47 protein-coding genes and 8 pseudogenes (2 of these 55 cut by a window edge) are annotated in these 57,671 nt (G+C 37.3%); 50 read left to right on the top strand and 5 right to left on the bottom strand.

The genetic code is table 11. From position 1 onward, the window contains the following. The 36 genes and pseudogenes from E3C75_RS07060 to E3C75_RS07235 form a co-directional block, all read left to right on the top strand. On the top strand, window positions 1–337 hold the end of the coding sequence (locus E3C75_RS07060; protein WP_111679560.1) for a hypothetical protein. Its footprint begins 506 nt before the window's first position; only the last 337 of its 843 coding nucleotides appear in the window; its start codon lies off the left edge, out of view; its stop codon occupies window positions 335–337. Between the two features lie 121 nt (window positions 338–458). Then, complete coding sequence (locus tag E3C75_RS07065) at window positions 459–725, top strand: hypothetical protein (protein ID WP_050204143.1); 267 nt, start codon at window positions 459–461, stop codon at window positions 723–725. Between the two features lie 429 nt (window positions 726–1,154). Beyond that, window positions 1,155–1,487 carry a hypothetical protein gene (locus E3C75_RS07070; RefSeq protein WP_111679561.1) on the top strand — a complete coding sequence of 111 codons (333 nt, stop codon included), beginning with the start codon at window positions 1,155–1,157 and terminating at the stop codon, window positions 1,485–1,487. Continuing rightward, window positions 1,480–1,830: a hypothetical protein gene (locus tag E3C75_RS07075; protein ID WP_111679562.1), complete on the top strand. Its 351-nt coding sequence runs from the start codon at window positions 1,480–1,482 to the stop codon at window positions 1,828–1,830. Before E3C75_RS07070 ends, E3C75_RS07075 begins: the two co-directional genes overlap by 8 nt. Next, a complete protein-coding gene (locus E3C75_RS07080; protein WP_111679563.1) occupies window positions 1,827–2,618 on the top strand; it encodes a DNA/RNA non-specific endonuclease in 792 nt (263 codons plus the stop codon). The genes E3C75_RS07075 and E3C75_RS07080 overlap by 4 nt, the downstream gene beginning before the upstream one ends. A gap of 9 nt (window positions 2,619–2,627) precedes the next feature. Next, window positions 2,628–3,083: a hypothetical protein gene (locus E3C75_RS07085; RefSeq protein ID WP_050204137.1), complete on the top strand. Its 456-nt coding sequence runs from the start codon at window positions 2,628–2,630 to the stop codon at window positions 3,081–3,083. A gap of 56 nt (window positions 3,084–3,139) precedes the next feature. Continuing rightward, a complete protein-coding gene (mobP2, locus tag E3C75_RS07090; protein WP_373368723.1) occupies window positions 3,140–5,473 on the top strand; it encodes a MobP2 family relaxase in 2,334 nt (777 codons plus the stop codon). Between the two features lie 124 nt (window positions 5,474–5,597). Beyond that, window positions 5,598–5,855 (top strand): hypothetical protein, encoded by a 258-nt coding sequence (locus tag E3C75_RS07095; RefSeq protein ID WP_111679565.1) that lies wholly within the window; start codon window positions 5,598–5,600, stop codon window positions 5,853–5,855. An 18-nt stretch (window positions 5,856–5,873) separates the two neighbouring features. Further along, entirely contained in the window at window positions 5,874–11,003 is a 5,130-nt protein-coding gene (locus E3C75_RS07100) for a PBECR4 domain-containing protein (RefSeq protein WP_133264049.1), read from the top strand. Window positions 11,004–11,145: 142 nt separating this feature from the next. Then, the gene (locus tag E3C75_RS07105; protein WP_003045927.1) at window positions 11,146–11,334 is read left to right on the top strand and encodes a competence regulator inhibitor paratox; all 189 of its coding nucleotides are present in this window, start codon (window positions 11,146–11,148) and stop codon (window positions 11,332–11,334) included. 181 nt (window positions 11,335–11,515) lie between these two features. Further along, entirely contained in the window at window positions 11,516–13,264 is a 1,749-nt protein-coding gene (locus E3C75_RS07110; protein ID WP_111679566.1) for a type IA DNA topoisomerase, read from the top strand. 1 nt (window position 13,265) lies between these two features. Then, window positions 13,266–15,110: an AAA family ATPase gene (locus E3C75_RS07115; protein WP_172451564.1), complete on the top strand. Its 1,845-nt coding sequence runs from the start codon at window positions 13,266–13,268 to the stop codon at window positions 15,108–15,110. Window positions 15,111–15,202: 92 nt separating this feature from the next. Continuing rightward, window positions 15,203–15,550, top strand: coding sequence for a TrbC/VirB2 family protein (locus E3C75_RS07120; protein WP_000791789.1), 348 nt, complete (start codon window positions 15,203–15,205; stop codon window positions 15,548–15,550). A gap of 10 nt (window positions 15,551–15,560) precedes the next feature. After that, window positions 15,561–16,634, top strand: a complete 1,074-nt coding sequence (locus E3C75_RS07125; protein WP_111679568.1) for a hypothetical protein — start codon at window positions 15,561–15,563, stop codon at window positions 16,632–16,634. Window positions 16,635–16,653: 19 nt separating this feature from the next. After that, window positions 16,654–17,436: an LPXTG cell wall anchor domain-containing protein gene (locus E3C75_RS07130; protein ID WP_111679569.1), complete on the top strand. Its 783-nt coding sequence runs from the start codon at window positions 16,654–16,656 to the stop codon at window positions 17,434–17,436. Window positions 17,437–17,466: 30 nt separating this feature from the next. Next, window positions 17,467–21,738, top strand: coding sequence for an SspB-related isopeptide-forming adhesin (locus tag E3C75_RS07135; RefSeq protein WP_111679570.1), 4,272 nt, complete (start codon window positions 17,467–17,469; stop codon window positions 21,736–21,738). Window positions 21,739–21,833: 95 nt separating this feature from the next. Continuing rightward, window positions 21,834–22,268: a single-stranded DNA-binding protein gene (locus E3C75_RS07140; protein WP_111679571.1), complete on the top strand. Its 435-nt coding sequence runs from the start codon at window positions 21,834–21,836 to the stop codon at window positions 22,266–22,268. A 103-nt stretch (window positions 22,269–22,371) separates the two neighbouring features. Then, a complete protein-coding gene (locus tag E3C75_RS07145; protein ID WP_111679572.1) occupies window positions 22,372–23,517 on the top strand; it encodes a glycoside hydrolase family 3 protein in 1,146 nt (381 codons plus the stop codon). Window positions 23,518–23,640: 123 nt separating this feature from the next. Continuing rightward, window positions 23,641–24,051, top strand: a complete 411-nt coding sequence (locus E3C75_RS07150) for a hypothetical protein (RefSeq protein ID WP_003045947.1) — start codon at window positions 23,641–23,643, stop codon at window positions 24,049–24,051. A gap of 284 nt (window positions 24,052–24,335) precedes the next feature. Further along, a complete protein-coding gene (locus tag E3C75_RS07155; protein ID WP_111679573.1) occupies window positions 24,336–24,593 on the top strand; it encodes a hypothetical protein in 258 nt (85 codons plus the stop codon). Further along, window positions 24,586–27,735, top strand: a complete 3,150-nt coding sequence (locus E3C75_RS07160) for a VirD4-like conjugal transfer protein, CD1115 family (protein WP_111679574.1) — start codon at window positions 24,586–24,588, stop codon at window positions 27,733–27,735. The genes E3C75_RS07155 and E3C75_RS07160 overlap by 8 nt, the downstream gene beginning before the upstream one ends. 99 nt (window positions 27,736–27,834) lie before the next feature. After that, window positions 27,835–28,317, top strand: coding sequence for an LptM family lipoprotein (locus E3C75_RS07165; RefSeq protein WP_111679575.1), 483 nt, complete (start codon window positions 27,835–27,837; stop codon window positions 28,315–28,317). Between the two features lie 117 nt (window positions 28,318–28,434). Beyond that, window positions 28,435–30,612 (top strand): pLS20_p028 family conjugation system transmembrane protein, encoded by a 2,178-nt coding sequence (locus E3C75_RS07170; protein ID WP_111679576.1) that lies wholly within the window; start codon window positions 28,435–28,437, stop codon window positions 30,610–30,612. Between the two features lie 5 nt (window positions 30,613–30,617). Next, window positions 30,618–30,902, top strand: coding sequence for a BRCT domain-containing protein (locus E3C75_RS07175; protein ID WP_111679577.1), 285 nt, complete (start codon window positions 30,618–30,620; stop codon window positions 30,900–30,902). A gap of 140 nt (window positions 30,903–31,042) precedes the next feature. Continuing rightward, entirely contained in the window at window positions 31,043–31,348 is a 306-nt protein-coding gene (locus E3C75_RS07180; RefSeq protein WP_018375478.1) for a hypothetical protein, read from the top strand. Further along, window positions 31,348–31,992 (top strand): hypothetical protein, encoded by a 645-nt coding sequence (locus tag E3C75_RS07185; protein ID WP_111679578.1) that lies wholly within the window; start codon window positions 31,348–31,350, stop codon window positions 31,990–31,992. Before E3C75_RS07180 ends, E3C75_RS07185 begins: the two co-directional genes overlap by 1 nt. A 9-nt stretch (window positions 31,993–32,001) precedes the next feature. Then, window positions 32,002–33,951, top strand: a complete 1,950-nt coding sequence (locus tag E3C75_RS07190) for a hypothetical protein (RefSeq protein WP_003045965.1) — start codon at window positions 32,002–32,004, stop codon at window positions 33,949–33,951. 19 nt (window positions 33,952–33,970) lie between these two features. Then, window positions 33,971–34,231 (top strand): hypothetical protein, encoded by a 261-nt coding sequence (locus tag E3C75_RS07195; protein ID WP_017650060.1) that lies wholly within the window; start codon window positions 33,971–33,973, stop codon window positions 34,229–34,231. Window positions 34,232–34,243: 12 nt separating this feature from the next. Continuing rightward, a complete protein-coding gene (locus tag E3C75_RS07200) occupies window positions 34,244–35,581 on the top strand; it encodes a CHAP domain-containing protein (RefSeq protein ID WP_111679579.1) in 1,338 nt (445 codons plus the stop codon). 12 nt (window positions 35,582–35,593) lie between these two features. Continuing rightward, a complete protein-coding gene (locus E3C75_RS07205) occupies window positions 35,594–36,178 on the top strand; it encodes a hypothetical protein (RefSeq protein ID WP_111679580.1) in 585 nt (194 codons plus the stop codon). A 144-nt stretch (window positions 36,179–36,322) separates the two neighbouring features. Further along, window positions 36,323–37,141 (top strand): ParA family protein, encoded by an 819-nt coding sequence (locus E3C75_RS07210; RefSeq protein WP_017650063.1) that lies wholly within the window; start codon window positions 36,323–36,325, stop codon window positions 37,139–37,141. Further along, on the top strand, window positions 37,141–37,413 hold the full coding sequence (locus E3C75_RS07215) for a hypothetical protein (RefSeq protein ID WP_017650064.1): 273 nt from the start codon (window positions 37,141–37,143) through the stop codon (window positions 37,411–37,413). The genes E3C75_RS07210 and E3C75_RS07215 overlap by 1 nt, the downstream gene beginning before the upstream one ends. Window positions 37,414–37,423: 10 nt before the next feature. Next, the gene (locus E3C75_RS07220; protein WP_003045977.1) at window positions 37,424–37,801 is read left to right on the top strand and encodes a replication initiator protein A; all 378 of its coding nucleotides are present in this window, start codon (window positions 37,424–37,426) and stop codon (window positions 37,799–37,801) included. Window positions 37,802–37,821: 20 nt separating this feature from the next. Next, on the top strand, window positions 37,822–38,169 hold the full coding sequence (locus E3C75_RS07225; protein WP_111679581.1) for a hypothetical protein: 348 nt from the start codon (window positions 37,822–37,824) through the stop codon (window positions 38,167–38,169). A gap of 112 nt (window positions 38,170–38,281) precedes the next feature. Next, window positions 38,282–39,616 (top strand): ISLre2 family transposase, encoded by a 1,335-nt coding sequence (locus tag E3C75_RS07230; RefSeq protein WP_003045982.1) that lies wholly within the window; start codon window positions 38,282–38,284, stop codon window positions 39,614–39,616. A gap of 489 nt (window positions 39,617–40,105) precedes the next feature. Next, window positions 40,106–40,492, top strand: a pseudogene (locus E3C75_RS07235) (C69 family dipeptidase); the annotation flags it as partial. Window positions 40,493–40,547: 55 nt separating this feature from the next. Here E3C75_RS07235 and E3C75_RS07240 read toward each other — a convergent pair. Beyond that, window positions 40,548–41,369, bottom strand: a pseudogene (locus E3C75_RS07240) (PrsW family glutamic-type intramembrane protease). Window positions 41,370–41,526: 157 nt separating this feature from the next. Between E3C75_RS07240 and E3C75_RS07245 the strand changes: the two are divergent. From E3C75_RS07245 to E3C75_RS11665, 3 genes and pseudogenes are all read left to right on the top strand, one after another. Further along, window positions 41,527–43,071, top strand: a complete 1,545-nt coding sequence (locus tag E3C75_RS07245) for a metal ABC transporter solute-binding protein, Zn/Mn family (RefSeq protein ID WP_111679582.1) — start codon at window positions 41,527–41,529, stop codon at window positions 43,069–43,071. Window positions 43,072–43,287: 216 nt separating this feature from the next. Then, window positions 43,288–43,686: a hypothetical protein gene (locus tag E3C75_RS07250; RefSeq protein WP_011225860.1), complete on the top strand. Its 399-nt coding sequence runs from the start codon at window positions 43,288–43,290 to the stop codon at window positions 43,684–43,686. Between the two features lie 145 nt (window positions 43,687–43,831). Beyond that, window positions 43,832–44,147, top strand: a pseudogene (locus E3C75_RS11665) (hypothetical protein). A gap of 54 nt (window positions 44,148–44,201) precedes the next feature. Here E3C75_RS11665 and E3C75_RS07260 read toward each other — a convergent pair. After that, the gene (locus E3C75_RS07260) at window positions 44,202–45,209 is read right to left on the bottom strand and encodes a YeiH family protein (protein WP_084828765.1); all 1,008 of its coding nucleotides are present in this window, start codon (window positions 45,207–45,209) and stop codon (window positions 44,202–44,204) included. 172 nt (window positions 45,210–45,381) lie between these two features. Between E3C75_RS07260 and E3C75_RS07265 the strand changes: the two genes are divergently transcribed. Together E3C75_RS07265 and E3C75_RS07270 are read left to right on the top strand one after the other, a co-directional pair. Continuing rightward, window positions 45,382–46,095: a glycoside hydrolase family 73 protein gene (locus E3C75_RS07265; RefSeq protein WP_084825940.1), complete on the top strand. Its 714-nt coding sequence runs from the start codon at window positions 45,382–45,384 to the stop codon at window positions 46,093–46,095. A 68-nt stretch (window positions 46,096–46,163) separates the two neighbouring features. Continuing rightward, a pseudogene (locus E3C75_RS07270) lies at window positions 46,164–46,978 on the top strand (IS3 family transposase). Window positions 46,979–47,072: 94 nt separating this feature from the next. On the opposite strand, the gene E3C75_RS07275 reads toward E3C75_RS07270, so the two are convergent. Next, on the bottom strand, window positions 47,073–47,981 hold the full coding sequence (locus E3C75_RS07275; RefSeq protein WP_024704084.1) for a LysR family transcriptional regulator: 909 nt from the start codon (window positions 47,979–47,981) through the stop codon (window positions 47,073–47,075). 206 nt (window positions 47,982–48,187) lie between these two features. On the opposite strand from E3C75_RS07275, the gene glmS reads away from it, so the two are divergent. From glmS to adhP, 9 genes and pseudogenes are all read left to right on the top strand, one after another. Further along, window positions 48,188–49,996 carry a glutamine--fructose-6-phosphate transaminase (isomerizing) gene (gene glmS, locus E3C75_RS07280; protein ID WP_024009870.1) on the top strand — a complete coding sequence of 603 codons (1,809 nt, stop codon included), beginning with the start codon at window positions 48,188–48,190 and terminating at the stop codon, window positions 49,994–49,996. A 116-nt stretch (window positions 49,997–50,112) separates the two neighbouring features. Beyond that, the gene (locus E3C75_RS07285; protein ID WP_084825942.1) at window positions 50,113–50,442 is read left to right on the top strand and encodes a zinc ribbon domain-containing protein YjdM; all 330 of its coding nucleotides are present in this window, start codon (window positions 50,113–50,115) and stop codon (window positions 50,440–50,442) included. A gap of 195 nt (window positions 50,443–50,637) precedes the next feature. Then, window positions 50,638–51,279 (top strand): amino acid ABC transporter permease, encoded by a 642-nt coding sequence (locus tag E3C75_RS07290; protein ID WP_014621493.1) that lies wholly within the window; start codon window positions 50,638–50,640, stop codon window positions 51,277–51,279. 8 nt (window positions 51,280–51,287) lie between these two features. Next, entirely contained in the window at window positions 51,288–51,917 is a 630-nt protein-coding gene (locus E3C75_RS07295; RefSeq protein ID WP_111679583.1) for an amino acid ABC transporter ATP-binding protein, read from the top strand. Window positions 51,918–51,929: 12 nt separating this feature from the next. Next, on the top strand, window positions 51,930–52,781 hold the full coding sequence (locus E3C75_RS07300) for an amino acid ABC transporter substrate-binding protein (RefSeq protein ID WP_014621495.1): 852 nt from the start codon (window positions 51,930–51,932) through the stop codon (window positions 52,779–52,781). 165 nt (window positions 52,782–52,946) lie between these two features. Next, window positions 52,947–54,066: pseudogene (locus tag E3C75_RS07305) on the top strand (DinB/UmuC family translesion DNA polymerase). After that, window positions 54,063–54,440: pseudogene (locus tag E3C75_RS11670) on the top strand (hypothetical protein). The pseudogenes E3C75_RS07305 and E3C75_RS11670 overlap by 4 nt, the downstream one beginning before the upstream one ends. Then, a pseudogene (locus tag E3C75_RS11675) lies at window positions 54,418–54,699 on the top strand (DUF5960 family protein). The pseudogenes E3C75_RS11670 and E3C75_RS11675 overlap by 23 nt, the downstream one beginning before the upstream one ends. 146 nt (window positions 54,700–54,845) lie before the next feature. Further along, window positions 54,846–55,869, top strand: a pseudogene (gene adhP, locus E3C75_RS07325) (alcohol dehydrogenase AdhP). Window positions 55,870–56,319: 450 nt separating this feature from the next. On the opposite strand, the gene E3C75_RS07330 reads toward adhP, so the two are convergent. Together E3C75_RS07330 and E3C75_RS07335 are read right to left on the bottom strand one after the other, a co-directional pair. Next, window positions 56,320–56,502, bottom strand: a complete 183-nt coding sequence (locus E3C75_RS07330) for a hypothetical protein (RefSeq protein WP_041829036.1) — start codon at window positions 56,500–56,502, stop codon at window positions 56,320–56,322. Between the two features lies 1 nt (window position 56,503). Further along, window positions 56,504–57,671: the end of a DEAD/DEAH box helicase family protein gene (locus tag E3C75_RS07335; RefSeq protein WP_111679584.1), read on the bottom strand. It continues 1,619 nt past the right edge of the window; 1,168 of the gene's 2,787 nt are visible here — the last part of the coding sequence; its start codon lies off the right edge, out of view; the stop codon is at window positions 56,504–56,506.

Here is a 57,671-nt window from a genome sequence, read left to right on the forward strand (position 1 = left end):
AAACATTTATGTTGATGCAGATGAAAAAGATGCTAATAAACGGATGAAAAGAATTAACAAAAATGCTATTAAACCAGCTTATCAAGAAGTAGTAGAATTGAGCTTTTTGAATAGAGAAGTGTTAACAGGTATTGGCTATAAAGCAGTTCCATTTGAAAAAGAAACTGAACGTACTTTTATAGATGATGATACCATCTATTATCCAATTTTTACAGTTCATCCTTTTGGAAGTTTGGAAGGAAAATCAGACTTTTATCATAAGCTTATTAAACTCAAACTCAGCCGAAAAGCAGCTTTTACTGTAACAGGTGAATTAAGCGTACCGAAGAAAGTTTAACATATGTAGCTCCCTAATTTTGAAATTAGGGAGTTTTTGTATTTCCTGTGATTTGTCCGCTTAACGCAAGAAATTTTGTTATCCCTTATACTAAAATTATCAAAATGAAGGAGGCTATTAAATGGCAAAAAAAGATCTTACTAAAATTGATTTGGAACTAGAGGAAGCAAAGAAAAAAGTTGCTTCTTTAGAAAATGAACGGAAGCTTTTGGAAGAAAATTTTCAAAAACAAATTGGTAAAATTTACGTTCAGATTCAATTGAAAAAGGACAAGAATCAGTCCTATGAATCAATTCTTGATGATTTAAAAACAGAGCTTGCAATTATTAAAGAAGATGAAAAAGCAAGACGTGAGGCTGCTAAAAAAGAGCGAGAAGAAGGAGAATAAAATAGTTTAACTTACTACCTTTCCAGCTGAATAGTCACCACATTTTGACAGTTGAATACTGTGTGTGTTTGTGGCTGTTACGGTGTGTCTAGGTGTGTATATTGGAAGATACAGTGTGTTTAGGTGTGTAACCTATGTGTGTGTAAGTAGGCGTAGCCGAGAAAATTGGGGACACAGGAAACGTTGATACTATCAACATATCACGGCACGTGATATCAGTTTCCCTTATGCTCTTTTCTAACACAACACACCCTAGAAGGCATTAGCCGCAGTAGTGTGCGTTTGTGTGTGGAAAAACCGCAAAAGTAGAACCAGTTTGGTTCGTGACGTTGCGAGGTCGAGGTTTTCTTTTTTGCTTCTTTTAGCTTTTGCCTCGTCAAAAGAAAAAAGAAGGGCGCTTTATTTTTGAAAGGAGAGTAGCATAACTGTATGGTATCGAAAAAAACAGAATTAAAAATTCGAGGGCTATCTATTCAAGAGATAGATTACTTAAAAGCTCTTGCAAGAGAAACTAAAGCAAAATCATTTAATGAATTTTTACTAGCCATGTGTCGTGAAAAAATTGAAAAAGGTCAATTCAATTTAGTTGAATCGAACTATCTTGCGTATTTAGAAAATATGAAATTGACATCAGATCATGTTTTAGTATTGACTCAAAAACAGACAAATCTATTATCTGACTTTGAAACGAAAATGGCACGCTATGCAGATCATATTTCGAGATGGCTTGAGTATGAAGGAGAGGTAGAAAGTAGTGACTAAAAATTTTATTATCCGTAACGTTCCTGAAAAAGTATTTACGCAGTTACATATGATTTCGGAAGAATATGAGTATCCGTCTTTTAATGAATTCATGCTTGCTCAACTGCAACGGATTGTCGAAAATAGAGGACTGGATTTATATGATAATAAGTTTGCGGAAACTCTGGCAGATATTAAAAAACAACAGTCACAGATATTGGAACTGTTACTAAAAAATGAAATCAAGTTATTAGCTTACAGTGCCAAGCAAGAAATTGTTGAAGAGTTGACAACAGACTGGTTGCGATTTATGGATGATGTTGATGCGCTTGCTGCTGAAAGAGAGGCAGGAAGGCGCTCATGAAAAAGAACAAATTTTTATTAGTCAGTATTTTATTTATTGTCATATTGTTAGTGCAGCCACAAAATTTTCAATCTCTAAAAAGTGCATTTACTCAAAATGATCTGGCTAGTCAGTTGAATATTTCGGATTCACCTGAAGAAAAAAATGGTGATTTAGGCAATGCTCACCAGACACAAAATGAAGAATTGAAAGGTAAGGTGTTTGATGGGAAACATCAGGTTATTGTGGTGAGTGATAAAGCACAATTTACTGATGAAGAGTTGAGTCTAGAAAATGGTTCATGGGAAAAATACAGTAACCTAGATTTCTTGAATCGTGTTGGGGTTGCTGAAGCAATGTTGGGCCAAGAGTTGATGCCAACAAATGAACGTGAAGATATTTCATCCGTAAAACCGACTGGATGGAAGAATAAAAAAATCCTGTTTAATGGAAAACAAGATTATTTGTATAATCGGTCACACTTGATTGGATTTCAACTAAGTGGTGAGAATGCTAATGTAAAAAATCTATTTACAGGAACACGTGCCCTTAATGCAAACTTTGATGATGAAAAATCGTCAATGGTTTACTATGAAAATTTAGTCGCAAATTATATAAGAGAGACAGACCATCACGTTCGTTATCGAGTAACGCCTATTTTTAAAAATGTAGAATTAGTTGCTCGTGGTATTCGTATGGAAGCACAGAGTGTAGAAGATGAAACAGTGTCGTTTGATGTTTATATCTTTAATGTTCAATCAGGATATGACATTAACTATCTGACAGGAACTACAAAAAAATCAGGGTAAGGAGAAGCAATGACTAGAAGAATCAACGTCTATTTTAACGAAGAGACATTACAGAAGTTTACTGAAATCAAAAGTTATTTAGAAGAAGAAATGGGAGGAAGTCTGAATCGTCAAAGTCCTAACAACTCAGCGACAGTAGTTAAAGTGATTCATGCCTTTCATAAACTCTTTTTGGAAACAGGAGAAAGACAACCATTTTCCGAAAGACTGTCTCGGCTGGAAAAAAATTTGGGCACTTCGGATGAACAAAAACTCTTAAAATCAATTAGGCACCAGATGGATCAATTGCTCTATTTGGAATTAACTAATTTCCATGCTATCACAAAAGGAAATGATTTTGATATTCAAGATTTAGAGTCTATTCATTCCCACTTTGATCCACAACAAAATGAACTAATTGCACGTATTGAAGATCTTATCAAAGAAGATGTTAGTCGAGGACAAACGATTAAACATTCTCACTAATCAATAAATGAAAGGAGACAGTGGTGAGTGAACAAAAAAGTCCTGGCATCACATTTATGATCCAATATACAGAAGCAAATGCTCAATATGTGGATTATACTAATCGTGATGAAGCTGTCAAAATTGATGATGAGTTATCTTTAGAAACGAGCCGACAAATGATAGAAGGATTGACTGAAGATGAGATGATTCGTATTCAAGAAGCTGTCCCTGAAACACAGTTGAATTTTAGAGAATATATTGATTATATGAATCGCTCCTATGCTACAGAAGAACAGTCTGAAGAATTGACTGCGGTCTTTACTCAAGAAGCAGACTACCTTCAAAAGCAGCGGTTAACAGAGTTAAAAAATCAACTGGAAACAGCCTATAAGAATGGATCTCTACTTTGGCAGGGTGTTATTTCATTTGATAATGCTTTTCTAGCGGAACAAGGTCTGTATGATGTGGCTACTGGTCAAGTGGATCAAAAGGCAATTAAGGCAGTTATGCGTGACATGATGCCAACACTTATCCAAAAAGAGGGGCTTTCTGATTCTGCTTTTTGGTGGGGGAATATCCATCTGAATACAGATAATATTCATATTCATTTTGGACTGTCTGAGGTTGAATCTAATCGTGACAAAATTTTCTATCGGCCTCGTGGACGTATGGAGTACAAAGGAAATTTTTCCCAGAAAACAATCAACCGTTTTAAGAGTGGTATCTATCATGGACTTCTGAAAGAAGAAACACGATCAAACCTTATCAGAAAAGAGCAGGTTCTTGCTAACTTAAAAACTGACTTAATGACTTCAGTTTACCAGGAAGACAAAATCACCTCTTCAGCTGAAAAAAATTTTTTGGAACAGGCCTATAATCACTTGCCGCTAAACAAGAGGTGGCGTTATGGATCTAATGCCAGAGATTTTGCGGTTAGTAAGTTTTTTCTTGATCGTTATTTAGATTCCTACTTGCAAAATGAGGGGAGTGTTGCCTATCAAGAATTTCTTCAAGAGACTAGGGAATTGCTAAAGACCTACGCTGGGGTCTATTCGGCTGAAAAAAATCAAGTCTATGAAAAAATCCGAAAGGTTGATGGACAAACAATTCGGACATTGGCTGAATCCAAAGGATATGATTTAGAACATCATTTAGCACGTCGTGTGATGGATTTAAGGGAGCGTTTAGCTAATAATATCTTACGATCGTTCAGAGAGGCAGCGCCACAAATTCAGGTCGTTCAGCTGGAAAAAAATTTGAAGAACTTTTCTGTTTTGAATCAGAAAAAAATTTTGGAACAACTACCTAAAGCAAGTGTAGTAAAAAGTCAGAAAGCTTGGCAGAAGTTAGGTTATTTTGTGAAACCTAGAGAACAACCACTTGAAATTATAAAGCCAGTCTATGAAGCTTACGATACGGATGGTAAGGGAATTGGTCAGCCAGAGTTTGTCCTAGATTATGTTTATGACATTAGCCAGCTAACAGAAAATATTCAGATGAAAACCTTGACACTAAAAGACTTATCCTTATTGTCATCAAATGAATTAAAAGAGTTGGTGGATGCTGCTAAGTTAAAGCCTAACCCTACAGAGAAAGAACGTCGTGAATTAGGTACTTATCGTTATGCGCTGAAACTCAGTATGTTAGAAGCTAGTCAGAAGGAGCTGCAAGTTCGCCAAAAACTACTTGAACAGATCCAGCCACTAGCTTCTGATCAACCATTTGTGGATTTCAAGAAACAATCAATAACTCAGGAGTTGCAAGCTATACAGTTACAACTCACTCCTAACTATAAGTTATCTGAAGATGAGCAGTTGCTTAAGCAGCGGTTAAAAGGTCAATTTGAGGATAGTGTTGCATTACCTATCAATAAAGCTACTGCGGGCACGATACAGCTCCCTATTAGGCAGCTGAGATCTGAGATAGGGTTTGTCAATCAACTTCAAGATGATGGGATTTTAACGCTTCTGAAAGGGGTGACAACCTCAAAAGAGGCTTATGTTGAGGAACTTCAAACTCACATCTCTATTTTTCAGTTGAAATATCAAATCAACACGAGAAATCAACAGATGGATCAATTATCTGATGAATCAGCTATCAAAGAGATGAAAATCGCTAATGCACAAGGTTTTACAGAGTTAAAGCGTTTGTATGCTAAATTACAGCCAAATGAAGAGAATCAAAGTCAGATTACTCAAGCTGTTTCTGAGCAATTACAAGAGCGCAAAGTCATCAAAAAAGCCCAAATGCAACAGTCACAGGGAAGTGGTAGAATCAATACCGACTTTATGAGACAACTAACAGCTTCTCTTAAACGGTCACAACAAGCAAGTAAAAAAGCACTGATGGAACGTGCACGAAGCGATGAACGTGAGGAGCAAGAGGAACGCAGACAAGCTCAACGCTAATAAGTCATTGATAAGCTATCAATGGCTTTTTTTTGATGAAAACTCCTACGAGTTGTCCGCTTAACGTAAAAAAATCCATTATCTCTTACACTAAAAGTAACTGTAGAAAAGGAGGTGAAAAAGAATGTTACATTTCCCAGGTGTCTCAGAAGAGGAATTTGATTTTGAAGCTGAATGGTTGGTTAGGGCCATTGATGATACTCAAAAGAAAATTCTTTTTTCCGGACAAGGAAAAAATGGTGATTTGGAATTAGAACTTGATTTTCAAGACAATGCAGAGCAGTTTGAAAATTTTTCGGTTGGAGAGCTAGTTCAATTACCGAGAGAGATTTTTATTGTTCCTGAAATAGCAGCTTATCAGCCGACATATGAGTGTTTCTAGTGAATGAAAGGAGTTTTTATGGCAGAAGAACACACACAACAACCATCTCCACGTGGAAAAAGCCGTCGTGAGAGAGTAGAACATGCCAGGTCTCGTGATATTTTAGATGTTGCTAATGAACTTAGTATGGAATTGGTTCAATCAGGCCGAGATTATCGCTGGAAAGAGCATGATTCGATGGTGATTTCACCTGAAAAAAACATGTGGAATTGGTTTTCACGTCATCAAGGCGGTGATGTTATTGCTTTGGTTCAAACTATGAGAGAAGTCAACTTTAATCAAGCAATTGACTTTCTCAATGATGGTACCTTTAAAGAATTTACTCATGTAGAACGAGTACAAGATCCATTCAGCTACTATTTGCAGCCTTATGAGCAGCCATTTGAAGCTGCCAGAAACTATCTAAAAGAACAACGTGGCCTTTCTGATGAAACGATTGATTTTTTCTTAGAAAAGGGAGTCCTTGCCCAAGCTAATGCTAAGGTTAATGGCAGTATTGAGCCAGTAGTTGTTTTTAAGTCATTTGATTTCTCAGGTGAAATTGTAGGGGCTACGCTGCAAGGTATTGAAGAAAATTGGGAGAAATGGCCAGAACGTGGATATGCTAAGAATATTGTCAGAAATTCAGATGGTATTACTGGTATGCACGTTGACATTGGGCAACCTAATCGCCTTATCTTTGCAGAAAGTGCTATTGATTTGATGTCTTACTATGAATTGAATAGAGAAAAACTACAAGATGTCAGATTAATATCGATGGACGGCTTGAAAGAATCTGTGGTAGGAAGGCATTTAGCGCAGCTTCAGGCAGATATTTCAGGTCGTCCGCTGCGTTGGACTCATGATCAATTAGCAGAAGGATTACAGACAGCTATTGACAATAATTTCTTTACAGATGGAAAACATGCAAACTGGATCACTCTTGCAGTAGATAACGATGAAGGAGGACGAAACTTTATCAGTTCACTGCATGAAAAAGGGGCTGTTGTCATAGAAGACTTGCCTCCTGAACGTATTCCAGGCGAAAAGGCAGACTGGAATGATACTCTCAAGAGATTAAAAGCGTGGGTTGAGGAAGTTAAAAATAGCGAAACTATCTCTGAACGGCCTATGGTTGATTACCGAGAACAGGTTAATGACCTCATTTTAGATATCACCAAAGACGATACAGGATTTTATTTATGGCATGATGAAGAACTGAAGAGTCTTGAAGTTGACGATGCTGTTTTAGAAGAATTCCATCATAATCTTGGAGAGGAACAGTATCAAATTGCTGGTGCCAAACTCTACGTTGAAGAGTCAATCAACGATGGTGCAACAGGCTATCTCTCTCTTGAAGGGCATGCGTTAGACGAGAACGGCATTCGTGACTATCTATCTAATCAGGAGTTTTCAGAAGTAGAACAAGTTGAGTTTCTGAAAAAATTACAGGCAGAACTTCCTGGAATTTGGGATAAAGTGCTTGCTAACTATGATAAGGAACTGGAGACAATTATTGGGAAGCATGGTCTATCAGTTAATCAAAAAGATGCTAGAATGAACCAAAGTCCTGGATTAGATATTGTATTTGAGACCTCAAATAATCCAACAATTTCAGAAAAATATTCATCAGGTGACATTGTACCGTATGTTTCTTTCGTTAAAGATTTGTATGCTGCTAACAATGAGGACTATAAAAGAAAGCCAGAGGATGGTCTTTATCCAAGGATGCACTTTGATCATTCCAAGGGGACTTGGTTTGCGATTAGAGACGAACAAGGGAATACCTTGGTCAAAGAATGTATTTACGATGTAGGATATGAATTTGCACCACTATCTGAACGTTTGAATAGAGTCATTCCAGAAGAATATTTAGAGTATGCTAAACAAATTGATTCTGATATTTCGTTCAGTACAGTTTCTGTAGAAAGTAATCAAGATTCTGGAATAGAAGTAAAGCTCTACAATAATCAAGAACAGATTGATACGTTAGATTTTAATGACCTCTTTAATCATACAGATTTAGAAATGATGGCAAACGAGCTAGGTCATACAGATTTTAACGAGATACCTGGTACCTATTCCGTCTCTATTGCAGGCATACAGCTTAGCCAGGAACAGGTAGATGGTCTTATTGATCGTATGATCAATGAAGAAGTAGATAGTTCTCAATTAAAACAATTATTGAGTAGTGATAAGTTTGATTTAATCAGCTATATTGATCATCAGGATGCTGATTCCTTATCTTCAGTTGATTTAGAACAAAAAGAAAAGTCCCTTGATAATGTTCAAGAGACGGATAGTATTTTTGGACAACAAAAAAATGCTGAGGGTACAATCGGGGATTTTCCTGAAAATCAGGAGGCAGCACCTCTACCTGAAGCGAACGTATCGCAACCTTTGAATGACTTGTCACCAAGCCAAACTCAGCCTCAGCCTTTATTACATTTTAGCATAAATGAGGATGGTCAGTCAATTAATAAGCGCCATTATCATGCTATTAGTAGCAAGGATTTAGTGAAATTGAATCGTTATGCTCCTACGCTACAACAAGCTGCGAATTGGTATCTGAATGAATTAGCAGATAGTAAAATATACTACTTTTATCAACAAAATGATTCTATACAGACACTTCAAGTGTTATTTGATAAAGATAAATTTCAGCACTTAACAGGAGTTTTTCCATATAAGGAAGGTCAGTCAGCAGAGCAAACATTGGAAGATTTTGCTAATGGTAATGGTGCTTTTGACACAATTCTCTTAGCAAATAAAGGTGCAGCGTTTGATAAGTTAAAAGTCTTGCCTGAATTGCCAGCAATTGTAGAATCAGATTCATTTTATTTTGGTGATCTGTCTGAAGTTCCAAAACTTCATTCTTTAGATTTGGATAAAGCCATTAAATCTGGGGATGAAGATATTATTTTGGCACTTAGGACTGTTGATAATACTACTTTTCCTGCTAGTTTGATGAAGCTACGTACAGGATTAAAAAATCAGTTAGCACAATCAGCTGACGAAAACATTATTTTGGGTGTTTATAGAGAAAGAGATGGGCAAATTGATCAACTGTCAATCAATGAAGAGTTTATCAAAGATGGTGGTCAAGAAATGTTATCAATTTTAGAAAATAAGCAATATGAAGAGGCTCTTGAACAGAGTCAAGAAATTGTTCAAAGCGATACTATCTCAGCTGAACTTTTCACACAGGTGTTAGATGCTGCATATAATGTAGGAGATCCTAGACAACTGGGAACAGAACTACCTGAAGAGTCAAAAGCTGCATGGGAGCATTACTATGAACTTTCTGATGGTCATGATGGAAACTTTACTGCTGTGATTGCAGCAGCTGACCAGCAGGAGCTAGTTGATAAATCGTCACATTTCTATCAAGAGTGGCATCAAGACCGTATCTATAATGAAACTTACCATGTACGTCTTCAATGGTCTGAAATATGGCCAGATGGCCCTCAGATTCCATTTAAGGAAACAGAGCTTGTAGAGTATCAAACATTTGCTGAAGAGCTCTACAAGCAGAATAGAGCCTTATACGACAGTCATCAAGAAAGTTTGGCAACAGGAAATCAAGCAGATTATGTACCGTTTACTAAAGTTAAATTTGACGTGTATGCTCCTGGAGGCATACTAATCAAAGATAATATCCGCTATGATATTGGTGATGAAACGGAACCTATCTCACGCTTGTTGGGGCTAGGCTATCGTCGTTTAGAAGGACAGCCTGAGTTAGCAGCCATCGACGAAAAGATTCTTTCTCAGCTGGAAAAGCAAGAAGTGAATCAGGAAATTGCAACTGAAGCTAATGAGCAGAATTTAAAGATGTCAGACATTCTTTTAGATGAAACAAATAATCCTAGAGAACATTTCCAATCTCCTAATCAAGAAATGAAAGTTAGTTTAGCTCAAAGGTTTGAAGAGATTATGGCTGAAGAATCAGTTAAAAATCCAGTCAGAGAAAATGAGCAGGAGCATCCTGTGACATCTGATGAACCATTTGATTATACCAGCGCATCCGCTTTTGAAATCAGTGAACATGCTTTCCAAAAAATTCGTGAATACACACAGTCACCTGAAGATTTAATGGAGTATATGGATTTCATGAGTAAATTCCCACAGCTATCTCCTAGAAACGTTGCCTTAATTCATGAGCAGTGGAGCGGTGCTAATGCTGTTGCAACCTATGATCAGTGGCGATCTATGGGAGAAACTTTAGGTATTAAACCAGACGATGTTATCCAGACAAAAGCGACGTACACTAACAAGAGGACTGGTGAAACGAAAGAAATAGTACACCAAGGACTGTCAGTTAAAACAGGCGAGAAGTCTAAAATTACTCTTTTTAGACCAGTTATGGCTAAGATGATTCCAGTTCTAGATGAACATGGCCAACAGCTAAAAAATGATAAAGGCAATCCAAAGTACAAAAAATTGTCTGATGCTACGCCACAAGAAAAAGCTCTTGTGAAAGACGGCAAACTTCCTGTACGTCAATTCCAAGAAAGGGATCCCAAAACAGGATACCCACGCTTTACAACCTATAAGGTTTTTGAGCTATCACAAACAACACTTAAACCAGAAAGTTATCCTAAGGCGATGCCAAACCGCCACTATAATTTCAACGTGGATAAGGTGAAGACTAAAGAGGTACTTGAGGGCTTGTGTGACTATGCTGATAGTATTGGTGTTAAGATGATGAAAGATGAAGCTCATGTTTTAGGAAATGCCAAAGGTGCCTTTTTCCCAGATGAACAGATTATTTTAATCAATCCAGATAACACACCTGGAGAAAAAATTGCAACTACCATACATGAGTTAGCCCATGCAACGCTGCATAATCCTAAAATGACCGAGCAGTATAAAGAAAATGTTCCTTTAGAGCAAAAAGAACTAGAAGCTGAGATGACAAGTCATCTGCTTTCAAAACATTTTGGGCTAGATACTTCTGAAAAAGCTATTGACTATATGGCAGGTTGGACAAATAATCTCAAAGCTTTAGATGATAAACAACTAGCTGATTCGTTGAAACGAGTTCATAAAACTGTTTCTAAAATGTTGAAGAAAGTTGAATCTCATACCAAACCACATCAAGTAGGAAAAAATAGAGGACAAGCGCCAAATTTTCCTAAAGCTCCAACCAAAGGGCCTAGTCGGTAATCTAATCAGGGAAAAGATTCCCTATGTATCAGATACCCTTAGCAATTGCTGAGGGTATTTTTGTGCTGTGTTTAACACTTTTGAAATTTCCTGCTGTATTTAAAAATTTCTTTACGAATAATTAAGTAAGGAGGTGGAAAGTATGTTACATTATGATGAATTGAAGCAGGCTGTAGATAATGGTTATGTTAAAGGGGATGAGGTTAGTGTGGTCAGAAAAGAAGGGAAGATTTTTGATTATGTTTTACCAAATGAACCTGTAAGACCGTGGGAAGTTGTAACAGTAGAATCCTTATCTGAAGTTCTGTCTGAGCTTTCTGAGTCTGAATAATTCTGGTATCACACATTTGCAAGGTACTCTCATCTGAGGGTACCTTTTGTTGTACATAAAATGGCACAAAAAGTTATATAACTTTTTTTGAGTTGGCATACCTATCCGATACTTTGTCCGCTTAACGCAAGAATTGTCATTATCCCTTATGATGAAATTACTACAGGAAAGGAGAGAAAATATGGTAACAGTTATTCTAGCTGAAAAAGAAAATCAGGCTGCTGCGTATGCGGAAAGCCTTGGTTCAGCTAGTAAAAAAGGTAAAGTACACATTGTTAAACAAACCCCTTATTTTTCAGATGAAGTTCACATTATTGCTGCTGAAGGGCACTTATTTGAATACGGATTACCAGAAGATAATTGGGATTTAACCAAGTTGCCACTGATTGACGTTTCTTTTAAGCAAACCTTGAAACAAGATAAAACTTCTAAAGATATCTTCAAACAGATTTACCAGGAAGTGACATCAGCTGATCAAGTCATTATAGGTACGGATTCAGACCGTGAAGGAGAGCGAATTGCTTACTCAATTCTGTCTCATATTCCTGATGGAAAGAAAAAAGTCACCAAGCGCTTATGGGTCAATTCATTGACAACAAGAGCACTACAAAAAGCCTTTCAAAATCTAAGGGAACCGCTAGAGACTTATAACTACTATCTGGAAGCTGAGGCACGTGCACAATCGGATTGGTTGGTCGGCATGAACCTATCACCTCTAGTCACCTTGGAATTACAAAATAAAGGCCGTCTTTCTAAAGGAAAAGGCAATAGCTTATCCGTTGGCCGTGTTCAAACACCAGGAGTACGTTTAATCTGTGAGAATGAATTGGCTATTCAAAACTTCAGACCAGAAACTTATTGGAAACTTCGTTTAGAGGATAAAGATTTAGGAATTACTTTTTCAAATAAAGAGAAATATTCTGATAGTGATATTGTCTTATCAACTTCAAGACAACTTCAATCTGTCTCTACCATTTCTTCAGTTGAAACAGAAGAAAATCAAAGAGCAGCACCCTCATTATTTAATTTATCGGATATTCAAGGGATAGCGGCTAAACAGTGGGGATTTGATTCTTCTAAAACAGAAAGTTTGATTGAAGGTCTCTATCTAAAAAAATATCTCTCTTATCCTAGAACCGATACTCGCTTTATCACGGAAGATGAGTTTGACTACTTGAAAAACTATTTGAAGAGCTATCAAGAGGTTGTAAATTGCTCTTTTGAGGCAGTGAATTTAGATCCTAGGGAAAATTATGTCAATCCAGAAAAAGTAGCGAAAACAAGTCACTATGCTCTTATACCAACTGAAAACATTCCTAACCTAGTGACTTTGAAGCCAGATGAGCGGTTAATCTATGAAGCAGTTGTTCGCAGAACTCTTCTGATGTTTGCAGCAGATTGTCGTTATTTAACGACAACGGTTGAAGTGGAAAATCAAGAATTAGTTTTCAAAACGACTGGACGACAAATGATTGACTTGGGGTGGGCCGCTTATAGTCAGCAAAAATTAAAAGCAGATGTTGAGTTACCTGATTACCGTGTAGGAGATCAGATTGAGACTAAAACAATCATTGTAGAAGGAGTGACTAAGCCTCCTAAGAGAATTACTGAGAGTCAACTGATTGGTGAGATTTTGCCAAAGTATGGATTAGGCACGCAGGCAACCAGAGCTGCTATGCTAAAAACAATTCAGGATAGAGGTTATGTGACCAAAGATAAAAAGACAGGTCAGCTATTCCCAACAAATAAAGCCTATCTCTTGATTCATTACCTTTATGATAATGAATTTGCTAGTCCTGAAACGACAGGAGGATGGGAGTTGTTTCTCTCTCAAATTGGTGAGGGTAAGATTAACCCACGTGAGTTTGTCGATGCCATAAAAGAAAAGTTGGTGAACCAGGTTGCTGCTGCAAAGGAAAGGAGTGATTGAAGTGGACGATGAATTGAAGACCCCCTATCTTGATAAATACACTGATAATTTGTCAGCTAAGGTTGCTAAAAAATCAGATGATTACCAAGTTTATGGCCGTGATAAGGAAGTAAAAGCGGTCATTATCTCTCTTCTCAGACGAACTAAAAATAATCCTATCTTAGTAGGAGAAGCTGGAGTTGGGAAAACAGCTATTGTGGAAGGCCTAACGCTTGCTATTATGCGTGGTCAAGTTCCTGAACCTTTAAAAGGGTTAACAGTTCGCTCTCTGGAACTCTCTAGCTTGATGAGTGGGGAAGATGGTGGCTTTATTGCCAAGTTTAAGAAGATTATTGAAGAGATGGTTGCGACACGTGGCCGTAATCTTCTCTTTGTAGATGAATTTCATACTATCGTTGGTGCAGGTAGCCAGGATGGTCAAGCCCTCGATGCAGGAAATGTGATTAAACCAGTTTTAGCACGTGGGGATATTCAGCTGATTGGTGCCACTACCCTAGATGAGTTTCATGACTATGTAGAGACTGATAGAGCCTTGGAACGTCGGATGCAACCAGTCATGGTAGAAGAGCCCACCATTCCACAAGCCATATCCATTATTGATCAGGCCAAAATAATTTATGAGAAATTTCATGGGATTCAAATTTCTTCTGAAGCTGTGAAACAAGCGGTACGTTTATCTGTTCGTTATCTAACAGATCGCTTTCTGCCAGACAAAGCTTTTGATTTGATTGATGAAGCAGCAACCATAGCTTCAGCTGAAGGAAAAGACAGTATTACAGAAGAGGATATTGCCCAGGTCTTGAAGGATAAAACTGGTATTCCTGTCACTACAATATTAAAAGGTGATCAGGAACGCTTAGATGGTCTGAAGGAAAAATTAATGAATCGTGTCAAAGGGCAAGAGGATGCTATTGATGCCATTGTGGACGCTGTCACGATTGCTCAAGCTGGATTGCAAGATGAAAATAAACCGATTTCGTCATTCATGTTCCTGGGCCCAACAGGTGTTGGTAAAACTGAGTTATCCAAGGCTTTAGCTGAAGCACTCTTTGATGATGAAAATGCCATGATTCGTTTTGATATGTCTGAGTTCAAAGAGAAAGAAGATGCAGCTAAATTGATTGGTAATCGTGCAACGAAAACAAAAGGGCAGCTGACACAGGCTGTAAAACAAAAGCCTTATTGTGTTGTGTTGCTAGATGAGGTTGAAAAGGCTGATGGTGAAGTTATGGATCTTTTTCTTCAGGTGCTAGATGATGGTCGTTTAACAGATAGTTCAGGACGTTTGATTAGCTTCAAAAATACTATTGTCATTATGACCACTAATATTGGAGCCAAAAAGATTATCAATAAATGGGAGTTGAAGGGGAGTTTCCAGCATTTAACAGAACGTGATAGGCAACAATTTGAGAAGTCAATGATTAGTGAACTTGAAACTGAGTTTAGACCAGAGTTCCTTAATCGTATTGAAAATAAGCTTATCTTCAATCTTTTGGAACGAGAAATTATTGAAAAGATTGCAGAAAAAAACTTGTCTGAAATTGAAGATAGAATGAGGCGTAAAAATATGACCCTCTCATATGAGCCTAGTTTAATTCAGTATTTATCTGATGTAGGAACTGATGTAAAAAACGGCGCACGTCCCTTAGAGCGTTTGATTAAAAGAAAAGTTTTAGCTCCGATTTCAGCTAAAAGCCTTTCTTTAGATAAAAGTAGGCAAACCTACAATATTCATCTATGGGTTGAGGGAGAGGCACCAGATGGCCAACATCGAAAAGATTTGAGACAAATTCAGCTAGATGTTGAAGGAGAAATTGGAGAAGAAGTTGCTGCTCTTTTCAGCTGAAAAAAACATTTTTCCCATGACTTGTCCGCTTAACGCAGGAATTTTCATTATCCCTTACACTAATAATGTCAATAAAATAAAGGAGGTCTTCTATGAAGAACAAGTTGACAAATTTTATCAGTGAAGTGAGGACTAAAAGCAAAGGGTATTTGCTTAGTTTATCGCTCTTTTTATCAGGAGTCCTGACGAATACCGTCTATGCGGATGATCCTTTTGCCAAAACAGATGCACTAGCTCAACAAGGTATTTCTAAAGTTCAAGGAATTGGTATTGTAACTTTGGGATTAGCCGTTGTTGTCACTGGTTTAATCTACGGTTTCGGTGGTCGTGAAGTTAAAGCTGCAATCAAAAAACACTGGGTAGCAATCGCAGTGGCAATTATTGCTGTTTCTGCTGGTCCAAGTATTGTTGAATGGGGCTTTAACTTTGTGAAAGGTTAAGGTGGTTGCTATGGCATTTATCCCTTTTAAGAAAAGCAATAAATGCTTAGTAACAGATGATCTATTTCTTGAGGTAACTTGGGAAGAAGGGAAATCTCCAGAAGATGATAGCGAGTTGCTTGGCATTATTGAAGGGCTGGATCAACAGTACCTGGACTTTGATCATACAATTGAAGAATCATTGCCTTATGTGACCTTTTATCAAGCAGAATTGCTATTTCAAGCGCTAAAAGATGCTTATGGGCACATGGAATTGAAAAAAGTGGCTATCTGTCATTTGGAGGGTAAAGAGGCTATCTCAGAAGGAGAAGTCTTTGCCCGTCCATTTGTCATTGATCAACGGTATCAGAATTTACTCTTACCGCTGATTCAATCTATTATGACAGGTTCAGATTTCCAAACCTATACTTATCAAGAAAAGCGTGAGTATTTTGTTAATCAAATTTACCCAGCTTATAAAGCAAGTCTAGGAATTCAGGAATCAGCCTTACCCCTTTTCCCAGAAGAAGGAGAGCAAGTGTTGGCTCCCTTTACTCAACAGCAACAAGTACCTAATATTAATGTTGGTGCTACTCCACAAGCAGTCGTAAATGTTGCTGATCAGAAATCTCTGAAAAAGGTTTACTTGCTGATGGGGCTTTTAGCAACTTTAGCTATTGGAGGAATCGTTTCATCTGTTATTGCATATACGCAACTAACTAAGCAAAATGAGCAAGTTACTTATCTTTATCAAGAAATGAAGAATACTCAGAATGTCATTAATGAAGAACATCAGATTGATGTGTTCAGTCGTTATTTCTTACCAAATTATTATTCTGGTAAGAAAGAAAATCTTGAGGAATTTCTTTCTGATGGAGATGCCAAATATACTGTTCCCAAAGAAGGAACTTTACAGTCAGTTATTCTTGAACAACTGACCTATGAACCAGAAACTAAAGAATATCAGCCGACTTACGTTCTATCAGTTAAAGAAGGTGATAAAGCTAGAAGTATTCGTTTAAGTTTTACTGCTAAAAAATCTGATTCTGCAAAATATGGTTTTGTTGTGACAACTGAACCTAAAGAAGCAGACTATATCAAATAAAGAAAAGGAATAAAACAACATGAAAAAGAAACAATTATTATCAGCACTTGCCTTATCAACACTTGCGTTAGCTCAAGCTGGATTTGTATCAGCTGATGAAGTAACACCAGTTGATCCATCAGCGCCTTCAACGGAAGTTGTAACTCCAGTAGAACCGTCTACTCCAGCAGTTACAACAGATACAACTGTGCCAGTAGATGTTACAACAACAGAACAAACAACACCAGTTGATCCCACAACTCCATCAACTGAAGTGACTCCACCTTCAGATGAACAAGGTAAAGATAATGCAGGCGATAACGTAGATGTTCCAGAACCAGCGCCTCAAGGAAAGGATAGCGCAGGTGATAACTTGGAAGTTACTGATCCAAGTCAAGGAGAACAACCAGCTCCTTCAGGTGAACAAGGTAAGGACAATGCAGGAGAGAACCTAGATGTGCCATCAGAACAACCAAAGACAACAGAGCAAGCCAACCAACAAGGAGCTTCTCAAGTAGGAACTGTTTCAACTTCCACTGGTCAGGTCGTGCAAAATGTTACGCCTGATGCGCCAGTACAAACTAACACAGGTGCCTCAATTGTTAGCACACAAAATGGTCAAGTTGTTCTTAGTGATGGCTCTACTGTTGCCCCTGAAGCGATTGGAGCAGTGACTAATACTGATAAAACAATCACCGTAACTAAAGCAGATGGTACGAAAGCGACACTTCCTGAAACAGGTGAAGCAGCTAACTTCTTAGCGGTCGTTGGTACTGGTTTGCTGGGCTTGGTAGGATTTCTTTTCAAAAAGAAATTAGTTTAATAAATTAAAACGAAAATAGGAGAAAATAAAATGACAACAAACAATACTAAAGGACATGGTTACTTCCGTAAGAAAAAATGGGCAAAAGGTCTTGTATCAGGAATTGCTCTAGCAGGAGCAGTAGCCTTCTCATCAGGTGCAGTTTTAGCTGATGAAGTGACTTCGCCAGTGACTGAATCTGAAGCAACAACAGTTGTTACACAACCAGAAAGCACTAATGATAATAATGCTTATGCAGCACAAGCAAACACGTCAACTGGAACTCAACCAGTAGCTATTGATAATAGCACTGTTGAAGCAGCTGTACAAACTGCTACAGAAACAGGAGTAGCGGTCACAAAAGAAGCAACCGTTGATCAAGGTACAGATACAAATAGCACTGATTTGGACGCTTCTAAGGCTGATATTAAGTCAGATCAAGAAAAGCAAGTTAAAGAGATTAAAGCAGCTACACAAACACAAGCTGACAATAATGCGGCATATAGTGAAGCACAAGGTGCTATCGATGCAAATAATGATTTTGTAGAAGATGCAAAAGGTAAGCATGAAAAAGACACTACGGTAACTGTTACAACAGATGGTTCAACAGCCACAGATGGTTCAGCTGCCAAAAATAAACAGGCTACTGAAGTGGCTAAGAAAACCTTAAAAGGTAACCAAGAAAGTGTTAAAACTTACGAATTAAACAAAGCCACTTATGATGCGACAGTTGCAGAAGCTAAAACATTAAATCAAGCAGTAGAATCAGCTGCTAATGCTCTTAAAGATAAAGGTGTTACAGTAACTACAACTGAAAAAGTTGTTACTTCGGTTGCAGAAGTAGAAGCACTACGTAAACAAAATGAAGCAGCGATTGCTTCAGCTGAAAAACAAATTACCCTAAACACTGCCATCTTAGCAGCACATGACAAAACTAAAAAAGCCAGTGATGCCACAAATGCGGATGCTGATAGCAAAGTTACAGATCTTAAAGAAAAAGGTGTTACAGTAAATGTAACTACAACAGTAGTTTCTTCAGCTGAAGAGGCTGAAACACTACGTAAACAAAATGAAGCAGCAGCAACTTCAGCAGGTAACCAAGTAGCTTCAAACAACGCCGTCTTAGCAGCACATGACAAAACTAAAAAAGCCAGTGATGCCACAAATGCGGATGCCGATACTAAGGCTAAAGAACTTCAAGGTAAAGGCGTTAGTGTAACAACTGCTGAAAAAGAAGTCTCTTCAGCAGAAGAAGCTGAATCTATCCGTAAGCAAAATGCAGATGCCGTTGCTTTAGCAGAAAAGCAAGTCACTTCAGATAATGCTATTTTAGAAGCGTATAATAAAACTAAAAAAGCTAGTGATACCACAAATGCGGATGCCGATGCTAAAGTTAATGAGCTTAAAGGTGCTGGAGTTGTCGTAACGACTTCATCAAAAGAAGTTTCTTCAGCAGAAGAAGCAGAAAAAATTACTTCTCAAAATAAATCTGCTTATGATCAAGCAAAACAGAAACAAGCGGATTGGCAGAAAAAATATGATGAACTACAATCTAAAACAGGCACAGAAGGCTATACAAAACAAGTTGTTCTTCAAGCACTAGATTTATCAGCATCAAACCCACAGGCAACACATGGCTCTTCTGCTGCTGGTTCTCAAATTGTAGGTACTCGTGATATTGGCTCTACAACAGGAAGTTCTGGATATGGACGTATTCTTGACTCAACTGGAGTCTTCAAGTATGCGAATGTTGGCAAAGGTTGGACAACAGAAATTGATTACACTAATCTTAAAGGTTTAACTGTTACGACAACTGATGGTCAAAAGCATGATATTTCACGTATCCACCGTACTTTCCAACTGGTAAATACTGGAGCTACAGGCTTAAATGATGTTTATATTCCAAACGATCCAACGGAAGGTTTCATTGTAGCACGTAACAATGGTACAGGCAGTTATTCAGATTATATGAATTTCCTTGTTACAGATTCTTATTACTACACTGTAAATGGAAAAGAAGTTGTGTACTCAGCCTCACAAGAAACACCTATTGCTTTAACTTATTCATCACTTAATAATAACCCAATTGGTCGTGAGGGGGCACGTGCAACAGGTGATGGAAGTTCAATGGTTGAAATTAACGGTTCAACGGTTAGCGTTCATGGTGACCAATTTGCATATTCTGACAACTATAACCGTCAAGAAGAAACAGGACTTAACTGGGACACAACAGATTCCGCTTACCAATACAAAGGAGCTGCGATTGGTGTCTTCACTCAAGGTTCAAGCTTTACGACTGAATTTGTGCAATGGGATGGGTCAGCTGATCCAGCAGGTCAAACTTACTGGTTTGCGATTAATACTCGTGTGGTAGCACCAGTTGTTGAAACACCAACAAGTGCTCGATTGACCAAAACTACGGTCAAACCAACTGAAGTTAAACCAATTAGTGCTTCACTAATTAAAACAACAGTTAAACCTTCTGAGGTTGAACCAGTTAACGTTTCCATTGTTAAGACAACGGTTGACCCTGTTTCCCCTGATCCAGTTTCAGCTGAATTGGTTAAAGCTAAAAATCCTGAGAAACCGACTCTTGAATTAACCAAACTAGCTGATACTAAAAATCAACAAGTATCCGTTGCTTATCATGATTACAAATTGTCTTATAAACCGACGGTGACTAAGACTGTTACGGACACTGATAAGAAAAACACAGATGGTGCAACAGTTGCTAAAAATACTCCGCAAGTTTATACTCTAGACCACGATAATATCTATGCTAATATCAAAGTTGGAGATACTATCACTATTGTGGATCCTTTGGAAGCAGGTGCTACACCAGTTGTTGCTGAAAATGAAGCTGATGCTCAGGCAAAAGGTTGGACAGTCAACTACGATGAAATTCAAGAAACTTACACTTACACAGCTGTTTACCAAGGTAAAAAACTTGAGGCACCAACGATTAAATGGGTTCCTATCTACGATAAATCATTCTATGATAACACTTATAAAGTGTTCAAGAATGATTATGAGGCCTTTTCAAATACAGTAACGACTTATACCCCACCAACTCCAGATCCAGTTAAATCAATTACTGATAACTCTGGTGCAGACATTAATGGTGCGAAAACATTTGACCGTAACGTTAACTTCCATTTGACTACAGACTACAGCCCATACACGAAAGTAACAGCCTCAACTCTTGCGATTGCTAAGGGCTTTGCGATTATGGATGATGTTCAAGATGGTGCCTTTACTGTAAATGAAGATGGTATTACTGCAACAGCTACAGATGGTACAGATGTTAAAGACTTATTTACCATGTATCATGTTCTTTCAGATGAAGCTCGTACAGAAGCTATCCAAGCTATCTTGGACAATGCTAATCTTTCTCCAGTTGGAGAGTTCTATCTCTGGGTAGCTAAAGATCCAGCTAGCTTCTACGCAAACTATGTTAAACAAGCTAAGAACGTCACAATTGATCTTCCAGCACGTTTACTTGTTCCAGAAGGAGAAGTAGTTGAAAATGACTTCTACCAAATTGATTTTGGAAACAGCTATCAGTCTAATCTTGTTACTGTTGAAGTACCAGATGTGACCCCAGAAAAACACGCTTTGGATCAAAAAGATGATAACATTATCTTAGATGATCAAACGGTTCAAATTGGTGAGTACATTCGTTATCTTCTTGATGGTGTAACTGTTCCAGTGAAACATGATACGTTGTGGCAATATGATGGTAAAGATAAGCTCGACATTGCACATGACCGCTATACTGGTAATTGGAAAGGTATTATCAAAGGAACTGAATATACAGCTAAAGAAGACCTCGTACTAACCTATGATGTAACGCTTGAAGATGGGACACTTGTTAAAGCTGGTGATACTATCAAATCTGGTTCTAAGTATGCCTTTACCTTTGAATTTGACCAAGATACTAATAACGATTTTATCAAGAAGATTGTAACAGTAACTTGGGACGATAAAAAAGGTGAATGGGCATACAGCATTGATGAGGAATTTCTCCGTTCACTTGGTGTAGAGGGAACCTTCGATGCAGACTTCTACCTAGAAGTAGAACGTATTGCAGCAGGTGACGTTGAAAATACTTTTGTAAATATTGTGAATGGCAAAGAGATGACTGCAAAAGTCACAACTCACACTCCAGAGCCACCACAACCAACTCCACCAGCTCCAAATACACCAGTTAAACAAGCTAGTCTTCCTTCAACTGGTGAAGCAAGTAGCATTCTTACAGTATTAGGTGGATTCCTGCTTTCTGGATTAAGTTTGGCAGGCGTTCGTAAACGTAAAGAAAACTAATTTAGGTAACTGAAAAGCTCGTATATAACAAAAATAGGCCACAAGAAGAATACGTTATACACTTGTGGCCTTTTATTATCAAGGAGGTTAATAACATGCAAGCATTTATTGCACAAGGGCGAGTGTCAGATATTCCATCTGATGCAGTTGGTAGAACAGCTAATGGGCATGTCAGCTTTAAGTTTGATTTTGCCTGTGATTCTAGCTTAAAGGGGAATGATGGAAAACCGTTGACGAGTTTCTTCCACGTGCAAGTTTATGGTAAACAGGCTGAAGTTATGGCACAAAGCTTATCAAAAGGTTCTCCAATTTTAGTTAACGGAGAAATTGTTCAGCGTTCTTATACGACTGAACAAGGACAACGTCGCAGCTATCAATACATTGCTCCAAATCAGCAGAATGGCATTACTTTCTTAGAAGGTAAAGAAGCGGCTCAAAGACGTAAGCAAGGAAACTTTAATACTTCTCAGGCATCAACTCAACCAACGTCGGCTTATCCAGAACCAATGGATGCAGATGAACCCTTTTAAATAATGGTAAAGCATTCAAGGACTCACCTTGAGTGCTTTATTTTTTGTAAGTGTGTTTTTGTGTCTAGATACATGATATAATAGATTTGTTATGAGAAGAAGATTGAAACCTATTGTTGTTTATGTATTCTTCCTGTTTATAATAGGTGGACTGATATTTGCGAACCATCAGAATAAAGTAACATCAGAAAGACGAACAGAAAAGAATGTGATAACAACTAAAAACAATAAAGAAAATCAAAAAACTAAGGTAGTTCAGAATTTATTAGCAGCTATGACTTTAGAAGAAAAAATAGGTCAGCTATTTTGGGCAAGAGTACCTTATGGCAACCAAATAGAGGATATTCAGACCTATCACTTAGGGGGGTACATTTTATTTGGTAAGGATTTTGAGGGGCAATCATTAGAAGGTATTAAGGCGCTAACGGATAGTTACCAGTCAGCTGCTGAAATTCCACTGTTAATTGGATCTGATGAAGAAGGGGGAACAGTAACACGTATCAGTTCTATCCTAAACGCTCCTTTCCAGTCGCCAATGTCTCTGTATCAAAGTGGAGGGCTTCAGGCTGTTGTTGCTGACACTAAAACGAAAGCAGAGACACTAAAATCAGTTGGAATCAATGCTGGTTTATTCCCAGTTGCGGATGTAGCAACGGATTCATCAGCTTTTATTTATAACCGGACAATTGGAGAAGACGCCAAAACAACCGCTAAGTATGTCAAATCTGTTGTTCAAGAACTTGATAAAAATCAGGTTGGTTCCACCCTAAAGCACTTCCCAGGTTACGGAAATAATGGGGATAGCCATACAGCAATCATTCGAGATGACCGTTCTTTGGAGGCATTGCGCCAATCGGACTTCTTACCGTTTGAAGCTGGGATTTCTGCTGGCGCAGATAGTGTTCTAGTTTCACATAATATCTTATCTAAGCTTGATAATGTACCATCTTCAATCTCACCTAAAATCAATAAGATCCTGCGAAAAGAATTAGGCTTCAATGGTGTTATCATGACAGATGATCTGGATATGGCAGGATTAGCTAACTTTGTTAATCAGGATGAAGCAGCTCATCAGGTGATTTCAGCTGGAAATGATTTGATCCTAGGTTCTTCTTACCATACGCAAATTCCATACCTACTAGAGAAAGTTTCCTCAGGTGAGTTATCTGAAGAACGGATTGATGAATCTGTTAAACGAATCCTATCATGGAAATATGAATTGGGATTGTTATCAACTCTAGAGAAATAAAGAGAATATTTGGCAATATTATGTCACTATTAAAAAAAGTCAAAAAAGAATTATAGTTTTACTGAAATACTGGGACAGTATGATATAATTATAATAAATACATAATATACAAAGAGGTGAAATATGGCAGATCAAACAATCATTAATTCAACTGTAGATGCTCTTAGAAGTGAAATTTTCGCCATTATCCAAGCTAATCATGAGTCCATTTTAACAACACTGAATGAGCTGAGTGTGCGTGATATTCAATATCCATTTGTGGAATCGAAGACTTTAGGTAGTGGCAATCAATTTATTTCAATGAATTTAACATTTGATGGTGGATATCATATTGGTATTTCTAAATTTCACTTATTTGTTGGACAAGTACTTAATGATTTAAGATTGGAGCGCTCTAACGATTCTGGAGAGCATTTAGAGATAACTAACGATAGTAATCAAGCAGTTCAACATTTAGGTGATTTTTTGTATGATTTAAAACAAATTGATTTTAATGCTATTTTGAATAGCTGGAAAGAACGTTATATCCGATAACATGATTTAATAGACAAAAATAGCACGTGAGATTAGTTCACGTGCTATTTTTGGTTAGAGCTTTATGCCTATTTAAGTATATCATAAGGCTTGCTAATATACTAATTTTAAGACGTTTTCAACTTGTTTTGTGGGTATTTCTTTATGAAATGCTCTTAGAATGAGAGCTAAAAAGTTATATAACTTTTTATACAACTTCCTAATTTGTCCGCTTAACGCAGAAAAAGCAATTATCCCTTAGACTAATAGTGTATTCAAAATTACATCAGAAAGGATAATTGTTTATGACAAGAAAACAAACAGATGATCAATCAGATGAATTGATGGCTGAGTCTCTTCAGGTGGAAAACTATCTGAAACAGGGGAGAGGTTGTCATCGCTATACCGTTCAATTAGGAATTGAGCAGGGGATAAATTCCTATCTGGAAAGATACCAGCTTGCATCACCTCAATTAAAATTTAAAATATTCCTCTTTTCAAGTTTCTACGGTGAGAAAATCAAGCGTTTCTTAGAAGAAATCAGAGGTGAACGGTATGTATAGTTGGATAGAGGCCATTTATTACACGCTTATTCAATTAGCCAAAGTCAATAGGTTCAATGCTCTCCTCCTAGTTAGTTTTGTAGGCTATCTGGGTTATCAGGGAATAAAAGTTGTGAGAGAACCACTTAGAAATCTTTTCCGGTTGATAAGAGGCTTGATAGATGATAGAGAACTTTTCAGGGAACGTTTCATAAATAGGAGTGCAGAATTAGCTCATATCTTGAAGAATCGTCATGAAATTGACTGGAAGTCAGCTGGTAAAGTTAAGAGTAAACAGTTCTGGAATCTTATGAAGCGACTTATGACAGTTGTTCCTTCATTTTTATTCTTGCTGATTGGTAACCTTCTCTTCCGTCTTATCTATAAATTGCCCTTTGTGAAGCAAGACAGAAAGCGATTTGACAAGGAAATGAAGCCTCTGCTCTACTTCAAAAACTACCGTAGTTTTGTATTCATGGGTTTGGGCTTCAGTTTTATTGCTTTAATTTTGACGAACTATTTGGTAACTGTTTTAAGGGCAGCTATCCGCTTCCTTTATTTCTCACTCATGACATTGAGGGATAGCAATCAAGTTGTCGTCTTTAATGTTGATAGCTTACTCATTCAGAATTTATTTAATGCTAGAGTATTTGTGATTGCACCGATTCTAGCAGTACCAATTTTTATTATTGGTTTAATCATTGCCTGGCGTTCAGCTTGGGTTAATTTTGAACAATATCGTGACTATAACCATAATGAGGAAGGTGATGACCGTTTTGCAACTGTCAAAGAAATTCACCAGCAATATAAGAAAGTTCCCAATAAAACAGAAACTTATCCAGGTGAAGGTGGTGTACCAGTCCTACATGAGACGAGACCGAATCTCACAGGTTTAACATTAGGTTCTCAAATGCTTTGGCAAAACCGCACTTTTAGCCGATATATGACGAATGCTGAAAGAGTCTTAGGGATTTATGCGAAAGCTTCAGGTGATTATTACATCGATGACAGCACCACTAATATGCTTGGTATTGGTATGACACGTTCTGGTAAAGGCGAAGGGCATATTACAACGACTATTGATATCAATAGTCGTGCAGAAATTCAACCGTCGATGGTTCTTGCCGATCCAAAAGGGGAACACTATCAGTCATCATATAAAACCATGCGCCGACGTGGCTATGATGTTAATGTCCTATCTTTCCAGAATATGGATTGGTCTATGTCTTATAACCCTCTAGCTCTTGCAATAGCAGCGGCCAAGAAAGGTTACTATGAAATGACACAGACAAGGGTTAATGCGGTTGCTGAAGCAATTTATCGTAAAACGAAACCAGGTGTTGGCAACGGAAATGCCAAATATTGGGAAGATACCTCTATTTCGCTCTTTAATGCTATTGCTATGGCTCTCATTGACCGAGCTAATGAAACATTCAAGAATGGAGAAACGGATGCCTGGGACACGGTTACAGTTCGAAATATCGCCAAATTCTTAACCGATTTGGGTTCTGAAGAAGTCTTTGTTAATGACTTTGGAGAAATCGTTGAGAATCCAGATCGAGAGCAACAAGTTAAGAAGAAATCTAAAATCACGGTTTACTTTGATAACTTGCGTAAAATCAATCAGGAACAGTTTTCTAAGTTTAGAGATATGGCAGACCTTAACTTTAGGTCGTCTGACTTTGCTTCAGAAGAAACAAAAGGAAACGTATTCTCTAGTATGATGTCTGGTATTAATCTGTTCTTGCAAGATAACATTGCTAAACTCACGTCTAAAAATTCTATTGACCTAGAATCAGTTGGTTTCCCACGTCGCTTATCGGTTAAGTTTCGTTCAAGTTCTAATGTAGCTATGCGTAACGAATACGCTCATAAGACTGCTAAGGTAACAATTACCAGTCAATCGGCTTGGGGTAAAACAACTAGACAAGTTATTCACGTAGATGCTGCAACGGCTTTGATAGATGGTGAAGGTTATCTTACCTATGTGATTGAACCAAAACTTCCTGATCGGTTCATAGTAACGATAGATTTCAACCATGAAAATAATGGTGATTCAGCTATTCGTAACAAGACCTTCCAATTCTCAGCTGAGAAAGTCTATAAGAAGCGTGGTAAAATCATTGCGCTGGATGAATACTCTAGGAAACCTATTTTGGATTATATCAAAGTTACTGTTCTCAATGAACAAGATGATAACCTTCTCCAAGAAGAAGATATTGATTTGATTTATTCAGACAATCCTAAAGTGATTTACCTGGTAACACCACCAAACCGTACTGAATATAATAGTATTGTGTCGCTGTTCTTGGATCAGCTGTTTAATGCCAATTATGAGTTAGCTCTGTCAAATGGCCGTAAGTGCGTTAACAGGATTCTTCATATCCTGGATGAGTTCACAAACATACCAGCAGTTCCTCATATGGATACTAAGATTTCTATTGGGCTTGGCCAAAACATTTTATACTATCTCTGGATTCAAAATCTGGAGCAGTTGACCGATAAATATGGTGAAAATATCGCAGCAACTATTCAAGATAACTGTTCGCTTAAAATCTATGTTAAATCTACCTCTAATAAAACTAATGAACGCTTCAGTAAGGATTTAGGAACACGGACAATCACACGTCGCCGACGTTCTAGCAATATCTTAGATGAAGCTAACCCTAACGTGTCTATTGAAAATCCTAAGCAAGAATTGCTAACACCTACACAATTAGCCAAACTCCAGGAAGGAGAAGCGGTTATTCTACGTGGGGTTAAAGGTCGAGATAACGTTGGTCGTAAGGTAACGACAGATCCAATTTTCTTGCACGAGAAGACCAGCCTTCCTTACCGTTATATGTTCCTTCAAGATGAGTTTGATCACTCTATGACCTTGGCTGATATTCCAGTAAATAGTGAGCATAGAGAGCTTGATCTTCAAGATATAGCAGTAGGAGCACAAAGCACTTTTAATAAAATTATTGATTGGCGTACGGCACTAACTGATCGTATGAGAAGTAACGGAGAACCTCCTCAATTAGCTACAAGAAAGCAGCAACCAAAACCTTTACCTCAAGCTCAGTTCACCTCTCCAGATGAACTAACTCATGCTATTATTGCAGATGTTTTTGATGAAGAAGAGGAAGACGATATCTTCTTTGTAGATGATGTGATATAATAAGATAGATAAAAAGTTATATAACAAATTATACAAATTGTTGTCTGAGAGCCATATTTCTGATATAATGAAATCAATTTAATCAAGGAGAAGGTTGTTATGAAAATGAAAAAATTTTTTAGTCTATTGATGTTAGGGCTTGCGCTTATTGTTCTAGCAGCCTGTGGTCAAAAGTCAGCTGAAGATATTATCAAAACAGAATTGAAAGATAGTTATACAGGGTATTCAGAACTTTCAGGATATGATAGCTTGATTTTCACTGGAGGGGGTCAAGAGCTTGAATTTGATAAGAAGAATCATAAATTGAAGTCTGGAGATGAAGAAGTTTATTATGAGGTTGTTGCTGAAGATAAATTACCAAAATCTATGAAGGGAATAATGGCATCTCATGAATCAGAATTAAAAGATAAACACTATTTTATTATTAACGTCGGATACCATAAAGATGATATTTGGGGTAAAGTAGGAGATCAGTTGTATGGTGTTGTTCTAACAGAAGGTGGTAAATCAATCAATATATTTGAGTTTGAAACTGGATATACTAATGATGGTTATTTTAATTTCACAGGTGAAGCTAAATAAGCAAAAAAAGTCTCGTTATGAGGCTTTTTTATATTTCCTATGAGTTGTCCGCTTAACGCAGGAATTTTCATTATCCCTTATGATGGAGGTATCTTATAAAGAAAGTAGGTACCTTATGTGAAATATGATACTTATTCCGATTTGGTCAACGCCTTGGAAACAGGCTTCCTAGATTTCAATGGTAAGACCAATGGGAATATCACAGGGGAGAATGCAGAAAAGATGGCTTCCTTTTATAAATATTGGAGCAACTATCTTGATTCCACCCCAGCTTTCCTCTCCTTTTTAGCCTATATACCAGGTGCCATTGCCAAAGCTCTATATTCCATTACAGCGAGTCTAGAACATGTCTTTAATAATATGTTTAAGCTTTTTGGTTTATTTGGATATTTAGGCGATAACAACACAGTTATAGGACAATTTTTCTTCTGGTTTCAGGTGATAGGAACAACACTATTTAGCTTGATTTTAGTTGTTTCTGCAATAGCTGGTGTTTTTACTAAGCCAGTCAAATACAAAGGGGTGATAACTAACTTCCTTCTAGTGACTATGGTTACGGCAGTGTTACCTTTAGCTTTAACATCTATTTCATCGGTAATTGCTCAAGATGCAATGAATATTCAAACCGTATCTAGTGAAGCACCTGATGGAACTGAACACTATTCATCTTTGGCGATTCAACCGATGAAGAATAATATAGTGGATCTTAAAGTATTGATTGATAATGATTTTTCAACCGAGCTTTTTCCGTTGGATGATTATGGGTATATCAAGCCACCTAAAGAAGGCTCAACGCCAGTCAATAATATTACAGATAGCACTGATAAGCGAGACACTACTGACTTTGCGACACGAATTGATTTTGGGGCAACTTATGGTGCTTCTAATTCTGGATTATTAGATCAAATGGAAAAGAAGCACACTGGTATAAAAGGTTTATTCCTACATAAATTAAACACGAATCAAGATGGAATAGAAACCATTACACAGCACCGTATTGTAGGTGAATTAAATGCCTTTGAACCAGTTTATATGCGATATAAGGTCAACTGGATAGGGATGTTCATGCAATACATTATCCTGATTGTCCTATTAATTTCTATGTCAATTAAGTTGGTTAAATCAGTCTTTGATATTGTGATTGAAGCTATGATTTCACCGCTTCAAGGGTACTCTTCCTTGTCTAATTCCAAGAAGTATAAAGAACTTCTACGAACAATAGGAGGTGCTTTTGCAGGTATCATTTTTGAAGCGGTGATTATGCGTGTGACGCTGGAATTCCTACGTGACTTACCAACGTTATCAGTATCAGCTGTTACAAAATTATCAGGCGGTTTCTTTGACGGTCTTAATATGTGGGAACAATGTCTTGCGGCTTCACTTGTTTATATTGGTGTCTTCTTTGCTGCTATGCAAGGGGTATCAATGATTGAACGTTGGCTTGGCGTTTCTACTGGTCATAGTGATACAGCTCAACAACTGCTTGGAGCGATGATGATGGGTAATGCCTTTGCGACAGGTGCTGGAGCTATCGGTAACGGAGCTATGGCTATGGGAGGCTTTGGACTTGATATGGCTAAGAAAGCTCCTGGAGCAATGGTAGCAGGAAGTAAAGTTCTTGGAAATAGTCTGGCAACAACTGGTGGTGGAATTCGAGGTGCTTTCAATGCTGCTAAAGATCAAGGTGCTTTGAATGCAGTTAAAGGTGGCTTGAGTAACATGTATAGTGCTGCTGACCTTGCAGGTAAAGAGGCTGTCGGTAAAGCGAAAGACTTTGCAGGTGGTATAGCAGATAACTTAGGTCAAAAAGAGCAGGCTGCCCATGATGCTGTTTATAAAGGCATGAAAAATGATGCAGTTCCGCCACGTGCAGGATTTGATTCAACAATCAATCCAAATGCAGAATTTACCTTAAATCCTTCTGGACAATATGGAGGGGAAAGTTTATTATCAGATGAGCCTAGCCCATTTGAAAATACAGATAGTGGCCCAAGTGGTGGTGGTATTACAGATCCAACAGTGACACCAGCAGAACCGTCTGGCGAGGCCTTCGGTGGCATTAGTGATCCAACTCCACCAGCTAGAGACATTCCTCAATCTATTGAAAATAATCCACTTCCCAATGTTACCCATGAAGCACCCAAAAAAACTGAAGGCTCAACGGTTTCTAAACGTAACTTCCAACAATCAATGAACCAAATGCAGTACATGAACCAACAAATGCAACAAGCAGGTCAGCGTATGCAAGGACAATCTCATATAAGAGGTGCTGAAATTGATGAAAGTGAAGAGTAAGCTCTATGTGTGATGTTGCAGGTAAGGTTGTTGTGATTACAGGAAGTTTACGACCAATGAGCCGACAAGATGTGATTACCTTCCTGGAGAAAAAGGGAGCAATCGTTCAAGGATATGTCTCTGCTCAAACAAATATTCTTCTTGCAGGTCATAAACAACTAGATCTTTTTGAACCAGATAGACGGTCAAAAAAGTATGAAGCTGCAACATCCAGAATAGCAGAAGGGCAAGAAATCACAATTTTGTCAGAAGAATCATTCTTCAATATGGTTAAGAAGTCTCAATCTTGAGGCTTCTTTTTTATACAAAAAGTTATATAACTTTTTGTATAAAAACGGCTCTTCAGTTTGAGATGATACAATTTGTCCGCTTAACGCAAGAATTTTCATTATCTCTTATTATGGAACTATACAAGAAAGGAGTTAGATAAATGGATGAAAAATACGGTGTTCCACGTGACATCTATGCCAAAGTAAAAATCATAGGACTATTCATGGCCGATATTGTTTTTGTAGGAGGCTCAGCGGTTGCTGCGGTTTCTATTGGAACTAAGATATTCCCAACGAGTCAATGGCCACAGTTACTTGCCTTTATTATTTTGACACCGCTTATGTGTCTCTATCTAGTTTTACCAGCCAATGGCGGAAAGAAAAATTGGCATAGCATGCTTCTCTTTTTCAGGAGACGACGGAAACGTTACATTAGTTTGAATTATCAGAGAGGAGAGAAACGTTAATGGCTATTAAACAAAATCAACCCCAGCCTGAAGTTAAACGACAATTAGGGCGTAAGCAGGAAAAAAAGCACAGTCAAGAATATTTTGACCTTCATTCATGTGTAGAATTGCTTGATGTAAAGTCAATTATTGATAATCGTCAAGCTTACATTCAATTAGTTGATTACGGTTATCTTCAGTTGATGGAAATACCAGGAAAAGACTTAGGATCACTTTCCTATAATGAAATTCGACGAACAATTGATAATTTTGAGAAATGGTTGACTGACTTTAACACTGATATTCAGATTGAAACAACAACCTTGCCAACTAATACAGATACTCAGATTATGGATCTTCGTCATCATTTGAGCCTCGTTCGGCAAGAAAAGGCAAAATTACTACCTAATTCACGTCTGTACTTACAGCTTCTTGATCGTGAGGCCTTACTGATCAATGAGATTCAAGTTGAAGAGAGTATTCAACAAGAAATCTACAATACAGAGTTTATTTTGTGGCTCTTTGCACCAACTACAACGGAGTTAGATGACCTAGTACGTAAGGCTAAGTCTTATGGAAATAATGATTTTGTTCCTCAAGAAATAACCAGGGTTAAGAAAGAACAAATTATCAAGCAATTCAATAACATGAACGAAAAAGTATAGGAGGATAACATGCCAGAACTTTCAAAACGCAGACAAAGACAGTTAAAAGCGCAAGGTTATGATCTTGCTTTTCTCAGTCGCATACAACCACAAGGTAACATTGATTTCAAAAAGGATGACCGCTCATGGATCAGTGGGGACGGTTATCATACAGCACTTCATTATTACGAATACCCCTCAGAAGATTTAGACCGTTTCTGGTTATCAGATTTAATGCTGATTCCAGGCACACGTTCGTTTTTGTCTCTCTACCGAGCAAATAACAAAGAGCTGAAGCAAGAAATCAAAGATGCTATTGAGGAAAAATCAACTCGTATTACTGGAAACAGTAAGATAGTTGATAACCAACAAGAACTAGATGAAATCAAAGACTTAACTCAGCTGGATAGAGACATTACCAAGAAGAATATTGCGATGCTAGGAATGTATGTTCGGAACTATTCTTCTGCCTCTACTAAAGAAGCTCTCTTCAAGCAAGTAGAGGATATTAAAGACAAGACTTCTAACTTTAAGTCAACTATCCTTTCAGGTGAACTTGACTTTGAATATCATGCTCCATTCATACCAGCCCAATATCAAATTGATTTACCCAACCATAGACGAGGTATTCCTATTAGGGCGCATGATTTGGCCGGTGGTTATTTCTTCAATCACACCAAACTAGAAGATTCTAAAGGTGTTTACATGGGATGGACACCCACCAAAGGAGCCGTTAATTTCAACTTTTTGCAACGTGATCAACGTCGAACTCGTTCCTTTATGATTATTTCAGGAAACCCTAAGATGGGGCAGCGTTCTTTTCTGTTGAAGCATACAGATGGCCTTTATGCCAAAGGAAATTATATTCGTAACTTTGATGCAAATGGGACATTTCTCGATCAGACGAGACACCAGCATGGTCTGATTCTTGATTTATCAGGTGAAGCTAACCGTATCAATATTTTCCAAGTGTTCCCAACAGTAACAAATGAAGATGGAACAGAGATTGATAAGAAGAAATCCTATAATCTACATATTCAGAAGTTAAAGAGTATCTTGAAACTACTTAATAGTGAAGTAACAGGGGATGATTTAACAACCTTCGGTAAGATGCTCAATGAGTTTTATATTGAAGAAGGTTTGTGGGCACGTAATCCTAAGTTAAATCCAGAGAAGTTAAAAGCGACTGATTTAGTAAATGAGGAGTATCCAGTCCTAACAGATTTTATCCACTTTGCGGAAGACTATAAGCGTAGTTTATTGGCACAAAGTCAACCAGATGAAATTGAAATTAAATCTGTTAACCGTATTCATAATACTTTTGATGAACTACTAACAACAAACTCAGAGATCTTTGAAGGCACAACTGAGTTCCAGGATATTTCGTCTGAGCAAGTTGTTACTTTTGACTTCTCAGGCCTTAAAGGAACCCCTCATTTGCTTAATGCACAAATCTTTTCAGTGCTATCCCTAGTTTCAGCCGATATCGTCAATAATGGTAAACGCTGCAAGCAATTATTAAAAGCTAATCCTAATCTAACAGAAATGGATATGGAGCATTATATTGTTAATATCAGTGAAGCTCAAACATTGATCAATCCTAAGTATGAAAGCAGCGTTGAACTACTAGCTGATATGATTGACTCGATGGGAGAGAACTTTGCAGGTGTGGTACTATCGGTTAACTCTTTGCGAGGAATCTTATTTGAATCAGGAGCAGGTAGTCATAAAGATCCGTATGTCACAGCTGTTCAGCGTATCTTTGGGTTGATGCAGTACCGTGTCTTTGCTCAAACTGATGAAACAAGTATTCCTTTGCTTGCTAATGCCTTGGTAGGCTCTATGAATCAATCAGAGCTGGAAACATTGCCACGCTTAGTAAAAGGGCAATTATTTATGAATATTGCTGGGGTAGGCAATCTGGTCTTTAACCAGCAGTTATTAACGCCAGAAGTGCAGAGATATGGTGGTATTCAGTAGAAATAGAAAGGTGACGGATATGTCAAATAAAAATCCAAATAAACTTGGACCAATTGAAAGACGAAAGCAAGCAATCAATAACTATGTGACCGTACGAAAAATTAAGAGTCAGGAAATTAGAGATTATTTTGCCTCGGATGGTGAGTCTGATCCAGAACGCTTAGCAGCCCAGAAAGCACGTGATCAAGAATTTTTAAGAGGTTTAAGGAAACTTGGTGTTGGTTTCATTGTTTTCTTAGTGTTCTACGCTATTCTAAAGACAATTCTTGGTCTTTGGTAGAAGGGAGAATATGTGAAAAAAGCAGTTCTATTTAAGATACTAGCACCGCTCATCTCTCTTGTGTTTCTAATTAGTATTGGTGTAACCATACTAGCAGGTATTTTGGGGGCTGTTAGTAGTTCTCAAACGAATTGTACAACTGAAGTAGCAACTTCTACCTCTACAGAATCCTCTATTTCTTCAGGTGATGGCTCAATTGATTCATTTGTTAAGGAACACAAAGAGGCTTATATCCTGTCTTGGAAAGCTGGTGGGTTCTTACCGTCTGCATCGATCACGCAGACTATGATTGAAAATGGATTCAATTTCTCTAATCCTAATGGCACCTCATTTTGGCAAGCACACAATATGGGTGGTGTTAAAACTTCGAGCAAGAGCAACTTCCCTGTTACTCTAGCAACTTATGGTGAAGATAGTGTTGACCTAACAGGAACGAAACCAGGAGCTAATGTAGGAGATGGTACAGGTGGAGCTTACACCTGGTTCTCCAGTTATGATGCTGGCATTGTTGGTAAAGCAGAGTTTATGGCTCACCAAACACTCTATACTAAGGCTATCAATAATACGGATGGCATAGCGACTCTAAGTGCTATTGCAGACGGTGGCTGGGCTACTGACGGTACTTATAAAACTAAGCTTATTGACATGTACAATACGCTTGGCAAAAAGTATGAATGGCTGGATAAGGAAGCTATCAGTGCTCATGGTGATAAACCTTATAAAGCAGTCACAGCTTCAGCTGGAGATACTGGTCCATCTGATACTTTTACAAGCAATAGTAAAGATTGTAGCGATTCTTCTTCAGGTGGTGCCACTGATGGTACAGGAACAGTTCCAGCTGATGCGACAGCCTGGGGATATAGTCCTGATAACTTACCAGAGAGTCTAAAGCAGTATATCATTGATCCTAAATCGCTTGGCATGGCCTATGCAAGCTCTTCTGGATGGTTTAATCCAGGTAGTGATTATTTAGCTGGTCAATGTGTTAATTTGACAATTAGCGTGGGAAACCATCTTTGGGGACATTCAGGGTCGGTTACTGGAAATGGTAAAGACCAAGCAGCAGCATGGGCTAGCATTTTTGGCAATTCTGTCAAAACTACTCCTAAAAAAGGAGCTATCTTTTCTACACAAAGCGGAGGTGGTGGTTATGGCCATACTGGTATTGTGTGCCATGTTTTTGAAAATGGTTCAATTTTGATTGTAGAGCAAAATACACCACTTTCAGGGGCAGATTATTTTAAAAAATCTTATACCTGGAACTATCGTATCTGGACACCAGAGCAACAAAAGGCAGAAATTACTACCTTTGCTTATCCAGATGGAAAAGAACCAAAACTTGGAAAGTAAAAGGATAAATCAATGAAAGAATGGATAAAAGATAATATGATTTATGTTATCGTGGTTGGACTATTACTAATTTTCTCTGGATTTGCAATTCATAGAAATCTAACCAGTAGCAAACCACAGGAACCTAAAAGCGAACAGACGGAGACGACAGTGGAGGATGATGTATCACAATCAACTCCAGAAACAGTTGATGAAAAGAACTATCGGACAGCAAAATTGAAGCTAGAGCACCCTTATACAGAAGGTAGTGAAGAACATAAGCAACAGGTACTTAAAGCATTTGAAGAGGCTATCAATGCTATTAAGAAAGCAGAACATTTATCAAATGTTAGTGGTACACTAGAAAATCATCTTTCAATGAGTCAAGATGGAATGGTTCAAACCTTTGCGATGGTACTCCTGGTAAATCAATATGAGTATCAATCAAGTAAGCTAGAAGTTATGCCATCTGAAAATGAGGATGTTGTTCAATTTTTGATTGTTCTGACAAAGAAGGGAGAAGATAACTGTTATTTTGTAGGAAACTTTAATACAACGGTTAATCAGATTCAGTTGAAAGCCTATGTTGGTGGGAATATTGGAGGTTCTTTTGGATAGTAAATAAGAAAACAAATGCACAAAAAGTTATATAACAAGTTGTGCATTTTTAGTTGACATAAAATAAATAATAAGATAAAATAGATATATAAAAAGTTATATAACTTTTTATCCAACTAATTATAGAAGAATGGGAGTGCTTTTATGAAGATTCAAACAACAAACCTTGATAAAGGTGGTGGCGGAAAAAGTAGTCATACCTACAATGAAGGAGATTGGTTGTCACGTGTTAAAAATAAGCGTGTCTTGCTAATTGATGGGGCAAGAGAATGTAATTTAACGCACTCCTTTGATGTGACTAGTGAAAAGACAATTTATGATATTTTCACAACAGGTGAGTATGAAATCTGCCGTATAAATGATAATCTTAGCTTAATCCGTGGAGATGAGCGACTGACAGATGAACAGTTAGACTTATCCAGTCGAAACAATAAGTATCTTCAGTTATTTATGTGGTTCAGTGAGCACTACGATGAACTAGCTGAACAATTTGATATTATATTAATTGATACGCACAATGATGAAAGTCTAGTGACAGCGAATTTTATTGCTGTATCTGATATTGTCCTGGGGGTAACGGATGCTTCTACTAACGGTTTTCGTGCCTGGTTAGCTCTCAAAAAATTTGTAGATTATATCAAGAGTGAAGCAGTAGAAGTGATTACAAAGAAAAGCTATGTTAAGGCAGAAGCTTATCTTATTGGCAATAAGATTGAATTTTACGGCAATAATGTGACAGAAACTTGCAAGCAATTCTTGGATGTGGTTCAGGAAGATGAGGCTTACTTAGGATCTATTCAGAAAAAGGAGTTAGTGGCTAAGAGTTTAGTTATTAACCAGAGTGTTTTTGAGCAACGTGAACAAATGACTGAAAAACAAAAGCAGGATCATCAGAAATTTTATGATAATATAGAGTATGTCTATCAAAATATTTTAACGGTACTAGAAGGAGAGGCAGCATAATGACAAATAATCGTTTTGCTCAATTAAGGGACACCTTTGATAAGGAGCTACCTAAAAAACGAAAACAATCATCAGGTAAAGAAGTAGCGGCACAAAAATCACCTGACAGCTACGATAAAAAGGGACGTTACCCCTTTTCATTACATTATGATGTCCGTTATAATAAACTCGAAGAGTTGGTTTCCTATCATAAGGCGAAGTCTGCCTCAGATTATTTAGAAAAATTGATTATCCAAGAGTGGAATAAACTACAACGTAAATTAAAGGATTAAGGAGAAACTGATGAATTATCTTTCAACCATGAGTGATATTCCTGAGTTTGCGACAACAGTTTTAGAGAGTGGGCAGTTTTATGTACCTAGACCATTGATGGAACATTGCCTTCCTGAGTTTGGTGCTAATGGAGTTACAGCTTATGCTTTGTTGCTAGATCGGTTACGTAAACCAATAGATTTTATCTATAAAGGTCAAGATGATGAAGGGAATATTTTTATTTACTTCTCAAATGAAGATTTGGCTGAAGCGCTAAATTGTAGTAAAACGACAGTGATTTCGGTTAAAAAAATTCTGGCACAAAAACACCTTATCGTAGAAGTAAAGCAAGGTTTAGGGCAGCCAAATAGAATTTACTTGACTGATGAAATCTTGTCATATTATTAGTAAAAATTAGGAGACTGATTATGATTGTTTTTGTTTCCCTCAAAAAAATGGTTCAGACTTTATGGTGGTTGATTGTAGCAATTGCTCTCTATATTTTCTACCAGACAATTGGATTAAATATGTTTTTCTTACTAGTCATTGGATTGTTAGCGTTAAAATTTGTTCCTGTGCTGTTTTTACCAATTCTTCTAATTGTAGTGGGTGTTCATTTTTCAGGTGACTTTTCATTCATTGCAGACTTTTTGGAAGCAGGGATCGTTATGATTGTAGGTATTCCATTTGTCTTTATAACTTGGATGTTTATCAATGATCAAGTGAATCTTCTCAAAGATTCTAACAAGCTAAAAAATAAAACGAATAGAACATAAGAGCTTTCCATTTTGTGGAAGGCTTTTTCTTTACAGAATAAAAAGAAATTTGAAAAGGTTCCAGTAAATTTATAAAATAGGGCACGTTATTCTAATTTATGGGAGAGAGTCAATGACAAACTTTGATGAACGAGAACTTAAAGAACAACTGCTTGCCCAAAATGCCCTTGATTTTTATGATTTTGTAGCTAAATACGATGAGCAAATGGTTCCAGTGATGAAAGCTAGAGGATACACCTGTATTCACTCAATGGAACGAACAGTTGCTTTTACCTTTGGAGAGTTTACGTTTCGCCGCCGCCGATGGAAGAAAGGGGAAGACTGGTTTGTTCCAGTGGATGAGAAACTTGGGTTAAAAAAGAATGTGCGTTTCTCCTGGGAATTTATGTATCAGGTTGCTAGACTATCAACGATGATGCCTTATGAAAAGGTAACTCAGGTTATTCAGATGACTTACCATATTACGATTACAAAGCCTACCGTTGTTCAAGCAGTTAAACTGTGTGATCAGCTGCTGGCAGAACGTGCAACCTATCGTTTTTATGAAGATACTGATGGCAGAGAGAAGCATAAGGTAGATGTGATTTATATTGAAGGTGACGGTGTGATGGTCAAGGCACGTGACGTAGATACGGATAACCGTCACTATGATTTATCGCATTTTGTAGTTCATACTGGAAGTCATAAAGTTGGTAGTAATCGTTTTGAGCTAAAAGATAAAAAGGAGTTTGTTGGTTTGGATAATCGGTTGGCTAGAGAGCAAGTATTAGACTATCTCTATAACACCTATGAGATAACCGAAAGAACACTTCTTATTACTAATTCTGACGGTGGTCACGGTTATACACCATATGTATTTAAGGAAATTGCTAAGGCCTTGAAAATTAAACGTCACGAACACTTTTGGGATGAATACCATGTTAACCAAAAGATAAAATCCTTTTTTAAACCTTATTCAGAAGAGCTCCTGGATAGAGCTTTTCAGGCGATTAAGCAGCATGATAAAGGGAAACTTCGCACAGTTTTTGATACGACAGAAGCATTGATTTCAACCGAAGAAGAACTAGAGACTTTTAAGGAGTTTAAGAGAAAGCTACTCAATAATTTTCAATACACTAAGCCAGCTGAATTAAGAGGGTTCACTCATGCAGGGATAGGTATTATGGAGTCTCAACACCGTAAAATTACTTACAGAATGAAGAAGCGTGGTATGTACTGGACAGTGTGGGGAGCAGAGACAATGAGCCGTATAATTGTTCTCAACTATGAGGAACAACTCAGAGATTTATTTTTTGGTTCCTGGAGAGAGGAATATGAAAAAATGACTGAGCTAGAGTCTGTTTCGGCAGGTGTAATCAAGTCAAAACTTAATCGGATTGAGCGTGTATATAAGCTACGTCGCTTTAGTAAGCGAGAAGGAAAACGAGGACTTCGTTTTGGTAATTAGATAAAAAGTTATACAACAAGTTATATAACAATAACCTTTCAAAAAGAAAGGCTTTTTGTGCTACAATTCTAAAGAAAATACTTGCTTGGTGTGCCTATGTGTGTTATAATTTATATAACTTAATCGAATAAAAAAGTGGCACGCCTCCTACAGCGTACCACTTACCGAGTAAGAACCATCACTTCTTACTCAGTCTCTAATTTATGATACATGATAAACGTATCACTGTCAAGGGCTGAGCAAGAAATTGTTCAGCTTTTTCTTTACATCTCGGTAACAAGTTCTTCTCTGACAATACAGAATTGGGCATTCTAAAAAATTCTACCGCATACAAAGTTATTAGTGGTAAGAAAAAATAGTATTAAAAAAGTTAGAATGATTAATAAAGAGCTGGGAGAAATTAAATGATTCATTACTCTGTCCTCTCTGTCTTTTTTCTCAATTTTACACTAAAATAGATTTTTTGGAAAACTTTGCAACAGAACTTAATGGTTAGCCTATGGATCAATGACTTTTGGTGCAATGGTGTCATTCTGGACTCAGGTCGGAACAACACCTGCTTATTTCCGTCAAACAACTGATAAAGTAGATACAGGTAATTTCTACTGGAGTAATCGCTTGATTGCTGCTATCTGTGATCCTCATTTCCAATATCATGAAGCTGATTTGGATACTTATGTAGAAACAACGATGGCTCTTGGCCATGCCATGATTAATCATGTTGATACCGCTTTAGCTAATGATAAAAGTATTGATTTTGAAGCTGAAAATCAAAAAATTAGTGATAAGATTCAGTCAGAAACAGATAAACTATTGGCAAAAGTCTTAGATGATGCTAGTAATCTGATGACCGATCGTTTTTCTATGAGTGATTAAAGTCATCAAAAAAGCCTTTCCATAAAATTGGAAAGGCTTTTTTCGTAGTTTAACATTACTTGTTTTCTTCATCCAGTTTCGAGAGGATCTGATAAAGTATAATGAGGAAGAAAAGATTGAGTGAAATAAGAAGACCTGATGCCCATGGCAAATCGCTTTCTAAATTTCGAAGAGGTAAATTTCAAGCAAGTGTGCCGCAAAAGCACCACAAGCATAAAGCATACCAATAAGACTGTATTTAGAACTAATGAGTTTTTGACGTGAACACCATATCAGGACTAGCCCCATAGCGAGGAAGGATGTGTAAAGCCAGTGAGACGATACAGCACCAATAGTTCGACCAAGAATTCCTGAGATTGTATAAGAAAAACCATCAGGCAAATCTGAAAGAATATAGGAGAAGTCTTCACTAATCTGGAAGCCCAGACCTGCTGTAATAGCAACGAGTAAGAGCCCTTTGTAACTTTTTGTTGGAACCACATAGACAGCAAAGATAAATGCTGCTAGTTTGAGAGGTTCCTCAACCAGTGGTGCCATTATAGCATCCTCAAATCGGTAGAAGAAATTCTTTGAAGAAAGACGGGCAGTCACCCATTCATGGGAAAAAGTATTAGCATAACCTGCCAACCAACCTGTAATAAAGAATCCGCCAATTAGAGCAAATACGAGAACAAGTGGTTTCACCTGACATTTCCTGCCTAAGAACTGAATCAGAAATATTGCTGGAATGATGTAGCAGAGAGCAATGAGAGTTGATAGCCCAATAATTCCATAAGCCGATCCAGACAAAGCGCCAGAAGTATATGATTGTGTATCATAGGTCAAGGCCGATGGCTGACAAAAATAGAAAAATGTATAGGGTTAGTTTTCGAAACATGTGTAACCTACTTTCAAAATGATACTTCCAGTATATCGAATCATTTTTTCTCTTCGAAATATTTCAATTTTTTTATTTAGGGACTTGCAAAATAAAATTAGTGTGATATACTTAACCAGCAAACTATTAACTGGTTAAGTATTTTGAAAGGAATATCATGAAAAAGAAACGCATTTTTGGCCTAGCAGGATTAGCATCTGTTGTTCTAGTAGCTGGTGCAGGTATTTATTATACGACTAGTCAACACGATTCAAAGGGAAATGGTGATTTGAAGGTTGTAACGAGCTTCTACCCTGTTTATGAATTCACCAAACAGGTTGTTGGAGATGAGGGGGAGGTGTCTTATCTTATCCCTGCAGGTAGTGAGGTCCATGATTTTCAGCCTTCTACTAAGAATGTTGCTGATATTGAGAAGGCTGACACTTTTGTCTACCTGAATGAGAATATGGAAACATGGGTTCCAAAGGTTGAAAAAAACATTAACACCAAACATACCAAAGTCATTAAGGCAAGTAAAGGAATGATTCTTTTGCCTGGTACAGAGGAAGAAGATCACGATCACGGTGGTGAAGAACATTATCATGAGTACGATCCCCATGTTTGGCTCTCACCAAAACGTTCTCAAAAATTAGTGGAAACTATTAGAGATGGTTTGATTGCTCAACATCCAGATAAAAAAGCGGTATTTACGACCAACGCAGAAAAATATCTAAAAAAATTACAAGCTTTGGATAAGGAATATACACAAGCGTTTAGTCAGGCAAAACAGAAGAGTTTTGTTACACAGCACTCAGCCTTTGCCTACCTTGCCTTAGATTATGGTTTAACCCAAGTACCAATTTCAGGTGTTTCAGCTGAATCTGATCCATCTGCAAAACGTATCGCTAGCCTTTCTAAGTATGTTTCAGAATATGACATTAAGTATATCTACTTTGAAGAGAATGCTTCTAGTAGTATTGCTAAAACCTTAGCCAATGAAGTAGGAGTTAAGACAGCAGTTTTAAACCCTATTGAATCCCTAACTAAGGATCAATTGAAAAAAGGTGAAGATTATGTCAGTGTTATGACTGAAAATCTAAAAAGTCTTCGTTTGACAACAGATGTTGAAGGTAAAGATATTCAACCTGAAGATGGAAGCAATGATAAGAAAACTGTTCAAAATGGTTACTTTGATGACAAAGATGTTAAAGACAGAGAACTGTCAGATTGGTCAGGTGAGTGGCAATCGGTTTATCCCTTCCTTCAAGATGGTACATTAGATCAAGTATTTGAATACAAATCTCTGCTGAATAAGGATAAAACAGCACAAGAGTACAAAGAATACTATATTAAGGGTTATCAAACAGATGTTTCTAAAATTGCCATTGATGGGAAAAAGATGACCATGACTTTCACTAAGACTGATGGAAGCAGTGTGACACACACTTATCGTTATGATGGTTATAAGATTTTGACCTATTCTTCTGGTAAAAAGGGTGTTCGTTATCTCTTTACGGCAACTGACAGTCAAGCGGCAGATAATCCTTACCAGTATGTCCAATTCTCTGATCATCAAATAGATCCAACAAGCTCAGCACATTTTCACATTTTCTTTGGTAATAGTAGCCAAGAAGAAATTCTAAAAGAAATGGACAACTGGCCAACTTACTACCCTGGAAAACTTAGCGGCTTTGAAATTGCACAAGAAATGGTCAGTCACTAAGAGTATTAAATCACTCATTTGAGTGTTTATTTATTTTTTTGAAAATTATTCATTTTTTATAGTATTAGAAAAACAACTAGTGTAATTATTTTAAAATAAAACTTTCAATATAAAAATATTTCTAAAAAAATCACGTAAAATATTAAATAATTACTACTTTTTTCATTCTTTAGTGGTACAATAATATTACGATTTTCATAAGACCAGGAGAGACCTATGAACCAGTATTTAGTAGCGATACACTATATTCAACTGCTTCAAGCAGAACTCAATATTCTTAATCATGATGCACGCTTGCTTTTCGATCTCAAGATTGATCCCAATCTTGCTAAACGTGAGCTTGCTGACTTAAAAGTATCACTATCTAAATTATCTGACAAAAACCTTTATATCGAAGGTACAATCTGGTATCAGCCAAGTTTATTTGCTATTATCGATCAAAATTTAGGGGTTATTGATGACTGGCTTAAAGAATTAGATGACTTCTTTGAATTTAGTTACGGTACAACAGTCTATTCTGTTTTGAAAGAAAACGAAAATCGAAGTTATGACTTATTGCTTGGTCTTTATAACCGTCTTGAATACGTTATCTCAGATATAAAAAATTGCCGTTAGATTGCTAATGGCTTTTGATATGTCAAGAAATTTAGTTTATGTTTTAAATATCAGATAATTTGACAAAATTCCCCAATATGTGTAAAATAAAATTTAAAGATACTCTAATAAAAATAATGTTAAGTTAAAGGAAGATAATAACTAAGTGAGTAAACAGGGGTTGAAATCGGGGGCTTTTTTTAAGTATTATTTTGGGAGCCTTGCTTCACTCAGCCTTCTAGTTTTTATTTTTTATGGTTTTTATTCTTTAAATGGTTTCATTTCCTTATCTCCAGAGAGCACTTCAGTTCTTGAAGTAAACCATTATTCTGGTCAAGTATCTCCTTCCTCAGTAAAGAAGGATGGTGTTTTATAAGGTTCAAGACATAAGTGGTGAAACTAATAACTATGATGTTGGCTTGAGAGTGACAAATGAGGGAGATAAGGTTATTCAAACCTATATCTTTGAATATAAAAAATAACTACACAATAAAAAAACTCACAAACTAAGCAAGTTTGTGAGTTTTCTATTTATTTTACCAAAATCCTAATAGTTTTTGCATGAGGAGTGAAACGATACTAATTAATAGCCAACAAAGCCCTCCCACTAATAGAGCAGAACCTCCCTTAGTAATTAGTTTTTTGAGATTTATTTGGTAACCGATAGCTGTCATGGCCATGATAATCATGAATTTTGAAAGGTCTTTTAAAGGAGCAAAGATAGTTGCTGGGACCCCCATAGACATTGCAACGGTTGTAATGAGTGAAGCCAACAGGAACCAAAGGATAAAGTTTGGAATTGCTTTGGTCAGAGAAAACCTTTCCTTTGTATTATCTTTTTTTGACTGCCAAATAGAGAGTCCTAGAGTAATAGGAATAATAGCAAGTGTCCTTGTTAGTTTAACAATCGTTGCCTGCTCTAGGATGGATGTTCCATGTAAGCTATCCCATGAACTAGCGGTAGCAGTTACAGAGGATGTATCATTAACAGCTGTTCCAGCAAATATAGCGAAGCCCTGATTACTGAGGCCTAACCAAGAGCCTAAGTGAGGAAAAAGTAGAGCTGCCAAAATGTTGAAAAAGAAAATAACAGAGATTGCAGTTGCAATGGACTCATCTTTGGCCTTGATAACAGGCGCAGTGGCTGCAATAGCAGAACCACCGCAGATAGATGATCCTACTCCTACTAAAGTTACGATTTCACTATCTAATTTAAATAGCTTGTGGATGACATAAGCAGTAATCAGTGCCGTAGCAATAGTAGTTAAAATAATGGGTAGAGATGTTAAACCAACGTTGAAGACTTGAGAAAGATTTAATCCAAATCCCAGAAGAATAACTGCGTATTGCAATACTTTTTTCGATGTGAATTGCATCCCTATTATAAATCTTTTTTGATTTATAAGTAGACTAGCTAATAAGAGTCCGATAAAAAGTCCAATGACGGGCCCACCAATAATAGGAAATAAGTTTCCAAGATACCAAGCTATGAGTGATATAAGTATTGAAATACTTATTCCAGGTAAGAATTCTTTTATTTTCATTAAGTCATCTCCTAAAAAGTTAGCTATATTATAGCCTATTATAAATACGATGTAAAGGCGACTTATGCCTTAATTCTCAACAAAAACTAGGTAAGAAGATTGCGGGATGTTAGTTTTTTTGATAGAATAGTATTAAAACATTATGATTAATTTTTTATGAAGGAAGGGTTGTATGTGTCGTCTTTTAAAGAAGTATTTTGTTTTTATAGTGGGGGCTTTTTTTTGTTCACTTTTTTTGGTGTTGGCATTTACAACAGATAGAAAAAATGATAACAGTGTTACTGCTAAAGCTGAAGCTTCCTACAATCAAACTACGACGGCTTTTATTGATAGTATCGGAGAGACTGCGAGACAGATTGGTCAAGATTACAATATCTATGCCTCTGTTTTAATTGCTCAAGCTATTTTGGAATCAAATTCAGGTCAGTCAGGCTTGAGTCAAGCTCCTTATTACAACTTCTTTGGTATTAAGGGTTCTTATAATGGGAACTCTGTTACAATGCGTACTTGGGAAGATGACGGTACAGGAAATACTTACGAGATTGACGAGCCCTTCCGTTCATATGGAAGTCTGAGTGATTCCCTAGCAGATTATGCTGCTTTAATGACGTCATCCACTTATTCAGGTACTTGGAAATCAAATACAAGCAGCTATGCGGATGCTACTCAGACACTCACAGGAACCTATGCTACAGATAGTCTTTATGCTTCTAAGTTAAATAGTATTATTGCATACTATGGGCTTACTATCTACGACCAAGCCCCAGTTACCCAGGCAACAGGTTCGAGTAGCGATCTAGTTTGGAATAGTTATAGAGGATCATACACAGATGCTGAGACCTTATCTATAGATGTGGCTTGGGCAAGTTATAAAAATTATAAATAAAAAGAGCCGAAATGAACTGCACCCCAAAAGTTAGACAGAAAAAATCTAACTTTTGGGGTATTTTTATTATGAAATTGACTTACGAAGATAAAGTTCAAATATATGAACTGAGAAAGCAGGGAAAGAATCGTTATTATTCTCCTAAATTAAAACAAGAAATAATTGATAAAGTTCTACTTGAAGGGTTGTTCTCAACAAAGTGTTTGCCTGGACTATGGCCTCTCAAATCAAGGATTGCTTAACAATTGGATAGCACAATACAAAAATGGGTATACTATTGTTGAGAAAACAAGAGGGAGACCGCCTAAACTGGGTCGTAAACGCAAGTATTCTTCATACCAAGGAGAAGTTGGCAAGAAAGTAGATAACCTTATTCAACGGCAGTTTGAAGCATCCAAACTAATGGAAAAGTGCTACACAGATGTGACAGAGTTTGCAATTCCAGCAAGCAGCCAAAAGCTCTATTTATCACCAGTATTAGATGGCTTCAATAGTGAAATAGTCGCTTATAATCTTTCTAGGTCGCCGAATTTAGTACAAGTGAAAGCTATGATAGAACAAGCTTTTACAGAAGACCATTATGAAAACACAATTCTCCATAGCGACCAAGGATGGCAATACCAACACGATTTCTATCATCATTTTTTGGAGGATAAAGGGACCCAACCGTCCATGTCACGTAAGGGAAATAGTCCAGACAATGGTATGATGGAATCTTTCTCATTCTTGAGTCTGAGATGTTTTATGGTTACGAGAAGACGTTTCACTCACTTGAACATTGAAACAAGCTATTGTAGACTATATTAATTATTATAACAAACGCATTAAGGTAAAACTAAAAGGACTCAGTCCTGTGCAATACAGAACTAAATCCTTTGGATAAATTATTTGTCTAACTTTTTGGGGTCAGTACAAGGGGCTTTTTTGAACGATAAAAAATTCCAACCTTATGTGGTGGGGACTAAGTAGCTCTTATATTAGTTATCAAAAGTGACCTCCTTAACAAGGTTGTCTAAGAATTTTTCTCCCATTTTAGAGAGAGTAGCCTTTTGGTGTTTCAAGTATACAATATCAATTTCATCATCAACATCTAGTGGAATAGAGACGATATTGTCACCATTTAAATTACTATTTAAGATACCAGTGGCAATTGTGTATCCATCCAAACCAATTAATAGGTTAAAAAGTGTTGCACGGTCTGAAACCACAATCGACTTTTTATGGGGGATTTGTGAGAGAATCTCTTCAGAATAATAGAAGGAATTATGAATCCCCTGATCGTAACTAAGGTAAGGGAAGTCCTCTAAATCTTCCAATGAGACCACTTTATGCTTGGCCAGAGGATTTGACTTGCTGACAAAGATATGAGGTCTAGCTTTAAAGAGACTAGTATAGGTAAGTCTGTTATCGTCAAACATTTTAGTCAAGACATCTCGGTTATAGCCATTAAGGAAGAGAACACCGATTTCTGAACGGAAGTTCTTAACGTCTTCGATAATCTCGTAGGTACGAGTTTCACGTAAGAAGAGCTCGTAACGCGTCATATCAGCTCTCTTGAGAAGTGAGACGAAGGCATTGACGACAAAAGCGTAGTGTTGAGAAGAAACACTAAATAATTCACGTGTCTCTGTGTGACTTTTGTAGCGTTCTTCTAAGAGATTAGTTTGTTCTACTACTTGACGGGCATAAGATAGAAATTCAACACCATCCTTGGTTAAGGTGATCCCTTTAGGGTTACGAATAAAGATGTCAATTCCCATCTCTCTTTCTAAATCGCGGACAGCGTTTGAAAGACTTGGTTGTGTAATGAAAAGTTGTTTTGCGGCTTCATTCATTGAGCCGGTTTCGACGATTTTGATAATATAATGTAATTGTTGAATTCGCATAGCCTTATTATAGCATACTTTAAGTATTATTCCTTAGGATAAGAAGCAATTAAAAGGTCTTTTGGAAACTATACCAATTTTATGCTTGACAATGTTGAATATATGGAATATACTGTCTTCGTTAAGCTTTTAAAAGAGCTTATTGACTATACCAATTTTAAATGAAGGAGACATGACCTCTTTGACTTGAGGTTATTATTAAAAATATGTGTGGAATTGTTGGTGTTGTAGGTAACACAAATGCAACTGATATCTTGATTCAAGGACTTGAAAAGCTAGAATACCGTGGTTACGATTCAGCCGGTATCTTTGTAGCTGGTGAAACATCTAGTCAATCGGTTAAAGCTGTTGGCCGTATTGCGGAACTTACTGCTAAAATTGAAGGTGTAGAAGGTACTGCAGGTATCGGACATACTCGTTGGGCGACTCATGGGAAACCAACGGAAGACAATGCTCACCCACATCGCTCAGAAACAGAACGTTTCGTTTTGGTTCACAACGGTGTTATTGAAAACTATCTTGAAATTAAGGAAGAATACCTTTCTGGTCATCATTTCAAAGGTCAAACCGATACTGAAATTGTTGTTCACTTGATTGGTAAATTTGTTGAAGAAGACGGTTTGTCAACTATTGAATCTTTCAAGAAGGCTCTCCGCATTATCCGTGGATCGTATGCATTTGCCCTCATGGATTCTGAAGATGCATCAACAATTTATGTCTCTAAAAACAAATCACCACTTTTAATTGGTCTTGGTGGTGGTTATAACATGGTCTGCTCAGATGCTATGGCTATGATTCGCGAAACAAATCAATACATGGAAATTCACGATCAAGAGTTGGTTATCGTGAAAGCTGATAGTGTCGAAGTTCAAGATTATGATGGGAATGTTAAAGAACGTGATAGCTATACTGCTGAGCTTGACCTTTCTGATATTGGTAAAGGGACATACCCATACTATATGCTCAAAGAAATCGATGAGCAACCAACAGTGATGCGTAAGCTCATCCAAGCTTACACTGATGACAAGGGTCAAGTGACTGTAGATGCTAAAATTATTAAAGCTGTTCAAGAAGCTGACCGCATCTATATCCTCGCAGCAGGAACTTCTTATCATGCCGGTTTTGCCTCTAAGAAGATGCTTGAAGAGTTGACAGATACTCCAGTTGAGCTTGGTATTTCTTCTGAGTGGGGTTATGGTATGCCACTCCTTAGCAAAAAACCTCTCTTTGTCTTTATTAGTCAATCAGGTGAAACAGCAGATAGTCGTCAGGTTCTTGTTAAAGCTAACGAGTTGGGAATTCCAAGTTTGACGGTGACAAACGTTCCGGGATCTACTCTTTCTCGTGAAGCTGATCACACAATGCTTCTTCATGCTGGACCAGAAATTGCCGTAGCTTCTACTAAAGCTTACACAGCTCAGATTGCGACCCTTGCCTTCTTGGCTAAAGCAGTCGGTGAAGCTAATGGTAATGAAAAAGCTAAAGCATTCGACTTGGTACATGAATTGTCACTTGTAGCACAATCTATCGAATCAACGCTCTCTGAAAAAGAAGTGATTGATGAGAAGGTGGCAGCTCTTCTTTCAGAAACACGTAATGCTTTCTATATTGGTCGTGGTCAAGATTACTATGTTGCTATGGAAGCAAGTCTTAAATTAAAAGAAATCTCATATATCCAATGTGAAGGTTTCGCAGCAGGTGAGTTGAAGCATGGTACAATCGCTCTTATCGAAGATGGCACACCAGTTATTGCCCTCCTGTCAGATCCTGTTCTTGCTAGTCATACTCGTGGTAATATCCAAGAAGTGGTAGCGCGTGGTGCTAAAGTGTTGACCATTGCTGAGGAAAACGTTGCTAAGGAAGGTGATGACATCGTTCTTAATAATGTCCACCCTTACCTATCACCAATTTCAATGGTAGTACCGACACAATTAATTGCTTACTTTGCGACGCTTCATCGTGGACTCGACGTTGATAAACCACGTAACTTAGCTAAATCCGTTACAGTTGAATAAAAATACTAACATCTCTTACATTGTAAGGGGGGTATATGTTTTTCTTGTTTTCACTCTTGCTTAATTAAGTAATCTAAAGTAGAATAGTATCTGTATTACAATCTTAGGAGAGAATTATGTCATTGCCAAATTGTCCAAAATGCAACTCAGAGTATGTCTATGAAGATGGAATCTTGCTAGTATGTCCGGAATGTGCCTATGAGTGGGATCCAAACGAAGTTGCAGAAGAAGGACTTGCGGTTCTTGATAGCAATGGAACATGTCTTGCTGATGGCGATACTGTTACAGTTATCAAAGATTTGAAAGTTAAGGGTGCTCCGAAAGACATCAAGCAAGGAACACGTGTTAAAAATATTCGCTTGGTTGAAGGTGATCACAACATTGATTGTAAGATTGATGGTTTTGGTTCCATGAAACTTAAATCAGAATTTGTTAAGAAAATCTAAAAATAAGGATTAAGTAGGAAATTTTTTAAGACCTACAGTTTTCCAGATTATTTAAGTCCTTGAGGAGTGGGAATTAGAACTCAATTTTTAGAGAGGGTTCAGTCTCACTCCTTTTAGTATTTTTAAAATCTTATACTATTTTTTTGTTTTTTTTGGTATAATATTCATCAACACTAAATAATTATAGGAGTTTATATGTCATACGTTTTGGAAGTATTACCAGCCCTTTTGAACGGTGCGGTAGTCACACTTCAAGTATTTTTCATTGTTATCGTACTGTCGATTCCATTAGGGATTGTACTTGCTTTCTTAATGCAGATTAAATTCAAACCTTTAAATTGGTTATTAACCCTTTACGTTTGGATTATGCGTGGAACGCCCCTCCTTTTACAATTGATCTTCGTTTATTACGTTCTTCCAAGCGTTGGGATTGTCTTTGATCGTCTACCAGCTGCTATTCTTGCTTTTACGCTTAACTATGCAGCTTATTTCGCAGAGATTTTCCGTGGAGGAATTTTGGCTATTCCAAAAGGACAATACGAAGCAGCTAAAATGCTTAAACTTAGTCCTTTCCAGACCATACGCTATATCATCCTTCCTCAGGTGGTTAAGATTGTCTTGCCAAGTATCTTTAACGAGATTATTAACTTGGTTAAGGATTCATCATTGGTTTATGTTCTTGGGGTTGGAGACCTTCTTTTGGAAAGTCGTACCGCTGCTAACCGTGATGCGACCTTAGCACCGATGTTTGTGGCCGGAGCTATTTATCTTATCCTTGTGGGTCTGGTGACTGTGGCTTCGAAAAACATCGAAAAGAAATTCAACTATTATAAATAGGAGACCTTATGTTAGAATTAAAAAATATTTCCAAGCAATTTGGTCAACACAAAATTTTTGATAACTATAACCTAACTGTCGAAGAGGGGAAAATCTTAGCTATCGTTGGACCATCCGGTGGTGGTAAGACAACTCTTTTGCGTATGCTAGCAGGACTTGAAACTATTGATTCAGGGCAAATTATTTATGAAAATGAAGAGATTCCCTTGGATCAGATGGAAAGTCGTAACTTGCTAGGCTTTGTCTTTCAGGATTTTCAACTGTTTCCGCACTTGACTGTCTTAGATAACTTAACCCTTTCGCCAATTAAGACGATGGGAATGTCTAAGGAAGATGCCCAGAAAAAAGCTCAGACTCTACTTGACCGTTTAGGGCTTGGAGCACATGGAAATGCTTATCCGTATTCACTTTCTGGGGGACAAAAACAACGTGTTGCATTTGCTCGTGCCATGATGATTGATCCGAAAATCGTCGGCTATGATGAACCAACTTCAGCTCTTGATCCTGAGTTGCGTCAAGAAGTAGAGAAATTGATTTTGCAGAATCGTGAGATTGGGATTACGCAAATCGTTATTATTCACGATATGCAATTTGCACAGCACATCGCTGATGAGATTGTCACTATCAATCCAAAATAGCGAGGATTTTCTATGAAAAAAATAGTGAAAATAGTTTTGCTAGCCTGTCTTATTATTTTGCCTTTGTTTGCGCTATCAGCTTGTAGCTCGCGCTCACATTTTGCAACTCAGAAAGACCAGTGGCAAACTTATACCAAAGAAAAGAAAATCAAAATTGGTTTTGATGCAACCTTTGTTCCTATGGGATATGAGGAAAAGGATGGTAGCTATATTGGTTTTGATATTGACTTGGCTAATGCAGTTTTTAAATTATATGGCATCGATGTTGAATGGCAAGCTATTGACTGGGATATGAAAGAAACTGAGTTGAAGAATGGGACGATTGATCTTATTTGGAATGGTTACTCGGTTACAGATGAACGTAAGCAGTCTGCAGACTTTACGGAACCTTATATGGTAAATGAACAAGTACTGGTAACCAAAAAGTCCTCAGGAATTGATTCTGTTGCAGGAATGGCAGGTAAGACCTTAGGTGCTCAAGCTGGGTCGTCTGGTTATGATGCATTCAATGCTTCTCCAAAAATTTTGAAGGATGTCGTTGCTAATCAAAAAGTTGTCCAATATTCGACTTTTACACAAGCTTTGATTGACCTTAATAGTGGACGTATTGATGGCCTATTGATTGACCGTGTGTACGCTAATTACTACCTAGAAAAATCAGGAGTTCTGGATCAGTATAATGTTATGCCTGCTGGTTACGAGGGAGAAAGCTTTGCTGTAGGTGCTCGTAAGGTAGATAAGACACTAATAAAAAAAATTAATCAAGGATTTGAAACTCTTTATAAAAATGGAGAATTCCAAAAGATTTCTAACAAGTGGTTTGGTGAAGATGTCGCAACAGACCAAGTTAAAGGGAAAAGATAAGACTATAACAACATTCTAGAAAGAATGTTGTTATTTTTTGTGAAAAACACTTGATATATAACAAGTTATAATTTATACTAACGTTAGTTTATAAACTAACAAAAGGACAAGCATGGATATTTCGATTATTCAAGAGAGCCAAAAAGTGATATTGCTTTTGTAGATATGAAATCTTTCTATGCGAGTGTAGAGTGTGTTGAGCGTGGGTTACATCCACTTAAGACTTCTCTATGTGTGATGAGTAGAGCTGAAAACGCTAATGGTTCAATATTAGCGTCTTCCCCTATATTTAAGCATGTTTTTGGCAAGTCAAATGTTAGTCGATCTTATGATTTACCTTTTGATATTTATTCTCGTAAGTTTCATTATTATAATGCCAAAAAACAGGGACTTCCAACGGATAGAGATTTTATTGATTTTATAGAATCTTGGGCCAAGGTTACCTTTAGTGTTCCTCCTCGAATGGATCTTTATATCAAAAAGAATATCCAGATTCAACACATTTTCCATAATTATGCCAGTGTTGATGATATTCTTCCCTATTCTATTGATGAGGGATTCATTGATTTCACGTCGTCATTAAATTACTTTATCCCCGGATAGGATTGTTACTAGAAAAGATAAGTTAGATATGATTTCAGGTCGAGAACTTGCTAATAGCAACCCTGATACTCTTAAAAAGGAGTTAGGTATTGTGGGCTTAGACCTCTTTTTTCATGCCAATGGTATTGATGAAAGTAATGTTCATAAACCTTATAAAACAAAGTCACATGGTTTAGGAAATTCGCAAATATTACCACGAGACTATGATCGGCAAGCTGATATTGAATTGATTCTGAAAGAGATAGCAGAACAGGTGGCTATTAGATTAAGACGAGTCCATAAGCAAGCTTGTCAAGTTTCCATTAGCATTGGATTTTCAAAGATAGAGGGCAAGCGTTCGCTACAAGCACAGATGAAGATTGAGCCTGCCAATAATACAAAAATACTAATAGGGCATGTCATTTCACTCTTTCGGAAGAAATATCAAGGAGGGGCTGTTAGAAGTGTCAGTGTTTCTTATGCAAATTTTGTAGATGAAAAGATTCAAATTCTTTCTTTATTTGATAATCCAGATGACATTGATAAAAAAGAAAGGCTTCAGTCAGCTATAGATAGTATTCGTCAGGAATTTGGCTTTACGACCATTCAAAAAGCAACAGCTTTACAGGAGGCATCTAGGAGTATTGCTCAAAGTAAGCTTATTGGTGGACAGTCAGCTGGAGGATTAGATGGCTTAAAATGATAGATCGTAGTTACCTTCCCTTTCAATCTGCTAGGGAACATCAGATAGGAGAATGATGAAGTGGATGTGATATTTCTTGTCGGAACACACAAGTTCACTACATGAAGATAAGACTAAAGAAAATCTAACTAATCGTTTGGATGATTTAGAGAAGTTTACTTTATTGAACCAGCTTTATTTGGGTCAATTATTGGGGAATTTCCAGATAAAGGATCAAGGTAGGCGCTGTAGGTTTAGTGGCTATGTGGTTGACTTGGATTTTGATCAAGTTACTATAAAATCTTCCAAGCGACATAAACGTATTCGAACAAAGGACATATTAGAAATTAGTTTGGAGGTCGAAAAACATAGATGAAGAAGAGAAAAATTTATGATGATAAACTTCAAATTGACTATTTTTCTGATAGCTATCTAAAGTTTGAAGAAGACTTTTATCGCTAGTCTGCTATGGATATTCCCTTAACCTTTTTGACGGATGATATTCTTAGAGAGATGGATATCAGTCAAAATAATTATTTTCTATTAAATAAAGAGAATGCTAGAGACGGACGCAATCATTATTTCCATTTTGAAGTCAGTCTTTTGGATTCCAAGACACTCGTGAGACAGTATAGGTATCTTGGAAATGATTAAATCATATCGCATCCAGCGGGAGAAATAGTATTTCTTTAATTGCTAGCCAGAGCTTTCAAGAAATTTTTCAGTGACTGAGAAACGTTTATGTAAGCGTTGATATTGTTTCTGAGAGTGTTAAAAGTTATCATATGGAGGTGATTAAGATGAGAGCAGTTGTTGTTAATCAAGCAATCACAGGTATTGAAGTTGTGGACCATGAAAAACCAGCGTTAGTTACTCATGGTCAAGCCTTGGTTAAAGTTGAATACTGTGGCGTTTGCCATACTGACCTTCATGTAGCCCATGGAGACTTTGGTCAAGTTCCAGGTCGTATCTTAGGCCATGAGGGAATTGGTATTGTTGAAGAAGTTGGTGAAGGGGTTAAAACACTAAAAAAAGGTGATCGCGTATCAATCGCTTGGTTCTTCGAAGGGTGGTGTGGCTACTGTGAATATTGTACAACTGGACGTGAAACACTCTGTCGGTCTGTAAAAAAATGCTGGTTATAGTGTTGATGGTGGTATGTGTGACTATGCTTTGGTTACTGCTGACTATGTTGTGAAAGTTCCAGAAGGACTTAATCAAGCTCAAGCTTCATCTATTACTTGTGCGGGAGTTACAACATATAAGGCTATTAAAGAAGCCAAAGTTGAACCTGGTCAATGGGTAGCTATTTATGGTGCTGGAGGACTAGGTGACTTGGCTATTCAATATGCTAAGAAGGTTTTCAATGCACGAGTAGTGGCTGTTGATATCAACCAAGATAAACTTGAGTTTGCTAAGGAATCTGGTGCTGATTTAGTGGTGAACGGTAAAGAAGTTGAAGATGTAGCAGGCTATATCCAAGAGAAAACTGGTGGTACACATAGTGCTGTTGTAACAGCTGTTTCTAAGGTTGCTTTCAACCAGGCTGTCGATAGAGTACGTGCCGGTGGTACGGTCGTTGCCGTTGGGCTCCCATCTGAATACATGGAGCTCTCAATTGTCAAAACAGTTCTAGATGGTATCCGTGTTGTTGGATCTCTTGTAGGTACGCGTAAAGACTTAGAAGAAGCTTTTGACTTCGGTGCACAAGGCTTGGTAGTACCAGTTGTTGAAACCGTTCCTGTCGATACAGCTGTAAAAGTATTTGATCAAATGGAAAAAGGTGAAATTCAAGGACGTAAGGTACTTGATTTCACTAAGTAAACATACATTTGTCAATGACTACCATGATAACTATATGAGGAGTTGGGTAGCCTAAAACTGGCTAAATTACTTTTTGAAAGCAGTATTTCTGAACAAAATTCCAGTGATTTATTTGTGTTGATAGAATTTTTATTGGTCTAAAACCTCATATAGATATAAAACTAGATATAAAACAAAAAAGCGTTGAACGATTGCGTTCAGCGCTTTTGATGTTTTTGGTTTTATTTCCACTCAATAGTAATCTATACCACTAAAATCCTTTCATATTGGGATTTTAGAAAGATTTACTTATTTTGGTGGGCTAGATGGTGGGGGTTGTTACTATTTTAAATTTTTTGATTTCCATTGAATTTTACTAAACTTTTTGAGGGGAATGAGATAGAAATATTGCCAGTTATTTTCACAAATAATTTTTTCTTGCATTTATTACTCCTTACTATTTTTTTATTTTTAAAGAATATGTTTGAAAAAAATAGGTTTGCGGTCCTCGGGAAAAAACTGAGATTGGGTATTATATTTTTGGTTATCTGCTTCCCATTTACGATATTTTTCGCCAATTCTTTGTGAAGCCAATTGATAAATCAACTCACAAGTTTTGAGATAGGGTCGTGAATTCACACTTTTCTTTGGCATTTCACTCATCCTCCTCGATTATTACATCAGTAGAAGGGTCTGCTACCATCAATAAATCTATCTGTTCATTAGGTTTCTGATAGGTCACGCCAGACATTGCCATCAATTCAGGGATTGTGTTTTGTCCGTCTTTTGCGGTAAAGAATTTCAGACCGCTAATCTTGACGTTATCGACACCATCTTCAAATTCCATCTCTGCTTGATGGTCGGTCATATAGAGCAACAAGTCCTGCTTCCATAGCTCGCTGACGAATCTATCGCCACTCATGCCTTTTGGTTCAATGAATATTTGGAAGCAAAAGTCACTATCTTCAAGGAACAAGATGAAGTCGGGTTGGAAGCCCTGCAAGTGCATATCTACAATTTCGCCAGCTCGATTGATCCGTGAGCCATATTGATGGAGCTTGAGCTTTTCGCTCTTAGCTGACTCACGGTGCATATTCTCGTCCATGCGGAACAAGTAAACTGCCTTGTTATATTTGGCTTTTAGCTCATTCACATGAGCTTGAATACGTGTGATGAGGTCAAATTCCAACTTGTTGACGATAGCACGGTCATAGACATAGAAGTCCTCAGCTATATCGTAAACTGCAACTTTTTGAGTGGCTTCATTCAAGAGGTTTGCCGTGTCATACTCAGGTACTCGCTTATTATAGTTGGTTAGATACTCACTAATTGGGTAGCCAACAAACCTGTTTGTGCCTCGTTTCTTGACATAGCCAGACTTGAATTTGACTTCGTACTCTTTCAAAAGGTCAATGGTGACTTTCAAAATCTCGTCTGCCGTAATATCTGTTGACTTGTATTCTTTTGGAACGGTCAAGAAAAGTTTCAACTTACTTGCGTTTAGCCAGTTTTCCCCATAGATGAACTCTTTCATGGATTCAAGCAATGGCAGATACTTTTTCAAGTTGTCAAATTGATAAAACTCAAGGCGGTGAATGGCTTTCTTAATATAGCGGTCATCAAACCTATCAACATGGATTTGTTTTGTCTCAGTCAATGCGACTGTTGCTTGATAAGACACCTCACGAGTACCATAATTCAAACTTCTTTGAATATCGGTCTTGTGTGTGATTCCGTATTTCTGAATGGAATCAAACCAATCATCTGCCACATCCTCAGCTTCGTTATAATAGATTTTTCCTGTCTTATAGGTTTCTGTTTTT

It is taken from the genome of Streptococcus thermophilus (genome assembly GCF_010120595.1).
Lineage (GTDB): Bacteria > Bacillota > Bacilli > Lactobacillales > Streptococcaceae > Streptococcus > Streptococcus thermophilus.

What these genes read in the sequence shown, in the direction of transcription:
- E3C75_RS07065 (WP_050204143.1), top strand. Translation starts at nt 459, where the DNA reads ATGGCAAAAAAAGATCTTACTAAAATTGATTTGGAACTAGAGGAAGCA.
- E3C75_RS07070 (WP_111679561.1), top strand. Translation starts at nt 1,155, where the DNA reads ATGGTATCGAAAAAAACAGAATTAAAAATTCGAGGGCTATCTATTCAA.
- E3C75_RS07080 (WP_111679563.1), top strand. Translation starts at nt 1,827, where the DNA reads ATGAAAAAGAACAAATTTTTATTAGTCAGTATTTTATTTATTGTCATA.
- E3C75_RS07085 (WP_050204137.1), top strand. Translation starts at nt 2,628, where the DNA reads ATGACTAGAAGAATCAACGTCTATTTTAACGAAGAGACATTACAGAAG.
- mobP2 (WP_373368723.1), top strand. Translation starts at nt 3,140, where the DNA reads ATGATCCAATATACAGAAGCAAATGCTCAATATGTGGATTATACTAAT.
- E3C75_RS07095 (WP_111679565.1), top strand. Translation starts at nt 5,598, where the DNA reads ATGTTACATTTCCCAGGTGTCTCAGAAGAGGAATTTGATTTTGAAGCT.
- E3C75_RS07100 (WP_133264049.1), top strand. Translation starts at nt 5,874, where the DNA reads ATGGCAGAAGAACACACACAACAACCATCTCCACGTGGAAAAAGCCGT.
- E3C75_RS07105 (WP_003045927.1), top strand. Translation starts at nt 11,146, where the DNA reads ATGTTACATTATGATGAATTGAAGCAGGCTGTAGATAATGGTTATGTT.
- E3C75_RS07110 (WP_111679566.1), top strand. Translation starts at nt 11,516, where the DNA reads ATGGTAACAGTTATTCTAGCTGAAAAAGAAAATCAGGCTGCTGCGTAT.
- E3C75_RS07120 (WP_000791789.1), top strand. Translation starts at nt 15,203, where the DNA reads ATGAAGAACAAGTTGACAAATTTTATCAGTGAAGTGAGGACTAAAAGC.
- E3C75_RS07125 (WP_111679568.1), top strand. Translation starts at nt 15,561, where the DNA reads ATGGCATTTATCCCTTTTAAGAAAAGCAATAAATGCTTAGTAACAGAT.
- E3C75_RS07130 (WP_111679569.1), top strand. Translation starts at nt 16,654, where the DNA reads ATGAAAAAGAAACAATTATTATCAGCACTTGCCTTATCAACACTTGCG.
- E3C75_RS07135 (WP_111679570.1), top strand. Translation starts at nt 17,467, where the DNA reads ATGACAACAAACAATACTAAAGGACATGGTTACTTCCGTAAGAAAAAA.
- E3C75_RS07140 (WP_111679571.1), top strand. Translation starts at nt 21,834, where the DNA reads ATGCAAGCATTTATTGCACAAGGGCGAGTGTCAGATATTCCATCTGAT.
- E3C75_RS07150 (WP_003045947.1), top strand. Translation starts at nt 23,641, where the DNA reads ATGGCAGATCAAACAATCATTAATTCAACTGTAGATGCTCTTAGAAGT.
- E3C75_RS07155 (WP_111679573.1), top strand. Translation starts at nt 24,336, where the DNA reads ATGACAAGAAAACAAACAGATGATCAATCAGATGAATTGATGGCTGAG.
- E3C75_RS07160 (WP_111679574.1), top strand. Translation starts at nt 24,586, where the DNA reads ATGTATAGTTGGATAGAGGCCATTTATTACACGCTTATTCAATTAGCC.
- E3C75_RS07165 (WP_111679575.1), top strand. Translation starts at nt 27,835, where the DNA reads ATGAAAATGAAAAAATTTTTTAGTCTATTGATGTTAGGGCTTGCGCTT.
- E3C75_RS07175 (WP_111679577.1), top strand. Translation starts at nt 30,618, where the DNA reads ATGTGTGATGTTGCAGGTAAGGTTGTTGTGATTACAGGAAGTTTACGA.
- E3C75_RS07180 (WP_018375478.1), top strand. Translation starts at nt 31,043, where the DNA reads ATGGATGAAAAATACGGTGTTCCACGTGACATCTATGCCAAAGTAAAA.
- E3C75_RS07185 (WP_111679578.1), top strand. Translation starts at nt 31,348, where the DNA reads ATGGCTATTAAACAAAATCAACCCCAGCCTGAAGTTAAACGACAATTA.
- E3C75_RS07190 (WP_003045965.1), top strand. Translation starts at nt 32,002, where the DNA reads ATGCCAGAACTTTCAAAACGCAGACAAAGACAGTTAAAAGCGCAAGGT.
- E3C75_RS07195 (WP_017650060.1), top strand. Translation starts at nt 33,971, where the DNA reads ATGTCAAATAAAAATCCAAATAAACTTGGACCAATTGAAAGACGAAAG.
- E3C75_RS07205 (WP_111679580.1), top strand. Translation starts at nt 35,594, where the DNA reads ATGAAAGAATGGATAAAAGATAATATGATTTATGTTATCGTGGTTGGA.
- E3C75_RS07210 (WP_017650063.1), top strand. Translation starts at nt 36,323, where the DNA reads ATGAAGATTCAAACAACAAACCTTGATAAAGGTGGTGGCGGAAAAAGT.
- E3C75_RS07215 (WP_017650064.1), top strand. Translation starts at nt 37,141, where the DNA reads ATGACAAATAATCGTTTTGCTCAATTAAGGGACACCTTTGATAAGGAG.
- E3C75_RS07220 (WP_003045977.1), top strand. Translation starts at nt 37,424, where the DNA reads ATGAATTATCTTTCAACCATGAGTGATATTCCTGAGTTTGCGACAACA.
- E3C75_RS07225 (WP_111679581.1), top strand. Translation starts at nt 37,822, where the DNA reads ATGATTGTTTTTGTTTCCCTCAAAAAAATGGTTCAGACTTTATGGTGG.
- E3C75_RS07230 (WP_003045982.1), top strand. Translation starts at nt 38,282, where the DNA reads ATGACAAACTTTGATGAACGAGAACTTAAAGAACAACTGCTTGCCCAA.
- E3C75_RS07245 (WP_111679582.1), top strand. Translation starts at nt 41,527, where the DNA reads ATGAAAAAGAAACGCATTTTTGGCCTAGCAGGATTAGCATCTGTTGTT.
- E3C75_RS07250 (WP_011225860.1), top strand. Translation starts at nt 43,288, where the DNA reads ATGAACCAGTATTTAGTAGCGATACACTATATTCAACTGCTTCAAGCA.
- E3C75_RS07260 (WP_084828765.1), bottom strand. Translation starts at nt 45,209, where the DNA reads ATGAAAATAAAAGAATTCTTACCTGGAATAAGTATTTCAATACTTATA.
- E3C75_RS07265 (WP_084825940.1), top strand. Translation starts at nt 45,382, where the DNA reads ATGTGTCGTCTTTTAAAGAAGTATTTTGTTTTTATAGTGGGGGCTTTT.
- E3C75_RS07275 (WP_024704084.1), bottom strand. Translation starts at nt 47,981, where the DNA reads ATGCGAATTCAACAATTACATTATATTATCAAAATCGTCGAAACCGGC.
- glmS (WP_024009870.1), top strand. Translation starts at nt 48,188, where the DNA reads ATGTGTGGAATTGTTGGTGTTGTAGGTAACACAAATGCAACTGATATC.
- E3C75_RS07285 (WP_084825942.1), top strand. Translation starts at nt 50,113, where the DNA reads ATGTCATTGCCAAATTGTCCAAAATGCAACTCAGAGTATGTCTATGAA.
- E3C75_RS07290 (WP_014621493.1), top strand. Translation starts at nt 50,638, where the DNA reads ATGTCATACGTTTTGGAAGTATTACCAGCCCTTTTGAACGGTGCGGTA.
- E3C75_RS07295 (WP_111679583.1), top strand. Translation starts at nt 51,288, where the DNA reads ATGTTAGAATTAAAAAATATTTCCAAGCAATTTGGTCAACACAAAATT.
- E3C75_RS07300 (WP_014621495.1), top strand. Translation starts at nt 51,930, where the DNA reads ATGAAAAAAATAGTGAAAATAGTTTTGCTAGCCTGTCTTATTATTTTG.
- E3C75_RS07330 (WP_041829036.1), bottom strand. Translation starts at nt 56,502, where the DNA reads ATGCCAAAGAAAAGTGTGAATTCACGACCCTATCTCAAAACTTGTGAG.